Raw genomic sequence first — 52521 nt, 5'->3', positions numbered from 1 at the left:
ATATAGGGGCAAATCCAGGCAGATTGAAGCAATCTGTTAGATGTTGCAGAACAACCTTGATTCCAACGGCGAAATCATGTTTACCCACCAGGTTGCTGTTCATATGGAGCTGAATACCACTCAGTTCATGCTTGATGAGTCGATATCGCTAATATCCATAGATAGAGGAGAGTACAATCGCATCAACGCCAATCACATGTGTTGCTTTCTTCATGGGGAATCCTTTGTAAGGCAGAGAGTTAATATTTTTAGACAGAGTGGCGTGTTACCCGAGAATATCCTGTGTTTTCTAACGCCTGGCTATAATTCCGTTTTGTTGTTTCGTATCCCCGTTATGACAATTTCTCTTGATTTTCAATCGTTGAGGGAATCATTGAATACAGATCGGGAAATATCAATGCCATATATAAATTCTTTTGAAAATTCTTGTTCTATCTGACTATACCGAAGGCATCTATTTCTTTTTGTGATTATTACCAGAGAAACAATAGGTAATGGATTTACAGTTCGGCGCTCATAAAGACAACAATCAATTAACTATGATAAAAATTTGTTATGTGAAATAGCAACAAATTGGCTACTCTAATCAATTAGGATTATAAAAAATTGATAAGGTGGCTTTGTTAAATAAAATACTGGTTTTTTATCTATGTCTTTTTGTTGTGATAATTATGTTGCATTATTATTTTACAATAAATTAACAATAGGGCTTTTGGTGATTCATACTTCACACATAATTAACACATCTGATTGATTTTGATGTAAATCAATTTTTAATTCTTGAAAAAAATCTGCAAAACACGATAAATTGTCGTAGATCAAATTGGTGAGATGGTGACAATTTCGCTATAAATTGATCACTGTCGAAAAATGCAATTTTGCTCAATAAAAACCTGTTTATTGTAAGGATTTTGCGGCGTAATATAATTACGGGATCAATTTGGTTTATTCATTAACATATTTGTAACTTTTTTATCATTGTCTTTCCTCTTTTGATGAAATGGCAACGATAGGGGCGAGCAAATAATTTTGTATTGGGGCATGCGTGTGACCCTTTCTAACGGGGTTCACTCTCGGAGTCTTCATGCGATGAGCAAGGAGTCATGATGTTAGATATAGTCGAACTGTCGCGCTTACAGTTTGCCTTGACCGCGATGTACCACTTCCTTTTTGTGCCGCTGACGCTCGGTATGGCGTTCCTGCTGGCCATTATGGAAACGGTCTACGTCCTTTCCGGCAAACAGATTTATAAAGATATGACCAAGTTCTGGGGCAAGTTGTTTGGTATCAACTTTGCTCTGGGTGTGGCAACCGGTCTGACCATGGAGTTCCAGTTCGGGACTAACTGGTCTTACTATTCCCACTATGTGGGGGATATCTTCGGTGCGCCGCTGGCAATCGAAGGTCTGATGGCCTTCTTCCTCGAATCCACCTTTGTAGGTCTGTTCTTCTTCGGTTGGGATCGTCTGGGTAAAGTTCAGCATATGTGTGTCACCTGGCTGGTGGCGCTCGGTTCAAACCTGTCCGCTCTGTGGATTCTGGTTGCGAACGGCTGGATGCAAAACCCAATCGCGTCCGATTTCAATTTCGAAACTATGCGTATGGAGATGGTGAGCTTCTCCGAGCTGGTGCTTAACCCGGTTGCTCAGGTGAAATTCGTTCACACTGTAGCGTCTGGTTATGTGACTGGCGCGATGTTCATCCTCGGTATCAGCGCATGGTATATGCTGAAAGGTCGTGACTTCGCCTTCGCAAAACGCTCCTTTGCTATCGCTGCCAGCTTCGGTATGGCTGCCGTCCTGTCTGTTATTGTTCTGGGTGATGAATCTGGTTACGAAATGGGCGATGTGCAGAAAACCAAACTGGCTGCTATTGAAGCCGAGTGGGAAACTCAACCTGCGCCTGCCGCCTTTACTCTGTTTGGTATTCCTGATCAGGAAGAGCAGACGAACAAATTTGCGATCCAGATCCCTTACGCGCTGGGTATTATCGCAACGCGTTCCGTGGATACACCGGTTATCGGCCTGAAAGAACTGATGGTGCAGCACGAAGAACGTATTCGTAACGGGATGAAAGCGTACTCTCTGCTCGAACAACTGCGTTCTGGTTCCACCGATCAGGCTGTACGTGACCAGTTCAATAGCATGAAGAAAGACCTCGGTTACGGTCTGCTGCTGAAACGCTATACGCCAAACGTGGCAGATGCGACTGAAGCGCAGATTCAACAGGCAACCAAAGACTCCATTCCACGTGTAGCGCCGCTGTACTTCGCGTTCCGTATCATGGTGGCGTGTGGCTTCCTGCTGCTGGCAATTATCGCGCTCTCCTTCTGGAGTGTAATCCGTAACCGCATTGGCGAGAAAAAATGGCTGCTGCGCGCCGCGCTGTACGGTATTCCGCTGCCGTGGATTGCTGTAGAAGCGGGTTGGTTCGTTGCTGAATATGGTCGTCAACCGTGGGCTATCGGTGAAGTGTTGCCTACCGCAGTAGCAAACTCGTCGCTGACTGCAGGCGATCTCATCTTCTCGATGGTGCTGATTTGCGGCCTGTATACCCTGTTCCTGGTGGCAGAATTGTTCTTAATGTTCAAGTTTGCACGCCTCGGCCCAAGCAGCCTGAAAACCGGTCGCTATCACTTTGAGCAGTCTTCCACGACTACTCAGCCGGCACGCTAAGACAGGAGTCGTCAAATGATCGATTATGAAGTATTGCGTTTTATCTGGTGGCTGCTGGTTGGCGTTCTGCTGATTGGTTTTGCAGTCACTGACGGTTTCGACATGGGGGTGGGGATGCTCACCCGTTTCCTCGGTCGTAACGACACCGAGCGTCGAATTATGATTAACTCTATCGCGCCACATTGGGACGGTAACCAGGTATGGCTAATCACCGCAGGTGGCGCACTGTTCGCTGCCTGGCCGATGGTCTATGCCGCTGCGTTCTCCGGCTTCTATGTCGCGATGATCCTCGTACTGGCGTCTTTGTTCTTCCGTCCGGTCGGTTTTGATTACCGTTCCAAGATTGAAGACACCCGTTGGCGCAACATGTGGGACTGGGGCATCTTCATTGGTAGCTTCGTTCCGCCGCTGGTGATTGGTGTGGCGTTCGGTAACCTGTTGCAGGGCGTACCGTTCAACGTTGATGAATATCTGCGTCTGTACTACACCGGTAACTTCTTCCAGTTGCTTAACCCGTTCGGCCTGCTGGCCGGTGTGGTGAGCGTAGGGATGATCATTACTCAGGGCGCGACCTATCTGCAGATGCGTACCGTGGGCGAACTGCACCTGCGTACCCGTGCAACTGCACAGGTGGCGGCGCTGGTGACACTGGTCTGCTTCGCACTGGCTGGCGTGTGGGTGATGTACGGTATCGACGGTTATGTCGTTAAATCGACAATGGACCATTACGCAGCATCTAACCCGCTGAATAAAGAAGTTGTTCGTGAAGCTGGCGCATGGTTGGTGAACTTCAACAATATGCCGATTCTGTGGGCTATTCCGGCGCTGGGTGTTGTTCTGCCGCTGCTGACCATCCTGACTGCACGTATGGATAAAGCCGCGTGGGCGTTTGTGTTCTCCTCCCTGACGTTGGCCTGCATCATCCTGACTGCCGGTATTGCAATGTTCCCGTTTGTGATGCCGTCCAGCACCATGATGAATGCAAGTCTGACGATGTGGGATGCAACTTCCAGCCAGCTGACGCTTAACGTCATGACCTGGGTTGCGGTGGTTCTGGTTCCGATCATTCTTCTCTACACCACCTGGTGTTACTGGAAAATGTTCGGACGTATCACCAAAGAAGACATTGAACGTAACACCCACTCTCTGTACTAAGTAAGGAGCTAATAATGTGGTATTTCGCATGGATTCTGGGAACGCTTCTTGCCTGTTCATTTGGGGTAATCACCGCGCTGGCGCTTGAGCACGTCGAATCAGGCAAAGCCGGTCAAGAAGACAGCTAATGAGTAAAATTATCGCAACTTTGTATGCGGTAATGGACAAGCGCCCCCTGCGGGCGCTTTCCTTCGTGATGGCGCTTCTGTTAGCAGGATGTATGTTTTGGGACCCATCACGTTTCGCCGCGAAGACCAGTGAACTGGAAATCTGGCATGGTTTATTGCTGATGTGGGCCGTCTGTGCTGGCGTGATTCACGGCGTGGGTTTTCGTCCGCAGAAGGTTCTTTGGCAAGGGATTTTTTGCCCACTGCTTGCCGATATTGTTCTCATTGTCGGGCTGATTTTCTTCTTCTTTTAAATCAGAATTCTCTTTAAAAATTTATGGACCTTCAACAGTCCATAAATTTTTACGCTCCCTTAACTTGCCCTCATTCCCAAACCTCAATCGCACGCGTATAGTAGCAGCGTTTAAAAGTTCTAACTTTTGTTGCATTACCGGGATGTAAAGTGAATACAACGCTGTTTCGATGGCCGGTTCGCGTCTACTATGAAGATACCGATGCCGGTGGTGTGGTGTACCACGCCAGTTACGTCGCTTTTTATGAAAGAGCACGCACAGAGATGCTGCGTCACCATCACTTCAGTCAACAGGCGCTGATGGCTGAACGCGTTGCCTTTGTGGTACGTAAAATGACGGTGGAATATTACGCACCTGCGCGGCTCGACGATATGCTCGAAATACAGACTGAAATAACATCAATGCGTGGCACCTCTTTGGTTTTCACGCAACGTATTGTCAACGCCGAGAATACTTTGCTGAATGAAGCTGAGGTTCTGGTTGTTTGCGTTGACCCACTCAAAATGAAGCCTCGTGCGCTTCCCAAGTCTATTGTCGCGGAGTTTAAGCAGTGACTGACATGAATATCCTTGATTTGTTCCTGAAGGCTAGCCTTCTGGTTAAACTTATCATGTTGATTTTGATTGGTTTTTCAATCGCATCCTGGGCCATTATTATCCAGCGGACCCGTATTCTTAACGCTGCAGCACGCGAAGCTGAAGCGTTTGAAGATAAATTCTGGTCTGGAATCGAACTTTCCCGCCTCTATCAAGAGAGCCAGGGAAAACGGGATAATCTCACCGGTTCGGAACAAATCTTTTACAGCGGGTTCAAAGAATTTGTGCGCCTGCATCGTGCCAATAGCCATGCGCCGGAAGCCGTAGTGGAAGGGGCGTCGCGTGCTATGCGTATCTCGATGAACCGTGAACTTGAAAATCTGGAAACGCACATTCCATTCCTCGGTACGGTAGGTTCCATCAGCCCATATATTGGTCTGTTTGGTACAGTCTGGGGGATCATGCATGCCTTTATCGCTCTTGGCGCAGTGAAGCAGGCAACGTTGCAAATGGTTGCTCCCGGTATCGCAGAAGCGTTGATTGCAACGGCAATTGGTCTTTTCGCTGCTATTCCGGCGGTAATGGCTTATAACCGCCTCAACCAGCGCGTAAACAAACTGGAACTGAATTACGACAACTTTATGGAAGAGTTTACCGCGATTCTGCACCGCCAGGCGTTTACCGTTAGCGAGAGCAACAAGGGGTAAGCCATGGCCAGAGCGCGTGGACGAGGTCGTCGCGATCTCAAGTCCGAAATCAACATTGTACCGTTGCTGGACGTACTGCTGGTGCTGTTGCTGATCTTTATGGCGACAGCGCCCATCATCACCCAGAGCGTGGAGGTCGATCTGCCAGACGCTACTGAATCACAGGCGGTGAGCAGTAACGATAATCCGCCAGTGATTGTTGAAGTGTCTGGTATTGGTCAGTACACCGTGGTGGTTGAGAAAGATCGCCTGGAGCGTTTACCACCAGAGCAGGTGGTGGCGGAAGTGTCCAGCCGTTTCAAGGCCAACCCGAAAACGGTCTTTCTGATCGGTGGCGCAAAAGATGTGCCTTACGATGAAATAATTAAAGCACTGAACTTGTTACATAGTGCGGGTGTGAAATCGGTTGGTTTAATGACGCAGCCTATCTAAACATCTGCGTTTCCCTTGCTTGAAAGAGAGCGGGTAACAGGCGAACAGTTTTTGGAAACCGAGAGTGTCAAAGGCAACCGAACAAAACGACAAGCTCAAGCGGGCGATAATTATTTCAGCAGTGCTGCATGTCATCTTATTTGCGGCGCTGATCTGGAGTTCGTTCGATGAGAATATAGAAGCTTCAGCCGGAGGCGGCGGTGGTTCGTCCATCGACGCTGTAATGGTTGATTCAGGTGCGGTAGTTGAGCAGTACAAACGCATGCAAAGCCAGGAATCAAGCGCGAAGCGTTCTGATGAGCAGCGCAAGATGAAGGAACAGCAGGCTGCTGAAGAACTGCGTGAGAAACAAGCGGCTGAACAGGAACGCCTGAAGCAACTTGAGAAAGAGCGGTTAGCTGCTCAGGAACAGAAAAAGCAGGCTGAAGAAGCCGCAAAACAGGCCGAGTTAAAGCAGAAGAAAGCGGAAGAGGCGGCAGCGAAAGCGGCGGCAGATGCTAAAGCGAAGGCCGAAGCGGATGCTAAAGCTGCGGAAGAAGCAGCGAAGAAAGCGGCTGCAGACGCGAAGAAAAAAGCAGAAGCAGAAGCCGCCAAAGCCGCAGCCGAAGCGCAGAAAAAAGCCGAGGCAGCCGCTGCGGCACTGAAGAAGAAAGCGGAAGCGGCAGAAGCAGCCGCAGCAGAAGCGAGAAAAAAAGCGGCAGCCGAAGCTGCTGAAAAAGCGAAGGCCGAAGCTGAGAAGAAAGCAGCGGCAGAAAAGGCTGCAGCTGATAAGAAAGCGGCAGCAGAGAAAGCCGCAGCCGAGAAAAAAGCAGCAGCAGAAAAAGCGGCTGCTGAAAAGGCCGCTGCCGAGAAAAAAGCAGCGGCAGAAAAAGCCGCCGCAGACAAAAAAGCCGCAGCGGCAAAAGCAGCAGCTGAAAAAGCCGCTGCAGCAAAAGCTGCCGCAGAGGCAGATGATATTTTCGGTGAGCTAAGCTCTGGTAAGAATGCACCGAAAACCGGCGGTGGGGCGAAAGGGAACAATGCTTCCCCTGCCGGGAGTGGTAATACTAAAAACAATGGCGCATCAGGCGCAGATATCAATAACTATGCCGGGCAGATTAAATCTGCTATCGAAAGTAAGTTCTATGACGCATCGTCCTATGCAGGCAAAACCTGTACGCTGCGCATAAAACTGGCGCCAGATGGTATGTTACTGGATATCAAACCTGAAGGTGGCGATCCCGCACTTTGTCAGGCTGCGTTGGCAGCAGCTAAACTTGCGAAGATCCCGAAACCACCAAGCCAGGCAGTATATGAAGTGTTCAAAAACGCACCATTGGACTTCAAGCCGTAATCGCGATGTTGACCGTCACGGCGGTTAACATCAAACATCGGTTGTCGCTGGGTTCTGGTAGTTTTGTGTATTTGAGTTTGTTAACATTCTGCTAAATTATCGTGGGCTATCTGTCCAGATAAGGGAGATATGATGAAGCAGGCATTACGAGTAGCATTTGGTTTTCTCATACTGTGGGCATCAGTTCTGCACGCTGAAGTCCGCATTGTGATCGACAGCGGTGTAGATTCCGGTCGTCCTATTGGTGTAGTTCCTTTCCAGTGGGCAGGGCCTGGCGCGGCACCCGAAGATATTGGTGGCATCGTTGCTGCTGACTTGCGTAACAGCGGCAAATTTAATCCGTTAGATCGCGCTCGTCTGCCACAGCAGCCGGGTAGTGCGCAGGAAGTTCAACCTGCTGCATGGTCTGCGCTGGGCATTGATGCTGTCGTTGTAGGTCAGGTCACTCCAAATCCTGACGGCTCTTACAATGTTGCTTATCAGCTGGTTGATACCGGCGGTGCGCCGGGTACTGTACTTGCTCAGAACTCATATAAAGTTAACAAGCAATGGCTGCGTTACGCTGGTCATACCGCCAGTGATGAAGTGTTTGAAAAACTGACCGGCATTAAAGGTGCGTTCCGTACCCGAATTGCCTACGTTGTTCAGACCAATGGAGGTCAGTTCCCGTATGAACTGCGCGTATCTGACTATGACGGTTACAACCAGTTTGTGGTTCATCGCTCACCGCAGCCGCTGATGTCTCCGGCGTGGTCACCAGATGGTTCTAAACTGGCATATGTCACCTTCGAAAGCGGTCGTTCCGCGCTGGTTATTCAGACGCTGGCAAATGGCGCTGTACGTCAGGTGGCTTCATTCCCGCGTCATAACGGTGCGCCTGCATTCTCGCCAGACGGCAGCAAGCTGGCATTCGCTCTGTCGAAAACTGGTAGCCTGAACCTGTACGTAATGGATTTGGCTTCTGGTCAGATTCGTCAGGTGACTGATGGTCGCAGCAACAACACCGAACCGACCTGGTTCCCGGACAGCCAGAACCTGGCATTTACTTCTGACCAGGCCGGTCGTCCGCAGGTTTATAAAGTGAATATCAACGGCGGTGCGCCACAACGTATTACCTGGGAAGGTTCGCAGAACCAGGATGCGGATGTCAGCAGCGACGGTAAGTTTATGGTAATGGTCAGCTCCAATGGTGGGCAGCAGCACATTGCCAAACAAGATCTGGTAACGGGAGGCGTACAAGTTCTGTCGTCAACGTTCCTGGATGAAACGCCAAGTCTGGCACCTAACGGCACTATGGTAATCTACAGCTCTTCTCAGGGGATGGGATCCGTGCTGAATTTGGTTTCTACAGATGGGCGTTTCAAAGCGCGTCTTCCGGCAACTGATGGACAGGTCAAATTCCCTGCCTGGTCGCCGTATCTGTGATAATAATTAATTGAATAGTAAAGGAATCATTGAAATGCAACTGAACAAAGTGCTGAAAGGGCTGATGATTGCTCTGCCTGTTATGGCAATTGCGGCATGTTCTTCCAACAAGAACGCCAGCAATGACGGCAGCGAAGGCATGCTGGGTGCCGGCACTGGTATGGATGCGAACGGCGGCAACGGCAATATGTCTTCCGAAGAGCAGGCTCGTCTGCAAATGCAACAGCTGCAGCAGAACAACATCGTTTACTTCGATCTGGACAAGTACGATATCCGTTCTGACTTCGCTCAAATGCTGGATGCACACGCAAACTTCCTGCGTAGCAACCCGTCTTACAAAGTCACCGTAGAAGGTCACGCGGACGAACGTGGTACTCCGGAATACAACATCTCCCTGGGTGAACGTCGTGCGAACGCCGTTAAGATGTACCTGCAGGGTAAAGGCGTTTCTGCAGACCAGATCTCCATCGTTTCTTACGGTAAAGAAAAACCTGCAGTACTGGGTCATGACGAAGCGGCATATTCCAAAAACCGTCGTGCGGTACTGGTTTACTAAGAGAATTGCATGAGCAGTAACTTCAGACATCAACTATTGAGTCTGTCGTTACTGGTTGGTATAGCGGCCCCTTGGGCCGCTTTTGCTCAGGCACCAATCAGTAGTGTCGGCTCAGGCTCGGTCGAAGACCGCGTCACTCAACTTGAGCGTATTTCTAATGCTCACAGCCAGCTTTTAACCCAACTCCAGCAACAACTCTCTGATAATCAATCCGATATTGATTCCCTGCGTGGTCAGATTCAGGAAAATCAGTATCAACTGAATCAGGTCGTGGAGCGGCAAAAGCAGATCCTGTTGCAGATCGATAGCCTCAGCAGCGGTGGCGCAGCAGCGGCGCAATCAACCAGCGTCGATCAAAGCGGTGCTGCGGCATCAACGACGCCAACAGCTGATGCAGGTACTGCGAATGCTGGCGCGCCGGTGAAAAGCGGCGATGCAAACACTGATTACAATGCAGCTATTGCGCTGGTACAGGATAAATCCCGCCAGGATGACGCGATGGTGGCATTTCAGAATTTCATCAAAAATTACCCTGATTCAACTTACCTGCCAAACGCCAATTATTGGCTGGGTCAGTTAAACTACAACAAGGGTAAGAAAGATGATGCGGCGTACTATTTTGCTTCGGTGGTGAAAAACTATCCGAAGTCACCGAAGGCTGCGGATGCGATGTTTAAAGTCGGCGTCATCATGCAGGATAAAGGTGACACCGCGAAAGCGAAAGCCGTGTACCAGCAGGTTATCAGTAAATACCCTGGTACTGATGGCGCTAAACAGGCGCAAAAACGTCTGAACGCGATGTAATGCATAACACACGACCAGAAGTCGCATTATTTCTGGTCGTGTCGTGCGAATCATAAGCAGTTGAGTGATCTACATCGAAATTTTTGTTGCGCTCAAATCTGAAATCAGTAATATATGCCGCCGTTGCCACGGGATATCAAACAAACCGAAAGCAACGCAAAAGTGGGTCGTTAGCTCAGTTGGTAGAGCAGTTGACTTTTAATCAATTGGTCGCAGGTTCGAATCCTGCACGACCCACCACTTTAAGTAGTATCCAGCGTAGTATCGGGTGATTAGCTCAGCTGGGAGAGCACCTCCCTTACAAGGAGGGGGTCGGCGGTTCGATCCCGTCATCACCCACCACCGGGTCGTTAGCTCAGTTGGTAGAGCAGTTGACTTTTAATCAATTGGTCGCAGGTTCGAATCCTGCACGACCCACCACTAATTACGGTGGGTTAGGTGGAAGTAGTTTGTAGTATCCAGCGCAATATCGGGTGATTAGCTCAGCTGGGAGAGCACCTCCCTTACAAGGAGGGGGTCGGCGGTTCGATCCCGTCATCACCCACCACTCGGGTCGTTAGCTCAGTTGGTAGAGCAGTTGACTTTTAATCAATTGGTCGCAGGTTCGAATCCTGCACGACCCACCAATTTTAATATTGGCACCGAGTAAAAATCTTTCAGGTAACACCCGTATGGGTCGTTAGCTCAGTTGGTAGAGCAGTTGACTTTTAATCAATTGGTCGCAGGTTCGAATCCTGCACGACCCACCATCCTGAATGATTAAAGCAGCATAATCCCGCAAGGGGTCGTTAGCTCAGTTGGTAGAGCAGTTGACTTTTAATCAATTGGTCGCAGGTTCGAATCCTGCACGACCCACCAATGTAAAAAAGCGCCCTAAAGGCGCTTTTTTGCTATCTGCGATATTCAAAGATTCGAACCTGCAGTAGGTTCGAGTTGAGCGCAGCGAAACAACGGAGCCGCTCGCGGCGACGACCCGAAGGGCGAGCGAAGCGAGTCATCCTGCACGACCCACCAATGTAAAAAAGCGCCCTAAAGGCGCTTTTTTGCTATTCAAGCATCCCAAAATTCCAATTCTTAACCCTGATGACATACTCTGCGCTTGCTGCGTAAGCAACTCTACGTCGGTGGAAATAAGATACATAGCATCGCAGCCGGCATCTCATACGTAATTCGAGTGACTTTTCTCTACCACTCGGCTATCTTGTTTAGCATATAAAACAAATGAAACCGATAGTGGCGAATATTACGCTTTATGTCGGTCTAAATGTTAAGCCTGTAAAACGAGATGGCAAGATGAGCGTGATGTTTGATCCTGAAGCGGCGATTTATCCTTTCCCCCCGAAGCCGACACCGTTAAGCATTGATGAAAAAGCGTATTACCGCGAGAAAATAAAACGTCTGCTAAAAGAACGTAATGCGGTGATGGTCGCCCACTACTATACCGATCCCGAAATTCAACAGCTGGCGGAAGAAACTGGCGGCTGTATTTCTGATTCTTTAGAAATGGCGCGCTTTGGTGCCAAACATCCCGCTTCAACGCTACTCGTAGCCGGGGTGAGATTTATGGGAGAAACCGCCAAAATTCTCAGCCCGGAAAAGACAATTCTGATGCCGACACTTCAGGCTGAATGTTCACTGGATCTCGGCTGCCCAATTGAAGAATTTAACGCATTTTGTGATGCCCATCCCGATCGTACTGTTGTGGTCTACGCTAACACTTCTGCTGCGGTAAAAGCGCGCGCAGACTGGGTGGTAACTTCAAGTATTGCTGTTGAACTCATTGATCATCTGGATAGTCTGGGTGAAAAACTCATCTGGGCACCAGACAAACATCTGGGTCGTTACGTACAAAAACAGACGGGCGCAGATATTTTATGCTGGCAAGGCGCCTGCATTGTGCATGATGAGTTTAAGACTCAGGCGTTAACCCGCTTACAAAAGCAATACCCTGATGCAGCCATACTGGTGCATCCGGAATCACCACAAGCTATTGTCGATATGGCGGATGCGGTCGGCTCCACAAGTCAGTTGATCAATGCTGCGAAAACATTGCCGCATCAGCGCCTTATTGTGGCAACTGACCGGGGAATCTTCTACAAAATGCAGCAGGCGGTGCCAGACAAAGAGTTACTGGAAGCACCAACCGCTGGCGAGGGAGCAACCTGCCGTAGCTGTGCGCATTGCCCGTGGATGGCTATGAATGGCCTCCAGGCCATCGCAGAGGCATTAGAACAGGGAGAAAGCAAACACGAGGTACATGTTGATGAAAGGCTGCGAGAGAGGGCGCTGGTGCCGCTTAATCGTATGCTGGATTTTGCGGCTACACTTCGAGGAAACTGACAATAAAGCGTCATGTTACGCATTGGGGGAAAGATGGATTTTTTTAGCACACAGAACATTCTGGTTCATATACCGATCGGCGCTGGTGGTTACGATCTTTCATGGATCGAAGCGGTAGGGACGATCGCAGGGTTACTGTGTATTGGCCTTGCCAGTATGGAGAAGATCAGCAACTACTTTTTTGGCCTGATCAACGTCACCCTGTTTGGCATTATTTTCTTTCAGATTCAACTGTATGCCAGCTTGTTGCTACAGGTATTTTTCTTTGCTGCCAACATTTACGGTTGGTATGCCTGGTCACGACAAACCAGTCAGCATGAAGCTGAGTTAAAAATTCGCTGGCTGCCATTACCTAAAGCGTTAACCTGGCTGGCGGTTTGCGTTGTTGCTATCGGCCTGATGACGGTATTTATCAATCCGGTATTTGCTTTCCTGACACGTGTTGCAGTCACGATTATGCAGGCGTTGGGTTTACAGGTTGCGATGCCGGAACTACAACCGGACGCCTTCCCGTTCTGGGATTCCTGCATGATGGTACTATCCATCGTGGCAATGATTCTGATGACGCGCAAATATGTCGAAAACTGGTTATTGTGGGTCATCATTAACGTGATCAGCGTGGTGATTTTCGCCTTGCAGGGCGTCTATGCCATGTCGCTGGAGTATCTGATCCTGACGTTTATTGCTCTTAACGGCAGCCGGATGTGGATCAACAGCGCACGCGAAAGAGGTTCACGCGCGCTATCTCATTAATGGTGATGATGTGAATGGCCAGACACTCCTTCATTAAGGTGGCAGTCTGGCCCATGACAAGGTTGATATTCCATCTGAATGGTGGCGTGCTCAATCTGATAGTGATCCATCAGATAATGTTGGATCGTATCCAACAACGCGTCATGATCGTGTGGCGGGATCACCTGCACATGCAGCGTCATTACTGGCTTTTCACCCACCATCCACACGTGTACATGGTGCACATTGCGGACTTCCGGGATTTCCCGACACATACGACGCTTCAGTTCAGCGATATCCAGCGACACCGGCGCCCCTTCAAGTAATTCATTCACGCTATCTTTCAATAATCGCCACGCGCTGCGCAGAACCAGAAGCGACACCAGTATCGAGAGAATGGGGTCAGCAGGCGTCCAGCCGGTCCAGATAATAATCAACGCGGCAACGATAGCACCAACCGAACCCAGCAGATCTCCCAGTACATGCAGTGCTGCTGCGCGCACGTTAAGGTTTTTCTCTTCACTACCGTGATGAAGTAACCAGAAAGAAAGTATATTAGCCAGCAGCCCAGCTACGGCAATCGTCATCATCATGCCGCCTTCCACCGGACGCGGCGTGCGAAAACGTTCTATCGCCTCCCAAACAATCAAAATAGTAATCACCACCAGGGCAATGGCATTCACAAACGCCGCGAGTGTGGTCAACCTGAGCCAGCCGAAAGTGTGGCGAATGGTGGGCGGACGACGAGAAAATTGTACGGCAAGCAGGGCGAAAAGCAGGGCAGCAGTATCGGTAAGCATATGTCCTGCGTCGGCCAGCAACGCCAGAGAACCTGAGAGAAAACCGCCAATAACCTCAACCAACATAAACCCGGCAGTCACGCCGAAAGCATACAACAAGCGACGAGCATTATTATCTTCTGGCAGGTGTGAAGATGTGTGTGAGTGCGCCATGACGAGTCATCCCTTAATTAATCTCACTTAACTTTATGACATCATACCGCTTTTAGAGGGGAAAAATTAAAAGGGAGAGACTCTGCTCTCCCGGTATTGGCTTTTTGGCAGAGTTACTGCGTAGTACCGTCGGTTTTGGTATCGACATCATTGTTGATGCCATCGCCAGTTTGTACTTTTTTATTAATGTCCGGGCAGCGACCATCTTTGCACATCGTATTTTTGTGCTCTTCATCTTTGGTCATGCCGTCATTGTTCATTGAAGAACCATCCGGATGCAACATTGTGCCGCCAGAACCGGTATTTACCCCGTTATTGTCGACGTTATTTGGTGCGACATTTTCACGGGCGTCCGGGGCAACCTGACCCGCATCAGCTGCGGCGTTTGCCTGGCCATTATTGGTTTGCGCTCCGCTATCGGCGGCCAGTGCGGCACCGCTGGCAAGGCTTAGAGTGGCAGTCAGAAAAAGTGTGGCCAGTTTTGTCATTTTCATAGGATGCTCCTGTTATGGTCGTTATGTCGGATAACCTCTTCCAACAGTGCATTTGCAGGTGAATATCAGGTAATGGTTTAAGATTTCAGCCAGAAGAATAAATCCAGCAGAGAATCTTGAAAAAATTAATAAACAGAGAAGTTACAGTTAGAAATTGTAGGTCAGATCTCGTTATTCGCGACAATCTGGCGTTTTTCTTGCTAATTCCAGGATTAATCCGTTCATAGTGTAAAACCCCGTTTACACATTCTGACGGAAGATATAGATTGGAAGTATTGCATTCACTAAGATAAGTATGGCAACACTGGAACAGACATGAATTATCAGAACGACGATTTACGCATCAAAGAAATCAAAGAGTTACTTCCTCCTGTCGCATTGCTGGAAAAATTCCCCGCTACTGAAAATGCCGCGAATACGGTTGCCCATGCCCGAAAAGCGATCCATAAGATCCTGAAAGGTAATGATGATCGCCTGTTGGTGGTGATTGGCCCGTGCTCAATTCATGATCCTGTCGCGGCTAAAGAGTATGCCACTCGCTTGCTGGCGCTGCGTGAAGAGCTGAAAAATGAGCTGGAAATCGTAATGCGCGTCTATTTTGAAAAGCCGCGTACCACTGTGGGCTGGAAAGGGCTGATTAACGATCCGCATATGGATAACAGCTTCCAGATCAACGACGGTCTGCGTATAGCCCGTAAATTGCTGCTTGATATTAACGACAGCGGTCTGCCAGCGGCGGGTGAGTTTCTCGATATGATCACCCCACAATATCTCGCTGACCTGATGAGCTGGGGCGCAATTGGCGCACGTACCACCGAATCGCAGGTGCACCGCGAACTGGCATCAGGGCTTTCTTGTCCGGTCGGCTTCAAAAATGGCACCGACGGTACGATTAAAGTGGCTATCGATGCCATTAATGCCGCCGGTGCGCCGCACTGCTTCCTGTCCGTAACGAAATGGGGGCATTCAGCAATTGTGAATACCAGCGGTAACGGTGATTGCCATATCATTCTGCGCGGCGGTAAAGAGCCTAACTACAGTGCGAAACACGTTGCTGAAGTGAAAGAAGGGCTGAACAAGGCGGGTTTACCGGCGCAGGTGATGATCGATTTCAGCCATGCTAACTCGTCCAAACAATTCAAAAAGCAGATGGATGTTTGTGCTGACGTTTGCCAGCAGATTGCCGGTGGCGAAACAGCCATTATTGGCGTGATGGTGGAAAGCCATCTGGTGGAAGGCAATCAGAGCCTCGAGAGCGGGGAGCCGCTGGCCTACGGTAAGAGCATCACCGATGCCTGCATTGGCTGGGAAGATACCGACGCTCTGTTACGTCAACTGGCGAACGCAGTGAAAGCACGTCGCGGGTAATTTATAGTCGAATTACCATGACTGTACGTTTGTCGGCCTGATAAGACGCGCAGCGTCGCATCGGGCAATGTGCTCCATTGTTAGTAACGACAAACAAAAAAAGCCGACTCACTTGCAGTCGGCTTTCTCATTTTTAAACGAATGACGTTTACTTCGCTTTACCTTGGTTTGCAACAGCAGCTGCTTTTGCCGCGATCTCGTCAGCATTACCCAGATAGTAGCGTTTCAGCGGTTTGAAATTCTCGTCGAACTCATACACCAGCGGCACGCCAGTCGGGATATTCAGCTCAAGAATCTCTTCTTCGCTCATGTTGTCGAGATATTTCACCAGTGCACGCAGGGAGTTCCCATGAGCGGCGATGATCACGCGCTCACCGCTCTTCATACGCGGCAGAATGGTTTCATTCCAGTAAGGGATCACGCGGTCAATGGTCAGCGCCAGACTTTCAGTCAGCGGTAGTTCTTTCTCGCTCAGCTTCGCGTAACGCGGATCGTGACCCGGATAACGCTCATCATCTTTAGTCAGCTCCGGCGGAGTCACCGCAAAACCACGACGCCACTGTTTCACCTGCTCGTCGCCATACTTTTCAGCGGTTTCCGCTTTGTTCAGACCCTGCAACGCACCGTAGTGACGTTCGTTCAGTTTCCAGGATTTCTCAACGGGCAGCCATGCCTGATCCAGTTCGTCCAGCACATTCCACAGGGTATGGATAGCGCGTTTCAGCACAGAGGTGTAAGCAAAGTCAAAGCTGTAACCTTCCTCTTTCAGCAGCTTACCTGCTGCTTTTGCTTCGCTTACGCCTTTCTCAGACAGATCCACGTCGTACCAACCGGTGAAACGGTTTTCTTTGTTCCACTGACTTTCGCCATGACGAACCAGAACTAGCTTAGTTACAGCCATATACTTACTCCTCAAATCATTATTAAATGATAATAATTCTCATTATATTGCCGTGACGAAGCAACAGCAATGCTTACGCATAACCATAGCGAAAATAGTGTCGCAGTGTAAGGTTGTTGTGAATATTGAGTTGCAAATATGTCGGTGTTTGCTGGTGATTTGAGCAACATGAGGATAAAGCCCTCATCACGAGGGCTTAAAATTATTCAGCAATAAACTGATATTCCGTCAGGCTGGAATACTCTTCGCCAGGGCGCAGGAAGCAGTCCGGCTGCGGCCATTCAGGGTGGTTCGGACTGTCTGGCAGAAATTCGCTTTCCAGCGCCAGTCCTTGCCAGTCGGCGTAAGGTTCGGTTCCCCGTGACGGCGTGCCGCCGAGGAAGTTGCCGGAGTAAAATTGCAGAGCCGGAGCGGTGGTGTAGACCTTCAGCTGCAATTTTTCATCTGCTGACCAGACATGCGCTGCCACTTTCTTGCCATCACCTTTGGCCTGCAACAAGAACGCGTGATCGTAACCTTTCACTTTGCGCTGATCGTCGTCGGCAAGGAACTCACTGGCGATGATTTTGGCGCTGCGGAAATCAAAAGACGTCCCGGCGACAGATTTCAGGCCGTCGTGCGGAATGCCGCCTTCATCAACGGGCAGATATTCGTCCGCCAGAATCTGCAGTTTGTGATTGCGCACGTCAGACTGCTCGCCGTCGAGGTTGAAATAGACGTGGTTAGTCATATTCACCGGGCAAGGTTTATCAACTGTGGCGCGATAGGTAATAGAGATACGGTTATCGTCGGTCAGACGATACTGCACCGTCGCGCCGAGATTCCCCGGAAAGCCCTGATCGCCATCATCTGAACTCAGGGCAAACAGCACCTGACGATCGTTCTGGTTCACAATCTGCCAGCGACGTTTGTCGAACCCTTCCGGGCCGCCATGCAACTGGTTAACGCCCTGACTTGGCGAAAGCGTTACGGTTTCACCGTCAAAGGTATAACGGCTATTGGCGATACGGTTGGCATAACGACCAATAGAGGCTCCCAGAAACGCAGCCTGATCCTGGTAGCATTCAGGGCTGGCGCAGCCAAGCAGCGCCTCGCGGACGCTGCCATCGGAAAGCGGAATACGGGCTGAAAGTAAAGTCGCACCCCAGTCCATCAGCGTGACTACCATCCCTGCGTTGTTACGCAAAGTTAACAGTCGGTACGGCTGACCATCGGGTGCCAGTGCGGGAGTTTCGTTCAGCACTGTCCTGCTCCTTGTGATGGTTTACACACGTAAAAAGTCTCTTTAATGCCTGTTTTTGCTTCATATTGTTCAGCGACAGCTTGCTGTACGGCAGGCACCAGCTCTTCCGGGATCAGCGCGACGATACAGCCGCCAAATCCGCCACCGGTCATGCGTACGCCACCTTTGTCGCCAATCACAGCTTTTACGATTTCTACCAGAGTGTCAATTTGCGGTACGGTGATTTCGAAATCATCGCGCATAGAGGCATGAGACTCCGCCATCAGCTCGCCCATACGCTTCAGGTCGCCTTGCTCCAGCGCGCTGGCAGCTTCAACGGTACGGGCGTTTTCGGTCAGGATATGACGCACGCGTTTCGCCACGATCGGATCCAGTTCATGCGCTACGGCGTTGAATTCTTCAATGGTGACATCGCGTAGGGCTGGCCGCTGGAAGAAACGAGCACCGGTTTCGCACTGTTCACGACGGGTGTTGTATTCGCTGCCAACCAGGGTACGTTTGAAGTTACTGTTGATGATGACCACAGCCACACCTTTCGGCATGGAGACTGCTTTGGTGCCCAGTGAGCGGCAATCGATCAGCAAGGCATGATCTTTCTTGCCCAGCGCGGAAATCAGCTGATCCATGATCCCGCAGTTACAGCCAACAAACTGGTTTTCTGCTTCCTGACCGTTAAGCGCGATTTGTGCGCCGTCCAGCGGCAGATGATAAAGCTGCTGCAATACGGTTCCGACCGCCACTTCCAGTGAGGCGGAAGAACTTAACCCGGCACCCTGCGGCACATTGCCGCTAATCACCATGTCCACACCGCCGAAGCTATTGTTACGCAGTTGCAGATGTTTCACCACGCCACGAACGTAGTTAGCCCATTGATAGTTTTCATGCGCGACAATGGGCGCATCGAGGGAAAACTCGTCGAGCTGATTTTCATAATCGGCTGCCATTACGCGAACTTTACGGTCATCGCGTGGCGCACAACTGATCACGGTTTGATAATCAATCGCGCAGGGCAGAACGAAACCGTCGTTGTAGTCGGTGTGTTCACCAATCAAATTCACGCGGCCAGGCGCCTGAATGGTGTGAGTGGCAGGGTAGCCAAATGCGTTGGCAAACAGAGATTGCGTTTTTTCTTTCAGACTCATTTCTTACACTCCGGATTCGCGAAAATGGATATCGCTGACTGCGCGCAAACGCTCTGCTGCCTGTTCTGCGGTCAGGTCTCGCTGGGTCTCTGCCAGCATTTCATAACCAACCATAAATTTACGTACGCTGGCAGAGCGCAACAGAGGCGGATAAAAGTGCGCGTGCAGCTGCCAGTGTTGATTCTCTTCGCCATTAAATGGCGCACCGTGCCAGCCCATAGAGTAGGGGAAGGAACACTGGAAGAGGTTGTCATAACGACTGGTCAGCTTTTTCAATGCCAGCGCCAAATCGCTGCGCTGGGCGTCGGTCAAATCGGTGATCCGCAAAACGTGGGCTTTGGGCAGCAGCAGCGTTTCGAACGGCCAGGCAGCCCAGTAAGGCACTACGGCTAACCAGTGTTCGGTTTCGACAACGGTACGGCTACCGTCTGCCAGTTCACGCTGGACATAATCCACCAGCATTGGCGATTTCTGTTCGGCGAAATATTCTTTTTGCAGGCGGTCTTCACGCTCAGCTTCGTTAGGCAGGAAGCTATTTGCCCAAATCTGACCGTGCGGATGCGGGTTAGAGCACCCCATCGCCGCACCTTTGTTTTCAAAAACCTGCACCCACGGGTATGTTTTCCCCAGTTCTGCTGTTTGCTCCTGCCAGGTTTTGACGATTTCCGTCAATGCCGCAACGCTCAGTTCTGGCAACGTTTTACTGTGATCCGGCGAAAAGCAGATCACTCGGCTGGTGCCGCGCGCGCTCTGGCAACGCATCAGCGGATCGTTACTTTCCGGCGCGTCTGGCGTGTCGGACATCAGCGCCGCAAAGTCATTGGTAAAAACGTAAGTCCCGGTGTAATCGGGGTTTTTATCGCCTGTCACCCGCACATTACCTGCGCAAAGGAAGCAATCTGGATCGTGCGCAGGTAACACTTGTTTGGCTGGCGTTTCCTGCGCCCCCTGCCAGGGGCGCTTAGCGCGGTGCGGTGAAACAAGAATCCATTGCCCGGTGAGCGGGTTATAGCGGCGATGTGGATGATCAACGGGATTAAATTGCGTCATGGTCGTTCCTTAATCGGGATATCCCTGTGGATGGCGTGACTGCCAGTGCCAGGTGTCCTGCGCCATTTCGTCAAGAGTGCGCGTTACGCGCCAGTTCAGTTCGCGCTCGGCTTTGCTGGCATCCGCCCAGTAGGCCGGAAGGTCGCCTTCGCGACGCGGTGCAAAATGGTAATTAACCGGTTTGCCGCAGGCTTTGCTGAAGGCATTAACCACGTCCAGCACGCTGCTGCCTACGCCAGCGCCGAGGTTGTAGATGTGTACGCCTGGTTTGTTCGCCAGTTTTTCCATCGCCACGACGTGACCGTCCGCCAGATCCATTACGTGGATGTAATCGCGTACGCCAGTACCGTCTTCGGTCGGATAATCGTTACCAAAAATCGCCAGCGAGTCGCGACGGCCTACAGCAACCTGGGCGATGTATGGCATCAGGTTATTCGGAATGCCTTGCGGATCTTCGCCCATATCGCCCGACGGATGCGCGCCAACCGGGTTGAAGTAGCGTAGCAGGGCAATACTCCAGTCCGGCTGGGCTTTTTGCAGGTCGGTAAGGATCTGTTCCACCATCAGCTTGCTTTTGCCGTAAGGGCTTTGCGGTGTGCCGGTCGGGAAGCTTTCAACGTATGGAATTTTGGGCTGATCGCCATAAACGGTGGCGGAGGAGCTAAAAATAAAGTTTTTGACGTTAGCGGCGCGCATGGCGCTAATCAGGCGCAAAGTACCGTTGACGTTGTTGTCGTAGTATTCCAGCGGTTTTTGTACCGACTCGCCAACGGCTTTCAGCCCGGCAAAGTGGATCACGGTGTCGATAGCGTGATCGTGCAGGATCTCGGTCATCAACGCTTCGTTACGGATGTCGCCTTCAACAAACGTTGGATGTTTGCCGCCTAAACGCTCGATAACAGGCAGTACGCTGCGCTTACTGTTACAGAGGTTATCAAGAATGATGACATCATGACCGTTTTGCAGTAATTGCACACAGGTATGACTTCCAATGTAACCGCTACCACCGGTAACCAGAACTCTCATAATTCGCTCCATCAGGCTTATGGTATGAAATAACCATAGCATAACAAAGATGCGAAAAGTGTGACATGGAATAAATTAGTGGAATCGTTTACACAATAATTTAGCCATTTTCTATGCGCGATTAAGTGATTATAAAATAGAGGGTTTATGAATGATTGCGCTTTTTATCTGAAAAAAAGACGCGGTTTCATGCCTGGATGCGTTAAACCGTAGGCCGAATAAGGCTTTCACGCCGCATCCGGCACAGTCACTCAATTTATTTTGGTAAGCGCATAACGATAGAGGTCACCGTCTGGCACGAACTCCAGACGATGGGTAATACAGGCAGGCGCATCTTCAGCGTGGTGCGAAACAAACAACAACTGCGTTTCACCTTCGCTAATCAGCACATCAACAAATCTACGGATAAGCTGGCGATTCAGCGGATCAAGCCCTTGCAATGGTTCATCAAGAATAAGCAACGTCGGATGTTTCACCAGTGCGCGGACGATCAATGCCAGACGCTGCTGCCCCCAGGAAAGGCTATGGAAAGGAGCGTCTGCGGTGCGTTTATCAATGCCGAGAATATCCAGCCACTGCTGCACCAGTTTTTGCTGGCGATCCGAAACGGCCTGATAAATGCCAATCGAATCAAAATAGCCAGAAAGAATCACATTACGCACGGTAGTGCTGACCCGGTAATCCAGATGCAAACTACTGCTGACGTAACCGATATGTTTTTTGATATCCCAGATGGTTTCACCGCTGCCGCGACGCCGACCAAACAGCGTTAAATCGTTGCTGTAACCTTGCGGATGATCGCCCGTGATCAGGTTTAATAACGTCGATTTTCCTGCGCCATTTGGCCCGACAATTTGCCAGTGCTCGCCAGGATTCACCTGCCAGCTAAGGTTGTTAAGAATGGGGCGATCGTTATAAGAAACCACACCATTGTTCAGCACAATGCGCGGTTCGTTGGCGGGTAAGGCGTGACGCGCTGAAGGCTCATCCGGCTCCGGCAGTTGCACACCTTCAAGCTGTTCGCTATGCGCCAGTTGCGCAACGAGAGCTTGCTGGAGCAGTTCCTCTTTAGCGCCCGTTTCCGCTAACGTACAATCCGCCAGCACTCCGGCAAACTGGACAAATTCCGGGATCTCATCGAAGCGATTGAGCACCATTACCAGAGTAATACCGGACTGATGTAACGAGGCGAGTAGCTCAGCCAGCTGCTGACGTGAGGCAACATCCAGGCCATCGAACGGCTCATCAAGAATCAACAAGTCAGGCTCCGACATCAGCGCCTGACACAGCAGGGTTTTTCGCGTCTCGCCAGTGGAAAGGTATTTAAAGCGTTGGTCGAGGAGGGCGGTAATACCGAACTGCTGCGCCAGTTGCATACAACGCGGTGCATCCTTTACTTCATCCTGAATGATCTCAGCCGTGGTACGCCCGGTGTCATCTTCGCCAGGGCCGAGCATATCGGTGTTATTCCGCTGCCATTCGTCGCTGACGAGCTTTTGCAATTGCTCGAAGGAGAGACGAGTGATGTGGGAAAACTGGCTTTGCCGTTCACCTTTCAAAAGCGGAAGTTCCCCCGCCAGCGCGCGAGCCAGCGCCGACTTCCCGCTGCCATTTGAACCGACAAACGCCCAACTATCACCCGCGTTTAACGTTAGCTGAGACAATTGCAGCGTTTTTGTGTCGCTAAGACGAAACGTGCCTTGCAAAATTTGCAACGATGACATTTTATATCCCATTTTTTGCAGCGATTACTGACAGGGATACTTGTTTCATAACAAATTGTCAACACGCTTAGCACAGCGTGGCGATAATCACGCTGTCGGCATTAAAGTAGGCCGTGACATTCTGCCCTTGCTCAAGAGAAGCCGCTTCATTTACCGGCACCGTGGCGCACAGGGTTTGCCCGTCGGGTAGCGCCATTAATACTTCGCACTGCTCCGCGCCGCGCTCAATATGACTAATAATGCCCGGCAATTGGTTGTCGGCGTTTTGTGCGACCGCCTCGTCCTGAGTAATACCTACCCACGGCGCTTTCAGCAGTATCAATACTTCTTTGCCTTCATCCAGACCCAGACGCGCGCCGCTTTGCGCGGTAATCGCGACTTTTAATCGTGTTTTACCATCAGCCAGTAGGACATCAACATGCTGTTGAACGTCATCGTGATCGCGGGCGGTGATGGTGCCGAACCACTGGTTACGGGCGCTGGTCTGCAGTGAAAAACGTGAGATAGCTGCCAGCAGGCTGTTCAGCGGCAGGGCGTCGTCGTCACTTAATACATCAAAGGCTTTTTGCTGGATCTGCGCCAGGAGGTCATAGAGCTGAATCAGCCGCTGGCCATAGCGGGTCAGTACCGCGCCACCGCCACCTTTTCCTCCTGTAGCGCGTTCAACCAGCGTATGTTCGCTTAACTGATTCATCTCGTTAATGGCATCCCAGGCGCTTTTATAGCTGATACCGGCATCTTTCGCCCCCTGGCTGATAGAACCGGAAAGGGCAATGTGTTTTAGTAACGAAATGCGGCGTGGGTCGGCAAATAGCTTTTGTTGAAGCTTAAGGGTGAGAAGGATTTCGGCCTGCATAACAATGTCCTGGCAAAAGTCTTATTGTGACGGAAAACGAACGCCACGCAAAGCTGACCGCACAAAAGGGGAGTGCTTTTCTGTGCTTAGCGGTTAGAATAGTGACAGGACTATATCTGGAGTTGACCATGTTAGAGTTATTAAAAAGTCTGGTATTCGCCGTAATCATGGTACCTGTCGTGATGGCCATCATCCTGGGTCTGATTTACGGTCTTGGTGAAGTATTCAACATCTTTTCTGGTGTTGGTAAAAAAGACCAGCCCGGACAAAATCATTGATTCCCTGAATGCCCGCTTAGTCGGGCATTTTCTTTTTTCTCAACTTCCTGCTTTTCCTGCCGATATTTTTTCTAGCTACCTCTCAAAGGTTAACAATAACTGCTGGGAAAATTCTGAATCAGTCGTTATATTGTTGCCTACATAACGTTACATGAAGGGGTTACCAATGGCTCGTAAATGGTTGAACTTGTTTGCCGGAGCGGCGCTCTCTTTAACTCTTGCAGGCAATGCGCTGGCAGACGAAGGGAAGATTACAGTTTTTGCGGCAGCATCACTGACCAACGCAATGCAGGACATCGCTACGCAGTATAAAAAAGAGAAAGGCGTGGACGTCGTTTCTTCTTTTGCCTCGTCTTCTACCCTGGCCCGTCAGATTGAAGCGGGCGCGCCTGCGGATCTGTTTATTTCTGCCGATCAGAAATGGATGGATTATGCGGTTGATAAAAAAGCGATCGACACTGCCACGCGTCAGACATTGCTCGGCAATAGCCTGGTCGTTGTAGCACCGAAAACCAGTGCACAGAAAGATTTCACCATCGACAGCAAAACCAACTGGACTTCGCTGCTGAATGGCGGTCGCCTGGCGGTTGGCGATCCGGAACATGTCCCCGCTGGTATTTATGCGAAAGAAGCACTGCAAAAACTGGGCGCATGGGATACGCTCTCCCCAAAACTGGCTCCGGCGGAAGATGTTCGTGGGGCGCTGGCGCTGGTTGAACGCAATGAAGCACCGCTGGGCATTGTTTACGGTTCTGACGCGGTTGCCAGCAAAGGGGTTAAAGTAGTAGCCACTTTCCCGGAAGATTCGCATAAAAAAGTGGAATATCCGGTTGCCGTCGTGGAAGGGCATAACAATGCGACAGTGAAAGCATTTTACGATTATCTGAAGGGACCGCAGGCTGCGGAAATCTTTAAACGTTACGGATTTACAACTAAGTAATGATACTGACCGATCCAGAATGGCAGGCGGTTTTACTAAGCCTGAAAGTTTCTTCCCTGGCTGTGCTGTTTAGCCTGCCGTTTGGGATCTTTTTTGCCTGGTTACTGGTGCGTTGCACGTTTCCGGGCAAAGCTCTGCTCGACAGCGTGCTGCATCTACCGCTGGTGTTACCGCCAGTAGTCGTCGGCTACTTGCTGTTAGTTTCTATGGGACGGCGCGGATTTATCGGTGAACGCCTGTATGACTGGTTTGGCATTACCTTCGCCTTTAGCTGGCGCGGCGCGGTTCTCGCTGCCGCTGTCATGTCTTTTCCGCTGATGGTGCGGGCAATTCGTCTGGCGCTGGAAGGCGTTGATGTCAAACTGGAACAGGCCGCAAGAACACTCGGGGCTGGGCGCTGGCGTGTTTTCTTTACCATCACGTTACCGCTGACTTTGCCGGGAATTATTGTCGGTACGGTGCTGGCTTTCGCTCGTTCGCTCGGTGAATTTGGTGCAACCATCACCTTTGTTTCTAACATTCCTGGTGAAACGCGAACCATTCCTTCAGCCATGTATACCTTGATCCAGACCCCTGGCGGGGAAAGCGGTGCGGCGAGACTTTGCATCATCTCTATTGCGCTGGCGATGATCTCCTTGCTGATTTCAGAGTGGCTGGCAAGAATCAGCCGTGAGCGGGCGGGGCGCTAATCATGCTGGAACTGAATTTTTCCCAGACGTTGGGCAACCATTGCCTGACCATTAATGAAACGCTGCCCGCCAACGGCATCACTGCTATCTTTGGCGTCTCCGGTGCCGGAAAAACCTCGCTGATTAACGCCATCAGTGGACTGACACGTCCGCAAAAAGGGCGGATTGTCCTCAATGGTCGGGTACTAAATGACGCCGAAAAAGGTATCTGTCTGACGCCAGAAAAGCGTCGCGTTGGCTATGTGTTTCAGGATGCGCGGCTGTTTCCGCATTACAAAGTGCGTGGCAATCTGCGCTACGGCATGGCGAAAAGCATGGTCGATCAGTTCGACAAGCTGGTGGCGCTTTTAGGCATTGAACCGTTACTTGAACGTTTACCGGGCAGCCTGTCCGGTGGCGAAAAACAGCGTGTGGCGATTGGTCGGGCATTGCTGACGGCGCCGGAATTGCTGTTGCTGGATGAACCACTGGCATCACTGGATATTCCGCGTAAACGCGAACTGTTGCCTTATCTGCAACGTCTGACGCGGGAAATTAACGTTCCTATGTTGTATGTCAGCCATTCTCTGGATGAGATCCTCCATCTGGCAGACAGAGTGATGGTGCTGGAAAACGGTCAGGTGAAAGCCTTTGGCGCGCTGGAAGAAGTCTGGGGTAGTAGCGTGATGAATCCGTGGCTGCCGAAAGAGCAACAAAGTAGCATTCTGAAAGTGTCGATACTGGAGCATCATCCGCATTACGCAATGACCGCGCTGGCGCTGGGCGATCAGCATTTGTGGGTCAATAAGCTGGACGAGCCGTTACAAGCTGCGCTACGTATTCGCATTCAGGCTTCCGATGTCTCGCTGGTTTTACAGCCTCCGCAGCAAACCAGCATTCGTAACGTGTTGCGCGCAAAAGTTGTTAATAGCTATGACGACAACGGTCAGGTGGAAGTCGAACTGGAAGTCGGTGGTAAAACGCTGTGGGCGCGTATTAGCCCGTGGGCCAGGGATGAACTGGCAATCAGACCTGGCCTGTGGCTGTACGCGCAAATTAAAAGTGTGTCGATAACCGCCTGATTAAATCAGGTGGCTATAAATGAACTGGGCAATGCTGTCGGTGGTGTTATCCCCAATCACAATGTTGGCGCGCGCTTTTACTGCGTCATCGGCGTTGCCCATCGCTACACCCGTTCCGGCGGCTTCCAGCATACTGATATCATTAAAGTTATCGCCAAACGCAATCACATCTTCCATCGACCAGCCTTGTGCCTCAATCCATTTCGTCAGGCGTCTACCTTTGCTGTTGCCGCCGCGTGCAATATCAACTTGATCGTGCCAGGACCATTCGCACTCCAGTCCTAATTCATGTTCAACATGCTTACCAAAATGCTGCAATCGCGGCAGGTCATCGTGCGTCAGGGCGAACTTCCACACAGCCTTAACTTCTTGTGCCGTCTCGGCCAGCGAGGCAACCTGGGTAAAGGTCGGACGCTGTTCTGGCGGCAGGGTTTGCGCCCAGTTAGAAGTACGAATAACATGCCCGGTCGGGTGTTCATACACCATTGCATCATCGACATACATCAGGCCGTGAATGTGGTGTTCATTCAGCATCTCAATGAGTTGCAGGGCTTTATTAACAGGCATTGGATCGGCTTCAAGCACGGTTTTTGCATGATAATCATACAAATAGGTGCCGTTACAGCAAATAGCAGGTGTATCCAGCGCCAGCGCCTGATAAAAAGGATGAATAGCGACGTGATGGCGACCTGTGACGATGATTAATTGATAGCCTGCTTCGCGAGCGCGAGCCAGTGCTTCTATAGATGAGGGAAGCAGGGTCTTTTTCGGGGTCAATAAGGTGCCGTCTAAGTCGAGAGCAATCACGCGTGTGGTCATGGCGTATTCCAGATTAAGGTTAAGAATTTTCGTCTGCGCGAATGGTACACCGATACCACTATCGGACAAAATTCTGCGTTTTAATTCAGCATTCACCGCCAAAAGCGACTAATTTTAGCTGTTACAGTCAGTTGCTAAATGCAAAGGAGCATTCATGAAGCGAACAGTTTATATCGCCAGCCCTGAGAGCCAGCAAATTCACGTCTGGAACCTGAATCATGAAGGCGCACTGACGCTGACGCAGGTTGTTGATGTGCCGGGGCAGGTGCAGCCGATGGTGGTCAGCCCGGACAAACGTTATCTCTACGTTGGCGTTCGCCCTGAGTTTCGCGTCCTGGCGTATCGTATCGCCCCGGACGACGGTGCACTGACATTCGCCGCAGAGTCGGCGCTGCCGGGTAGCCCGACGCATATTTCTACCGATCACCAGGGACAGTTTGTCTTTGTAGGTTCTTACAATGCGGGTAACGTGAGCGTAACGCGACTGGAAGATGGCCTGCCAGTGGGCGTCGTCGATGTGGTCGAGGGGCTGGACGGCTGCCATTCCGCCAATATCTCACCGGATAACCGTACGCTGTGGGTTCCGGCATTAAAGCAGGATCGCATCTGCCTGTTTACGCTCAGCGATGATGGTCATCTGGTGGCGCAGGACCCGGCGGAAGTGACGACCGTTGAAGGCGCCGGGCCGCGTCATATGGTGTTCCATCCAAACGAACAATATGCGTATTGCGTCAATGAGTTAAACAGTTCAGTGGATGTCTGGGAACTGAAAGATCCGCACGGCAATATCGAATGTGTCCAGACGCTGGATATGATGCCGGAAAACTTCTCCGACACCCGTTGGGCGGCTGATATTCATATTACTCCGGATGGTCGTCATTTATACGCCTGTGACCGTACCGCCAGTCTGATTACCGTTTTCAGCGTTTCGGAAGATGGCAGCGTGTTGAGCAAAGAAGGTTTCCAGCCAACGGAAACCCAGCCGCGCGGCTTTAACGTTGATCACAGTGGCAAGTATCTGATTGCCGCCGGGCAAAAATCTCACCACATCTCAGTTTACGAAATTGTCGGCGAGCAGGGGCTACTGTATGAAAAAGGTCGCTATGCGGTCGGGCAGGGGCCGATGTGGGTGGTGGTGAACGCACACTAACCGTTGAGTTACCCGGCGCAGTATTTCCTGCGCCGGGGTATTACCCCATCTCCTGTAACGCATGTCTCTGGCGTTCGACGATATTGGTCCATAAATTGTCTTTATCATCAGTCCACAAATTAATCAGCAAGGCAAAAAAGCGTTCTGCTGCCGGAGAAAGCACGGCATCTTTGCGACGAATAATCCCCAATGTCCGACGTATAACGGGTTCCACCAGCGGGATACCAATAATCGAAGAATAGGGCGCATGAGGCATTGCCAGGCCTGGAAGCGCCGAAATCCCCAGTCCTGCTTCCACCAGTCCTAATGACGTCGAAAGATGACGCACTTCGTAAAACCAGTCCAGCTTCCAGGGTTTGTCGGACAATTTTTGCTCAATCAGCAGTCGGTTGCCGCTGGAGGAGCGCACGCCAATCATTTTGTAACCTACCAGTTCCTGCCATTCCACCAGCTGCTTTTTGGCTAATGGGTGGTCACGCCGACAGGCCAGCACAAACGGCTCGTTGACCAGTGGCGTAAAATCGATGGATGAATTTGTGATGTTGTTCATATTTATGCCAAAGTCCGATTCGTTGCACAGCACCGATTCCATGCAATTATTCGTGCCTTGTTCCAGAATTCGCACTTTAATATTGGGATATAGCTCATTAAATTTGCCAATTGCCAACGGCAAGAAATAAAACACGGCGGTAGGAATACACGCTAATGTCACCATACCACGATGATAAATATTCATATCGCGAATATTAAATAGTGTTTCATCGAATTTTTTTATTAATTCCCGCGCCTCAGGAAGCAACATTCTCCCCGCTTTTGTTAAAGTAACCTTGCGAGTTGTACGCTCAAAGAGTTGAATATGTAAATCCTCTTCCATCTTTTTTATTCTGCGCGTTAATGCAGGTTGCGTAATATTAAGTAATTTAGCAGCATTGTTAAATGAACTGGACTCTGCCAGCGTGACAAATGCTTTCATACTTGATAACTCATGCTTCATTATTACTCCGGAAAATGGAAGCGGTGCTTTTTAGTGATTTGCAGTTAAACCAGTTTAACTGCCTTTTAATCACTTAAATTAATGAAAAAATGTTATTAATCGTGAAGCTAAAGTCATTAGAGATGCTTTGCCCTTAATGTAACCATATCGCAATAAGTTATGTTTTTAAATTGAGGGCATTATTATGAAAAAAATACCCTGCGTGATGATGCGAGGTGGAACCTCGAGGGGCGCGTTCCTGTTAGCGGAACATTTACCTGAAGATCAAACGCAGCGCGATAAAATATTGATGGCAATTATGGGTTCCGGTAATGATCTGGAAATTGACGGTATCGGTGGCGGTAATCCGCTGACCAGTAAAGTCGCCATTATTAGCCGTTCCAGCGATTCTCGTGCTGATGTCGATTATTTGTTTGCGCAGGTAATCGTCCATGAGCAACGTGTCGATACCACACCTAACTGCGGCAATATGTTATCTGGCGTTGGGGCATTCGCCATTGAAAATGGTTTGATTGCAGCGACATCACCGGTCACCCGCGTGCGTATCCGCAACGTCAATACAGGCACGTTCATCGAAGCCGATGTGCAAACGCCAAACGGTGTCGTCGAGTATGAGGGTAGCGCCAGAATTGATGGTGTACCAGGGACAGCCGCGCCGGTCGCGCTCACTTTCCTGAATGCTGCCGGAACAAAAACCGGAAAAGTTTTCCCGACGGATAATCAGATTGATTATTTTGACGATGTCCCGGTGACCTGTATCGATATGGCGATGCCAGTCGTTATTATTCCGGCTGAATATCTGGGAAAAACAGGCTATGAATTACCAGCGGAACTGGATGCCGACAAAGCATTATTAGCCCGCATTGAATCTATCCGTCTACAAGCGGGTAAAGCAATGGGCTTGGGCGATGTCAGTAATATGGTTATCCCTAAACCTGTACTTATTTCTCCAGCACAGAAAGGCGGGGCGATCAATGTGCGTTATTTTATGCCGCATTCTTGCCATCGCGCGCTGGCGATAACTGGTGCTATTGCCATTTCCAGTAGCTGTGCGCTGGAAGGCACCGTCACCCGACAAATCGTCCCTTCTGTTGGATACGGCAATATCAATATTGAACACCCCAGTGGTGCGCTTGACGTTCATTTAAGCAATGAAGGTCAGGATGCCACGACGTTACGCGCATCTGTTATTCGGACGACCAGAAAAATATTTTCCGGTGAAGTTTATCTTCCCTGAAAAAATTCTTTGTCGTGATAAGGACAATCAATAAAGGACTTCTGTATGAGTCATACAGAAAGAACAGGATTTTAAATGAATAAGAAATCGTTATGGAAGCTAATTCTGATATTAGCGATCCCATGTATTATTGGCTTTATGCCAGCTCCGGCAGGATTAAGTGAACTGGCGTGGGTACTGTTTGGTATCTACCTGGCGGCAATTGTGGGTCTGGTTATTAAGCCATTCCCGGAACCTGTCGTACTGTTAATTGCGGTTGCCGCTTCGATGGTGGTCGTGGGTAACTTATCCGACGGTGCATTTAAAACCACCGCCGTATTAAGCGGTTACTCTTCCGGTACAACCTGGTTGGTGTTCTCGGCGTTCACCTTAAGCGCCGCGTTTGTTACCACCGGCTTAGGTAAACGTATCGCCTATCTGCTGATTGGTAAAATTGGTAGCACAACCCTCGGGCTGGGTTACGTTACCGTATTCCTCGATCTGGTACTGGCTCCGGCAACACCGTCTAACACCGCGCGTGCGGGCGGCATTGTGTTACCGATCATCAACAGCGTGGCGGTGGCTCTTGGGTCCGAACCGGAAAAAAGCCCGCGTCGTGTTGGACATTACCTGATGATGTCCATTTACATGGTCACCAAAACCACCAGCTACATGTTCTTTACCGCAATGGCGGGGAACATTCTGGCGCTGAAAATGATCAACGACATTCTGCATCTGCAAATTAGCTGGGGTGGATGGGCGTTGGCCGCTGGTTTGCCGGGCATCATTATGCTGCTGGTCACTCCGCTGGTGATTTACACCATGTATCCGCCAGAAATTAAAAAGGTCGATAACAAAACCATCGCTAAAGCGGGCCTTGCCGAACTGGGACCGATGAAAATCCGTGAAAAAATGCTGCTCGGTGTCTTTGTGCTGGCGCTGCTGGGCTGGATTTTCAGTAAGTCTCTGGGGGTTGATGAATCCACTGTGGCAATCGTTGTTATGGCAACCATGCTGCTGCTGGGTATCGTTACCTGGGAAGATGTGGTTAAAAATAAAGGCGGCTGGAATACCTTAATCTGGTACGGCGGTATTATCGGTTTAAGCTCCTTATTATCAAAAGTTAAATTCTTCGAATGGTTAGCTGAAGTCTTTAAAAATAACCTGGCATTTGATGGTCATGGCAACGTTGCCTTCTTTGTCATTATTTTCCTTAGCATCATCGTGCGTTATTTCTTCGCTTCTGGTAGTGCCTATATCGTTGCTATGTTGCCGGTATTTGCCATGCTGGCGAACGTCTCCGGCGCACCGTTAATGTTAACTGCGCTGGCGCTGCTGTTCTCCAACTCTTACGGCGGCATGGTCACTCACTATGGCGGCGCGGCAGGTCCGGTCATCTTTGGCGTGGGTTACAACGACATTAAATCCTGGTGGTTGGCCGGTGCGGTACTGACGATACTAACCTTCTTGGTGCATATCACCCTTGGCGTATGGTGGTGGAATATGCTGATCGGCTGGAACATGCTGTAAATATACTCGTCATACTTCAAGTTGCATGTGCTGCGTCTGCGTTCGCTCACCCCAGTCACTTACTTATGTAAGCTCCTGGGGATTCACTCGCTTGTCGCCTTCCTGCAACTCGAATTATTTAGAGTATATCCATTTATTATCTTTCTGCGCACTTTACGGTGCGCAGATATCTGGAGCATTTGATGATTAAGTTATCTGAAAAAGGCGTGTTTCTCGCCAGTAATAACGAAATAATTACCGAAGAACATTTCACCGGCGAAATTAATAAAGAAGAAGCAAAAAAAGGCACTATTGCCTGGTCTATTCTCTCTTCTCATAATACATCCGGAAATATGGACAAACTTAAAATTAAGTTTGATTCCTTAGCCTCTCACGATATTACCTTTGTTGGTATTGTACAGACCGCTAAAGCGTCCGGCATGGAACGTTTCCCGCTGCCGTATGTGCTGACCAACTGCCATAACTCACTGTGCGCCGTCGGCGGCACCATTAATGGTGATGACCATGTTTTTGGTTTATCGGCAGCGCAGCGTTATGGCGGTATTTTTGTGCCTCCGCATATTGCGGTCATCCATCAATATATGCGTGAAATGATGGCAGGAGGCGGCAAAATGATCCTCGGTTCAGATAGCCACACCCGTTACGGTGCGTTAGGTACAATGGCGGTCGGCGAGGGCGGCGGCGAGCTGGTAAAACAACTGCTTAATGACACCTGGGATATCGACTATCCGGGCGTTGTTGCGGTGCATTTGACCGGAAAACCAGCACCTTATGTGGGGCCGCAGGATGTGGCGCTGGCTATCATCGGTGCCGTGTTCAAAAACGGCTACGTCAAAAACAAAGTGATGGAATTCGTAGGTCCCGGTGTTGCTGCGCTCTCTACCGATTTCCGTAACAGCGTTGACGTTATGACCACTGAAACGACCTGTTTAAGTTCTGTCTGGCAAACCGATGAAGAAGTCCATAACTGGCTGGCGCTGCACGGTCGCGGCCAGGATTACTGCCAGCTTAATCCACAACCGATGGCGTACTACGATGGTTGCATTAGCGTTGATTTAAGTGCCATCAAACCAATGATTGCGCTGCCGTTCCATCCGAGCAACGTTTATGAAATCGACACGCTGAACCAGAACCTGACCGACATTCTGCGTGAGATTGAAATCGAGTCCGAGCGCGTGGCGCACGGTAAAGCCAGACTCTCGCTGCTGGATAAAGTCGAAAATGGTCGCCTGAAAGTACAACAGGGGATTATCGCAGGCTGTTCTGGCGGTAACTATGAAAACGTTATTGCAGCGGCGAATGCACTGCGTGGTCAATCCTGTGGCAACGACACCTTCTCGCTGGCGGTTTATCCGTCATCACAGCCGGTATTTATGGATTTAGCCAAAAAAGGCGTGGTAGCAGATTTGATTGGCGCAGGCGCAATCATCAGAACTGCGTTCTGCGGCCCATGCTTTGGGGCAGGTGATACGCCAATCAACAACGGTTTGAGTATTCGCCACACCACGCGTAACTTCCCGAATCGCGAGGGCTCTAAGCCAGCTAATGGTCAGATGTCAGCGGTTGCATTAATGGACGCCCGTTCTATCGCTGCGACTGCGGCAAACGGTGGCTATTTAACCTCTGCCAGCGAGCTGGATTGCTGGGACAACGTGCCGGAGTACGCCTTCGATGTAACGCCGTATAAAAACCGTGTTTATCAGGGCTTTGTGAAAGGGGCAACTCAGCAACCGCTGATTTATGGACCGAACATTAAAGACTGGCCGGAATTGGGTGCGCTGACTGACAATATCGTCCTCAAAGTGTGCTCGAAGATCCTCGACGAAGTGACTACCACTGACGAATTGATTCCTTCCGGTGAAACCTCTTCTTATCGTTCAAATCCGATTGGTCTGGCGGAGTTTACCCTGTCACGCCGCGATCCAGGTTATGTTGGCAGAAGTAAGGCCACCGCTGAGCTGGAAAATCAGCGTCTGGCAGGAAACGTTAGTGAACTGGCAGGGGTGTTTGCGCGTATTAAACAGATTGCTGGTCAGAAACATATTGATCCGCTGCAAACTGAAATTGGCAGCATGGTCTATGCAGTCAAACCAGGTGATGGTTCTGCGCGTGAACAGGCGGCGAGCTGCCAGCGTGTGATTGGCGGTCTGGCGAATATTGCCGAGGAATACGCGACTAAACGTTACCGTTCTAATGTCATCAACTGGGGGATGTTACCGCTGCAAATGGCAGAAGTGCCGAACTTTGAAGTGGGGGATTACATTTATATTCCTGGCATTAAAGCGGCGCTGGATAATCCAGGTACAACCTTCAAAGGTTATGTGATCCATGAAGATGCGCCGGTAACGGAAATTACGCTTTACATGGAAAGCCTGACTGCGGAAGAGCGTGAGATTATCAAGGCGGGTAGTTTGATTAACTTCAATAAAAACCGTCAGATATAAAAAGCGCCATGTGAATGTAGGTCGCATCCGGCACTTATTGTCGGATGCGATGCTGGCGCATCTTATCCGACCTACAAATCGCATTGACCCGTAGGCCGGATAAGGCGTTTACGCCGCATCCGGCAATGAGTTAATAGCTCTTATTTCTTTGCTTCTGCAACCACTTTGCTACCCACGCCACGGTTATTGTATTCCCACATGCGGTTGTAGTTAGTGTCATTCAGATTGCGCTGTACTTCGTCGTTATCATCAACGCTGCCGGTGTTACCCGCAAACGGACGATTAGAGATCACCGCATCGGCCCACGGTTTGGCCGTGTTAAAACCTTCGTTGATGGCGCTATCACGGATCACCACCTGACCGTTGGTATTGGCATCTACATCCAGCGAACGGCCCAGCTGCGCGATACCATCACCGGAAGCATTGAAACGGCTATTTACCGCGAGGAAACCGTAGTAAATATTGGACAGCGTAGCCGGTGCAAACACATACGCTTCTTGCTGAGTACGTGAGTTCACCACGCGGAATTCGGTATTATCGAACACCACTGCACCACGGCCGGAAACGATATCCACATCCCCTTCGATGTAGCTATTAGTTACCAGAGTACGCGGCTGACGATTCGTTTCCAGACGGTTTTGCACACCGCTGTTGGTGACAAAGAAGGTATTCTGACGACCGAGAATGTTAACGTTGTTGATCTGCACTTTATCGCCGTCAGTACGCAACGCCACCGCCGGATGGTTACCCGCATCTACGCTATCGCCCAGGGTGTTTTCAATGGTCAGGTTTTGCAGTTGCAAACCATTGTTTTGTGACCAGAAGACCGCAGAACAGAGAACGCCGATGCTGTTGCTGCGTTTGCTCTGGCAGCTATCGTACATGTACCACGCTGGTTTACCTGGCATATATTTGCCGCGCGGGTTGACGTCATGACGCCAGTCGGCAGGGCTCATTCCACCATCAAGGGAAAGCCCAATCTTCACATCAATCGGTTTTTCGCCCATACCGTAGACAGTGATTCCCCCCGGAGCGGCAGGGACATAAACTGTACCTTCATACTCACCTGGCATCACGGCAATATACTGGCGCTTATTTGTACGCTTGATAATCGCCGCATCTACCGCCGCCTGAATCGTGGTATGCGTTACACCTTGAGTACCCGCCGGGCCGACAACAAAGTCAGGTTGCGCAGGCAGGGTAATCGGGGAAGGATTCCATGCTGTAGCACCTGGCGTCAGGGACGCAAAATAGTGTTGAACATCGAAATTCTGCGCTTCTTTTGCCGACAGAATCGGGCGAGAAGACGTACCAGGTGCTACTTGATCGGAAGGACGTTGATCGGGCGGTGTTGAGCTACAGGCGGTCAGCGTCACGCCAAAAGCCAGTGCCAGCGCCAGACGGGAAACTGAAAATGTGTTCACAGGTTGCTCCGGGCTTTGAAATGGAAAAATGAATCCGTTGAAGCCTGCTTTTTTATACTAACTTTAGCGAAACGGGAAGGTAAAAAGACAAAAAGTTGTTTTTAATACCTTTAAGTGATGTCAGATGGCCTGGCACCATCTGACAGAACATTTAACTGAACATCGCGGTAATTGATGCGCTGGCGAGAGAGTGGAAATGAACGTTAAAACCGACCATCGCGCCGCTGGCACCTTCATCGACATCAATACGTTCTACATCCAGCGCGTGAACGGTAAAAATGTAGCGATGGGTTTCGCCTTTCGGCGGCGCTGCACCATCGTACCCGGTTTTACCAAAATCAGTGCGTGTCTGGAGCACGCCATCAGGGATTGCTACCAGACCAGAGCCAAATCCTTGCGGCAATACACGGGTATCGGCAGGCAAGTTAACAACTACCCAGTGCCACCAGCCGGAGCCGGTTGGCGCATCCGGGTCGTAGCAGGTGACGACAAAACTTTTCGTTCCCGCAGGAACATCATCCCACGCCAGATGTGGCGAAATATTATCGCCATCGTAACCCATGCCGTTAAAGACATGACGATGCGGCAGCTTATCGCCATCGCGCAGATCATTACTGATGAGTTTCATTAACCCTCCTTTCTTGTTTGCAGAAAGTGTAGCCAGAAACCCTCACGCTGACTTCCCGTTATTGGCAAAAAAATGTTTCATCCAGTACGGCGTGACTTATCGCTGCGGTCAGGCGCTGCAACTGTTCCGGGCGAATAATATAGGGCGGCATCAGGTAAATCAGTTTGCCAAAAGGCCGTATCCACACACCCTGCTCGACAAAGAATTTTTGCAGTGCTGCCATATTCACCGGACGAGTGGTTTCGACCACGCCAATTGCCCCCAGCACGCGCACATCGGCAACTATTTCGGCGTCACGGACTGGTGCCAGTTGCTCGCGTAGTTGCGCTTCAATATTTGCCACCTGCTGTTGCCATTTACCGGATTCGATAATCGTCAGGCTGGCGTTCGCTGCCGCGCAGGCCAGCGGATTGCCCATAAAAGTTGGCCCGTGCATAAAGCAACCGGCTTCGCCGTTACTAATAGTTTCCGCAACCTGACGTGTGGTGAGCGTAGCGGAAAGGGTCATCATGCCGCCGGTTAAGGCTTTACCGAGGCATAAAATGTCCGGCGCGATTCCCGCATGTTCACAGGCAAACAGTTTGCCGGTTCGACCAAATCCGGTGGCGATTTCGTCAGCAATCAGCAAGATACCTTCACGATCGCACATTTTGCGGATTCGTTTTAACCATTCCGGATGGTAGATGCGCATCCCGCCTGCGCCCTGGACAATCGGTTCAATGATCACCGCAGCAATTTCATGACGATGCGCCGCCATCAGGCGCGCAAAGCCCACCATATCGCGCTCATCCCATTCGCCGTCCATGCGGCTTTGCGGAGCCGGGGCAAACAAGTTTTCTGGCAGATAGCCTTTCCACAGGCTGTGCATTGAGTTGTCAGGATCGCATAACGACATCGCGCCAAAAGTATCGCCATGATAACCATTGCGGAAGGTCAGAAAACGCTGGCGCGCTTCGCCTTTGGCTTGCCAGTACTGCAACGCCATTTTCATCGCCACTTCCACCGCTACGGAACCGGAGTCCGCGAGAAAAATGCATTCCAGTGGTTGCGGCGTCATCGCCACCAGTTTGCGGCACAGCTCAATGGCGGGCGCGTGGGTGATACCGCCAAACATTACATGCGACATGGCATCAATTTGCGACTTCATCGCCGCATTAAGCTGCGGGTGATTGTAGCCGTGGATCGCCGCCCACCAGGACGACATACCGTCAACCAGGCGTCTGCCGTCAGACAAAATTAGCTCGCAACCTTCGGCGCTCGCCACCGGATAAACCGGCAGAGGGGAGGTCATGGATGTGTATGGGTGCCAGATATGGCGTTGGTCAAAGGCAAGATCGTCCGTTGTCATAATCGACTTGTAAACCAAATTGAAAAGATTTAGGTTTACGAGTCTACACCGAATTAACAACAAAAAACACGTTTTGGAGAAGCCCCATGGCTCACCGCCCACGCTGGACATTGTCGCAAGTCACAGAATTATTTGAAAAACCGTTGCTGGATCTGCTGTTTGAAGCACAGCAGGTGCATCGTCAGCATTTCGATCCTCGTCAGGTGCAGGTCAGCACTTTGCTGTCGATTAAGACCGGAGCTTGTCCGGAAGACTGCAAATACTGCCCGCAAAGCTCGCGCTACAAAACCGGGCTGGAATCCGAGCGGTTGATGGAAGTTGAACAGGTGCTGGAGTCGGCGCGCAAAGCGAAAGCGGCTGGATCGACACGTTTCTGCATGGGCGCGGCGTGGAAGAATCCCCACGAACGCGATATGCCGTACCTGGAGCAGATGGTGCAAGGGGTAAAAGCGATGGGCCTCGAGGCGTGTATGACGCTGGGCACGTTGAGTGAATCTCAGGCGCAGCGCCTTGCGGATGCCGGGCTGGATTACTACAACCACAACCTCGACACCTCGCCGGAGTTTTACGGCAATATCATCACAACACGCACTTATCAGGAACGCCTCGATACGCTGGAAAAAGTGCGCGATGCCGGGATCAAAGTCTGTTCTGGCGGCATTGTTGGCTTAGGCGAAACGGTGAAAGATCGCGCCGGATTATTGCTGCAACTGGCAAACCTGCCGACGCCGCCGGAAAGCGTACCAATCAACATGCTGGTGAAGGTGAAAGGCACGCCGCTGGCGGATAACGACGATGTGGATGCCTTTGATTTTATTCGCACCATTGCGGTGGCGCGGATCATGATGCCGACTTCTTACGTGCGCCTTTCTGCCGGACGCGAGCAGATGAATGAACAGACTCAGGCGATGTGCTTTATGGCCGGGGCTAACTCGATTTTCTACGGTTGCAAACTGCTAACCACGCCGAATCCGGAAGAAGATAAAGACCTGCAACTGTTCCGTAAACTGGGGCTGAATCCGCAACAAACCGCCGTTCTGGCGGGAGATAACGAACAACAGCAACGTCTGGAACAGGCGCTGATGACCCCGGATACTGACGAATACTACAACGCGGCAGCACTATGACCTGGCAGGAGAAGATTAACGCGGCGCTCGATGCGCGGCGTGCTGCCGATGCTCTGCGTCGCCGTTATCCGGTGGCACAAGGCGCCGGACGCTGGCTGGTGGCGGATGATCGCCAGTATCTGAACTTTTCCAGTAACGATTATTTAGGTTTAAGCCATCATCCGCAAGTTATCCGTGCCTGGAGGCAGGGTGCGGAGCAATTTGGCGTCGGTAGCGGCGGTTCCGGTCACGTCAGCGGTTATAGCGTGGCGCATCAGGCGCTGGAAGAAGAACTGGCCGAGTGGCTGGGCTATTCGCGGGCACTGCTGTTTATCTCTGGTTTTGCCGCTAATCAGGCGGTCATTGCCGCGATGATGGCAAAAGAAGATCGCATCGTTGCCGACCGGCTTAGCCATGCTTCCTTGCTGGAAGCTGCCAGTTTAAGTCCGGCGCCACTTCGCCGTTTTGCTCATAACGATGTCGCTCATCTGGCGCGCCTGCTTGCTTTCTCCTGTCCGGGGTTGCAACTGGTGGTGACAGAAGGCGTATTCAGTATGGACGGTGATAGTGCGCCGCTGGCAGAAATCCACCGTGAGACGCAGCAGCACAATGGCTGGTTGATGGTCGACGATGCCCACGGTACGGGCGTTATCGGTGAACAGGGGCGCGGTAGCTGCTGGCAACAGCAGGTGAAACCAGAATTGCTGGTTGTTACTTTTGGCAAAGGATTTGGTGTCAGCGGTGCGGCGGTGCTTTGCTCTGAAACTGTGGCGGATTATCTGCTGCAATTTGCCCGTCATCTTATCTACAGCACCAGTATGCCTCCGGCGCAGTCGCAGGCATTACGCGCATCTCTGGCGGTTATTCGCAGTGAAGAAGGTGATGCTCGGCGCGAAAAACTGGCGGCGCTCATTACGCGTTTTCGTGCCGGAGTGCAGGGTTTGCCGTTTACTCTTGCGGATTCACGTAGCGCCATTCAGCCATTAATCATCGGTGATAACGCTCGCGCATTACGCCTGGCAGAAAAACTGCGTCAGCAAGGTTGCTGGGTAACAGCGATTCGCCCACCAACCGTACCCGTCGGCACCGCGCGTCTACGCTTAACGCTAACCGCAGTGCATGAAACGCAGGATATCGACCGTTTGCTGGAGGTGCTGCATGGCAACGGTCAATAAACAAGCCATTGCGGCGGCATTTGGTCGGGCTGCCTCACAATATGAGCAACACGCAGAGTTACAGCGCCACAGTGCCGACGCCTTACTGGCAATGCTCCCGCAACGCAAATACGCCCGTGTGCTGGACGCTGGCTGTGGACCTGGCTGGATGAGCCGCCACTGGCGCGAGCGCAGCGAGCAGGTGATGGCGTTAGATCTCTCGCCACCAATGCTTGCCCAGGCACGCCAGAAGGATGCCGCAGATCATTATCTGGCGGGGGATATCGAATCCCTGCCGTTAGCGACTGCAACCTTCGATCTTGCATGGAGCAATCTCGCGGTGCAGTGGTGCGGTAATTTATCCACGGCATTAGGTGAGCTTTGTCGCGTAGTACGCCCCGGCGGCGTAGTGGCGTTTACCACGCTGGCGCAGGGTTCGTTACCCGAATTGCATCAGGCGTGGCAAGCGGTAGACGAACGCCCCCATGCCAATCGCTTTTTACCATCAGCAGATATTGAACAGGCGCTGAAAGGTTTTCGCTATCAACATAATATGCAGCCTGTCACGCTGTGGTTTGATGATGCGCTCAGTGCCATGCGTTCGCTGAAAGGCATTGGCGCAACGCATCTTCATGCAGGGCGCGACCCGCGAGTATTAACCCGTTCACAGCTACAACAACTGCAAATGGCCTGGCCGCAACAGCAGGGGCTATATCCCCTGACGTATTATCTTTTTTTGGGAGTAATTGCTCGTGAGTAAACGCTATTTTGTTACCGGAACGGACACCGAAGTGGGTAAAACCGTTGCCAGTTGCGCACTGTTGCAGGCCGCGAAGGCCGCAGGTTACCGAACGGCAGGCTACAAACCCGTTGCCTCCGGTAGCGAAATGACTGCAGAAGGTTTACGCAACAGCGATGCACTGGCGTTACAGCGCAACAGCAGCCTGCAGCTGGATTACGCCACGGTGAATCCATACACCTTCGAAGAGTCGACCTCGCCGCATATCATCAGCGCGCAAGAGGGCAGGCCAATTGACCCATTGGTGATGAGCGCCGGATTACGTGCGCTGGAACACCAGGCTGAGTGGGTGTTAGTGGAAGGCGCGGGCGGCTGGTTTACGCCGCTTTCGGATTCGTTCATGTTTGCAGATTGGGTAACGCAGGAACAACTGCCGGTGATTCTGGTCGTTGGGGTAAAACTGGGCTGCATCAATCATGCAATGCTGACAGCACAGGCCGTACAGCAGGCAGGGCTAACACTCGCAGGCTGGGTGGCGAACGATGTCACGCTGCAGGGTAAACGCCACAGTGAATATATGGCTACGCTCACCCGAATGATCCCCGCGCCGCTGCTGGGGGAAATCCCCTGGCTCCAGGAAAATCCAGAAAGTGCGCTAACCGGAAAATATATAAATCTCACATCACTGAAGTAGCAAAAAAATTGGTTGAATTGCGAGCGAGATCGCGTCTTCGGTCGCCCGTAATTTAACCAATAAAATGCTAAAAAAATCGCGAAAAAAATTTTACCCCCGCATTATACGATTAGTATGGGAATTGCCCAGGCGGCTGGACATAGGGGCTGCAGGCAGTTATCCACTATTCCTGTGGATAACCATGTGCATTAGAGTTAGAAAACGTAAGGTAAGCGAGAGAATACGCGGCTTGCACGCAAATTGGCGCTAAAGACGGCTTAAATAAATATTTGTTATTTTTCAATCTGTTATATAAATGCAATGGCTGTCAGGAAAGTGTCATCTCCTGCAATAAATCCGTCATCAGCCATCTTGACAAATGTTAAAAAAGCCATTGCTCTGGGGATAACCCTGCAGACCAGAGTTTTATCTCGTCACAGCGTCAATTTTGCCTACGGTTTAGACCTTAGTTTACGGCGTAACAGAAATGTTGTGGTGTGAGACTGTTTTTTTATCCAGTATAATTTATTGGCATTATTAATCATGACGAGTAAAATTACACACCTGCCCGCCCATTCCTTCAGGTAGCAACTCATGAGTAAACCATTCAAACTGAATTCCGCGTTCAAACCTTCTGGCGATCAGCCGGAGGCGATTCGACGCCTCAAAGAGGGGCTGGAGGATGGCCTCGCGCATCAGACTCTGCTCGGCGTGACGGGGTCGGGAAAAACCTTCACTATTGCTAATGTCATTGCTGACCTGCAACGTCCAACCATGGTGCTGGCACCCAACAAAACGCTGGCAGCGCAACTATATGGTGAGATGAAAGAGTTCTTCCCGGAAAACGCGGTGGAGTATTTCGTCTCCTATTACGATTACTATCAGCCAGAAGCCTATGTTCCGAGTTCAGATACGTTTATTGAGAAAGATGCCTCAGTAAACGAACATATCGAACAGATGCGACTTTCAGCAACCAAAGCGTTGCTGGAGCGGCGAGATGTTATTGTCGTAGCGTCAGTTTCCGCTATTTATGGTCTGGGCGATCCTGATTTATATCTCAAAATGATGCTGCACCTCACGGTCGGTATGATTATCGATCAACGGGCTATCCTGCGCCGCCTGGCGGAGTTGCAATATACCCGCAACGACCAGGCGTTCCAGCGCGGCACTTTCCGCGTGCGCGGTGAGGTGATCGACATCTTCCCGGCAGAGTCCGACGACGTTGCGCTACGTGTAGAATTGTTCGACGAAGAAGTGGAGCGTCTCTCACTTTTCGACCCGCTGACCGGGCAGATTATTTCGACCATTGCGCGTTATACCATCTACCCGAAAACGCACTATGTTACGCCGCGCGAGCGCATTGTGCAGGCGATGGAAGAGATAAAAGAAGAGCTGGCGGATCGGCGCAAGGTACTGCTGGCAAATAACAAATTGCTGGAAGAGCAGCGGCTGACCCAGCGTACCCAGTTTGATCTGGAGATGATGAATGAGCTGGGCTACTGTTCGGGCATTGAAAACTATTCGCGCTTCCTCTCCGGGCGCGGGCCTGGCGAGCCACCGCCGACGCTATTTGATTATCTGCCTGCCGATGGGCTGCTGGTGGTTGATGAATCACACGTCACCATTCCGCAGATTGGCGGTATGTATCGCGGCGACCGGGCGCGTAAAGAAACGCTGGTGGAGTACGGTTTCCGCCTGCCATCTGCGCTGGATAACCGTCCACTGAAATTTGAAGAGTTCGAAGCTTTAGCCCCGCAAACCATCTATGTTTCTGCGACGCCGGGTAATTACGAGCTGGAAAAATCAGGCGGCGACGTGGTGGATCAGGTGGTGCGTCCAACCGGATTGCTTGATCCGATTATCGAAGTGCGTCCGGTAGCGACCCAGGTCGATGATCTTCTTTCGGAGATTCGTCAGCGAGCGGCAATTAACGAACGCGTTCTTGTCACAACACTGACCAAGCGGATGGCGGAAGATCTCACGGAATATCTCGAAGAACACGGCGAGCGCGTGCGTTATCTTCACTCCGACATTGATACCGTTGAGCGTATGGAAATCATCCGCGATTTACGTCTGGGCGAGTTTGACGTACTGGTTGGCATCAACTTACTGCGCGAAGGTCTGGATATGCCGGAAGTTTCGCTGGTGGCAATCCTCGACGCCGACAAAGAGGGCTTCCTGCGTTCTGAACGTTCATTAATTCAGACCATCGGGCGTGCGGCGCGTAACGTCAACGGCAAAGCGATTCTCTACGGCGATAAGATAACCCCGTCAATGGCGAAAGCCATTGGTGAAACCGAACGTCGCCGCGAGAAACAGCAGAAGTACAACGAAGAGCATGGCATTACACCGCAAGGGCTGAACAAGAAAGTGGTCGATATCCTGGCGCTGGGGCAGAACATTGCTAAAACCAAAGCCAAGGGCAGAGGGAAAGCGCGCGCGATTGTTGAGCCGGATAATGTGCCGATGGATATGTCGCCAAAAGCGTTGCAGCAGAAAATCCATGAGCTGGAAGGGCAGATGATGAAACATGCGCAAAACCTGGAGTTCGAAGAGGCGGCGCAAATTCGCGATCAGTTGCATCAGTTACGCGAGCTGTTTATTGCTGCGTCGTGACGAGATGAGAAAGCCGGAATGTTCTTCCGGCTCAGATTAACTATGAAGTCAAAAAAGTGCTCGAACGATCCCCTCGCCCCTTTGGGGAGAGGGTTAGGGTGAGGGGAACAGGCCGCATTGCTCCAGAAGCCTGGTCAGCAATCTCAGCCACGTTAACCCAACGCCTGTAACGCCTTTTCCAGTGCGTTATGTAACAACTGGCGGTCATGACGATAGGGGATATCGCTGGCCTCCAGTACGTCCTGAATCACTATTCTGTCGGTGACCGCAGAAACATCCACTTTCGGCCCAACGACTACAGCATCAATAACCTTCTTGCCGACATACTGCTCCATAATCGCCAGCTTATTTTCCAGCTTCAGATTCGCCGCTGGTAAGCTAAGTTCACGTCCCAGATTGCCGATATAGACCATCGGAGCTGGCGTGCGGCGCAATGCCTGCGCCATTTCCTTAAGCAGCAGGATCGGCATCAGGCTGGTATAAAAACTGCCTGGCCCGATAAGAATCAGATCTGCTTCATTGATAGCATGTACCGCTTCACGCGTGGCAGGCACATTAGGGGTTAACAGTAATTCCTGAATCGGCGTGGTTAACTGGTCAATATTCACCTCGCCGTAAACTTCATGCCCCTGATCGTCAATCGCCATCAGATCAACGGGATGCTCTGACATTGGAATCAAATGCGCATCCACTTTCAGCAGATTACGAATCAAATTGATGGCTTCCAGAGGCCGTACGCTAAGGTGATCCAGCGCCTTTAACATCAGGTTTCCAAGGTTATGCCCGGAAAGTTCGCCATTACCGCCAAAACGGTATTCAAACATTGCGGAAGCGACGCTGGGTTCCGTAATCAACTGATTAAGGCAGTTGCGCATATCGCCCCAGGCAATACCGCCTTCTGAGCGGCGAATACGCCCTGTTGAACCACCATTATCGGTGGTGGTCACAATTCCCGTTAAACGAGAACCCAAAGACGAAAGTGAGGAGAGAACGCGTCCCAGTCCATGCCCTCCGCCGAGAGCAACGACACGATCAAGGTCAGCCAGCGTACGATTGCGCATATAAATTCCTGAAGTCAGATTATCCGCGCTACAGTAGCGCAACTGACAGGGAAACAGCAATTAACCTGCCAATATTGAGGATATAAATAATTGTTTTCTACCTCTAAAGGACGATATACGCACTGCATTGCTGATGATGTACATCAAAGTAAAACCGTCATTTTCCCTTATTCTGTAGTGAAATAGCACGATCATGACGCTATATATATGATTACATAGCGAAAAGTGTGAATGGTAAAAATCTCATTTACACGCTAGTATCGGCATAACCACTAAACACTCTAGCCTCTGCACCTGGGTCAACTGATACGGTGCTTTGGCCGTGACAATGCTCATAAAGATTGCCACCAGGGCGAAGGAAGAAATGACTTCGCCTCCCGTATCTGGAAAGGTGTACATGGCTTCACAACTGACTGATGCATTTGCGCGTAAGTTTTACTACTTGCGCCTGTCGATTACCGATGTGTGTAACTTTCGTTGCACCTACTGCCTGCCGGATGGCTACAAGCCGAGCGGCGTCACTAATAAAGGCTTCCTGACCGTCGATGAAATTCGTCGGGTTACTCGCGCCTTCGCCAGTCTGGGCACCGAAAAAGTTCGCCTGACAGGCGGCGAGCCGTCTTTACGCCGTGACTTTACCGATATCATCGCCGCCGTGCGGGAAAACGACGCTATTCGCCAGATTGCGGTCACTACCAATGGTTACCGTCTGGAACGCGATGTCGCGAACTGGCGCGATGCAGGCCTGACGGGCATTAACGTCAGCGTTGATAGCCTCGACGCCCGTCAGTTTCACGCCATTACCGGGCAGGATAAATTCAACCAGGTAATGGCAGGCATCGATGCCGCATTTGAAGCCGGGTTTGAGAAGGTCAAAGTCAATACCGTGCTGATGCGGGATGTCAATCATCATCAACTCGACACCTTTCTGAACTGGATCCAGCATCGCTCCATTCAGCTACGTTTTATCGAACTAATGGAAACGGGCGAGGGCAGCGAACTCTTCCGTAAGCACCATATCTCTGGTCAGGTTCTGCGTGACGAGCTGCTGCGTCGTGGCTGGCTCCATCAGCTTCGTCAACGCAGCGACGGCCCCGCGCAAGTCTTTTGTCATCCGGATTACGCCGGAGAGATCGGCCTTATCATGCCGTATGAAAAAGACTTCTGCGCCACCTGCAACCGCCTGCGCGTCTCCTCCATTGGTAAACTCCATCTTTGCCTGTTTGGTGAGGGCGGCGTTAATCTGCGCGATCTGCTGGAAGACGATACCCAGCAACAGGCGCTGGAAGCACGTATTTCGGCGGCGCTGCGGGAGAAAAAACAGACCCATTTCCTGCATCAAAACAACACCGGTATTACGCAAAACTTATCGTACATTGGCGGTTAAAACGTCAAAAGGAGAGATCAGATGAGTCAGGTATGCACTGAATTTATCCCGACCCGTATTGCTATTCTTACGGTTTCTAATCGTCGCGGTGAAGAAGACGATACCTCCGGCCACTATCTGCGCGACTCGGCGCAGGAAGCAGGCCATCACGTTGTCGATAAAGCCATTGTCAAAGAGAATCGCTACGCCATCCGTGCCCAGGTATCTGCGTGGATCGCCAGCGACGATGTGCAAGTGGTGCTGATTACAGGTGGTACTGGCCTGACGGAAGGCGATCAGGCGCCAGAAGCACTGCTGCCGCTGTTCGATCGTGAAGTCGAAGGCTTCGGCGAAGTGTTCCGTATGCTGTCGTTCGAAGAGATTGGCACCGCAACGCTGCAATCTCGTGCGGTGGCGGGTGTTGCTAACAAGACACTGATTTTCGCCATGCCTGGTTCAACCAAAGCGTGCCGCACCGCCTGGGAAAATATCATTGCCCCGCAGCTGGATGCCCGTACGCGTCCGTGCAATTTCCATCCACATTTGAAGAAATAAGTATGTCGCAACTGACCCATATCAACGCCGCTGGCGAAGCGCACATGGTGGATGTCTCCGCCAAAGCGGAAACTGTACGTGAAGCGCGCGCCGAAGCCTTTGTCACCATGCGCAGTGAGACGCTGGCGATGATCATTGATGGTCGCCACCACAAAGGCGACGTATTTGCCACTGCGCGCATTGCCGGTATTCAGGCGGCAAAACGCACCTGGGATCTGATCCCGCTCTGTCATCCGCTGATGCTCAGCAAAGTTGAAGTCAATTTACAGGCCGAGCCGGAACATAATCGGGTACGAATTGAAACGCTTTGCCGCCTGACCGGCAAAACTGGTGTCGAAATGGAAGCATTAACCGCAGCCTCTGTGGCGGCGCTGACCATTTATGACATGTGCAAAGCGGTGCAAAAAGATATGGTGATTGGCCCGGTACGTTTGCTGGCGAAGAGCGGCGGCAAGTCGGGTGATTTTAAGGTGGAAGCGGATGATTAAAGTTCTTTTTTTCGCCCAGGTGCGTGAGTTGGTGGGAACAGATGCAACCGAAGTGGCTGCGGATTTCCCAAACGTAGAAGCATTGCGCCAACACCTGGCAGCGCAGAGCGATCGCTGGGCGCTGGCGCTGGAAGATGGCAAATTACTGGCCGCCGTCAACCAGACGCTGGTGAGTTTTGACCATCCGCTGACTGACGGCGACGAAGTGGCTTTTTTCCCGCCGGTAACCGGAGGTTAAGATGGCAGAAACCAAAATTGTTGTCGGCCCGCAGCCGTTCAGTGTAGGGGAAGAGTACCCGTGGCTGGCGGAGCGTGACGAAGATGGTGCAGTGGTCACGTTTACCGGTAAGGTGCGCAACCATAACCTGGGCGACAGTGTAAAAGCATTAACCCTCGAACACTATCCGGGGATGACGGAAAAGGCACTGGCTGAAATCGTGGATGAGGCGCGTAACCGTTGGCCGCTGGGACGCGTCACGGTGATTCACCGCATTGGCGAATTATGGCCGGGCGATGAAATCGTTTTTGTCGGCGTCACCAGCGCACACCGTAGCAGCGCGTTTGAAGCCGGGCAGTTTATTATGGATTATCTGAAAACCCGCGCACCGTTCTGGAAGCGCGAAGCCACGCCGGAAGGTGATCGCTGGGTCGAAGCCAGGGAGAGCGATCAGCAGGCGGCAAAACGCTGGTAGTTTTTTGTTGGCCGGATAAGGCACCGCTGCATCCGGCAATTTCACCGCTCTGGACATGCGTTTACGCTGCCTCGATGCACACCCTCATCATTTGCAGTATCCTTTAGATATTCCTTATATCTTCAGGAGAAAGTCATGGACAGATTTCCACGTTCAGATTCAATCGTACAACCCCGTGCTGGCTTGCAAACCTATATGGCGCAGGTCTATGGCTGGATGACAGTTGGCCTGTTGCTGACCGCATTTGTTGCCTGGTATGCGGCTAATTCTGCCGCCGTTATGGAGCTGTTATTCACTAACCGGGTCTTCTTAATCGGTTTGATAATCGCGCAATTAGCTCTGGTTATCGTGTTATCAGCGATGATTCAAAAACTCAGCGCGGGCGTAACGACGATGCTCTTTATGCTTTATTCGGCGCTAACGGGCTTAACGCTCTCCAGTATTTTCATTGTCTACACTGCCGCCTCTATTGCCAGTACCTTCGTTGTCACCGCCGGGATGTTTGGCGCGATGAGTCTGTATGGTTACACCACGAAACGCGATTTAAGTGGCTTCGGCAATATGCTATTTATGGCATTAATCGGTATTGTCATCGCCTCGCTGGTGAACTTCTGGCTGAAAAGCGAAGCGTTGATGTGGGCAGTCACCTACATCGGCGTGATTGTCTTTGTTGGACTGACGGCGTATGACACTCAGAAACTGAAAAATATGGGTGAACAGATTGATACCCGCGACACGTCGAACCTGCGTAAATATTCCATTCTTGGCGCATTAACGTTGTATCTGGACTTCATCAACCTGTTCCTGATGTTGCTGCGGATCTTTGGCAACCGCCGTTAAACGCATTTCTTATAAAATCCCGGAATGACACCGGGATTTTTTTTGTCTATTCGATAATAAGTATATATTTAAAAAATAGGCATAAAGATATAATTCATATTGATTATATCTTTATATCTATGCATGTGATGCATTTTTATAAATCTGGTATACCTAAAAGAAAATAGAGTACAATCCTACGGTTTTATTAATGGCTGGTGATATTCATCTGTTAAATAAATGCTTGCGGGTAAAAATCAATCATCTGCTGATAATATATCTCAATGGGATTAATTTTTTAATATATATTCATATAATAAATGGGACAGGGTTCTATGTCTTTCGTATTACCATCGATAACGGCTTATCCACGGCAGTCAAAAAAATACATTTTCATCGCATTGCTACTTGTGTCTGTATTACTCCAGCTTTGGCCTGTTTATTTTTTACAGCCATTGAGAGTTATCCTGCGCGTCGGTATCTGCAACTTGCTAATCATCCTCTGTTTGACAGGGTGTTATCGATTATTTGTTGGGAAAATAGTGGCATTGAGTGTGTCACTATTATTGACCATTAATTTTATGGTCGCGCTTTGTACATGGCAAATTTATCAAAGTGAATTTAATATTATCTTTGCAATGAGTATCATGGAAACCCACTGGTCTGAAGTGAAAGCAATGTCGGGGTTATATCTATCCTGGATGCCACTATGTGTTGTTTATTTCTTGCTGACTTATTTTTCTATACACATGGGCGTTAAGTGTGTGTCTACTAAGGTTCAATGTGCATCACTGGTGATACTATTAATATTTATCTCATGGTTTAGTTACAATCAATGGAGTAAACAGAAAAAAGATGGTCTTGGAGGATACTCTCCATTAAGCTCCAGGGTGTTAAGATTTACACCATTTTATACCGCTGCCGATTTTATTATTGCTTATCGAGATATTTCTTTTGCCAGAGAAATAAAACAAATTGATGTGGATTTACCGGGATTGATAGCTAAAGAAACGGATATTGAAAATTATGTTATTATCGTAGGGGAGTCTGTACGGCGCAGTAATATGAGTTTGTATGGCTTTGGTATCAATACCACGCCTGTACAAAATGAGATTGGACCACAGGCGCTTATCTTTGATAATGCAGTTTCTCCAGCGGCGGCAACAGTAACTTCTGTTCCGATGATCCTCAGTAAAGCGACAACAGAAAGTTTTACCACTGCGGACTTATCAAATAATGTTATTGCCGTAGCTAATAAAGTGGGGTATCAGACTACCTGGTTAAGTACCGTGGGTATGTCCGGGAAGCATAATAACTATATTACGCTCATTGGTCGTTCCAGTAATAATACACATTGGGTAAGCGAGGAATACGATGATAGCCTTCTGCCGTTGTTGGATGAAGCATTAAAAGTCAAGGGTAAGAAATTAATACTGCTACATGGTAATGGTAGCCATGAAATTGCCTGTACACGCTACCCTGAATGGGCAGGTAAAATTAAAACTGGGGATAAATACGAGGATTGCTACAACAACTCCATACGATTTACCGATTACATCATTGGCGAAATCATGAAAAGACTGGAGGGAAGTAAATCCTCATTACTCTATTTTTCTGACCACGGTCTGGAGAAAAATCCCAATATTCCATCGTATTATATGCACGCCGCAGATACTCCCAGTAAAGAAGCCTACGATGTACCGCAATTTATCTGGTATAGCCAGGCTGCTATCGCCAGTCAACCGCGTAAACTTGGACACATTCAAGAAGTTTATTCATTGCTTAATAACTATGCGATGATTCTTGACTGGCTGGGCATCTCTACCCACGAAGAGCATTGCAATTCGCCATTATCTCAGTGTTATCGTCCGCACTCCTCCATTCCAGTAACTGATGGCACCCGTGCCAAAATATATGAATATAAAGATCTGCGAGACACCTTCGCATCACCGAAGAAAAATGTTTCTTATCGCGAAGCCAGTCCGAATCCGCTGTGATTTTATGCATAGAGGACATCGCCCGATGTCCCCTCATTGTTATTAAGGAAACAATAAACATTAGTCTGGCGTAAAACATACTTTGTGACAGGACTGTAGCGTATCAGAATGCAGGAACGCATTAGTATTGTATATGTGTGATTGTGAATTTATTTACAATGGATATTAATTTTCTTATCTAAGGACAACGAAAAGAATGGAATCATACTTGCAAAACAACAATAAACTCGATTTTCTCCGCGAGGCCAGGATATTAAACACCATATGGCTCATTACCGCTTTCGGTTTGGCGGCAACCGCAGGACTGGCCTGGATAGCTAAGCATCCCGAAATCACGGCAACAAAATATGATTCACCGCCGATGTATGTCGCCATAGGATTGTTATTACTTTGTATGTATGGCTTAAGTAAAGATATCAATAAGATAAATGCTGCCATATCAGGCGTAATATATCTGTTTTTAATATCGTTGGTGGCAATTGTCGTTGCAAGTTTAGCACCTGTCTCTGCCATTACCGTCGTGTTCTGCACAGCGGGAGCGATGTTTTTAATCAGTATGCTGGCCGGTTTATTGTTTAAGTTTGATCCTGGTTCTTACAGTTTTATCATTATGATGACATTGACGGGGTTGGCCCTGGTCATCATCGTTAATGCTACATTAATGAGTGGGTAATGACTCCAACTTATTGATAGTGTTTTATGTTCAGATAATGCCCGATGACTTTGTCATGCAGCTCCACCGATTTTGAGAACGACAGCGACTTCCGTCCCAGCCGTGCCAGGTGCTGCCTCAGATTCAGGTTATGCCGCTCAATTCGCTGCGTATATCGCTTGCTGATTACGTGCAGCTTTCCCTTCAGG

At 50.4% G+C, this 52521-nt stretch carries 50 protein-coding genes, 7 tRNA genes, 1 other RNA gene, 1 pseudogene and 1 riboswitch; of the genes and pseudogenes, 43 read left to right on the top strand and 16 right to left on the bottom strand.

The window, feature by feature from the left end; genetic code table 11:
- Positions 1 to 1106 precede the first annotated feature (1106 nt).
- The 21 genes from cydA (at position 1107) to pnuC (ending at position 13137) form a co-directional block, all read left to right on the top strand.
- Entirely contained in the window at positions 1107 to 2675 is a 1569-nt protein-coding gene (gene cydA, locus A7589_RS19160) for a cytochrome ubiquinol oxidase subunit I (RefSeq protein WP_010345240.1), read from the top strand.
- 15 nt (positions 2676 to 2690) lie between these two features.
- Entirely contained in the window at positions 2691 to 3830 is a 1140-nt protein-coding gene (gene cydB / locus A7589_RS19155; protein ID WP_000568269.1) for a cytochrome d ubiquinol oxidase subunit II, read from the top strand.
- A 14-nt stretch (positions 3831 to 3844) separates the two neighbouring features.
- Positions 3845 to 3958, top strand: a complete 114-nt coding sequence (cydX, locus tag A7589_RS19150; protein ID WP_000270283.1) for a cytochrome bd-I oxidase subunit CydX — start codon at positions 3845 to 3847, stop codon at positions 3956 to 3958.
- Complete coding sequence (gene ybgE / locus A7589_RS19145) at positions 3958 to 4251, top strand: cyd operon protein YbgE (protein ID WP_000034602.1); 294 nt, start codon at positions 3958 to 3960, stop codon at positions 4249 to 4251. Before cydX ends, ybgE begins: the two co-directional genes overlap by 1 nt.
- Before the next feature lie 149 nt (positions 4252 to 4400).
- The gene (ybgC, locus tag A7589_RS19140) at positions 4401 to 4805 is read left to right on the top strand and encodes a tol-pal system-associated acyl-CoA thioesterase (RefSeq protein WP_001098384.1); all 405 of its coding nucleotides are present in this window, start codon (positions 4401 to 4403) and stop codon (positions 4803 to 4805) included.
- Positions 4802 to 5494: a Tol-Pal system protein TolQ gene (gene tolQ, locus A7589_RS19135; RefSeq protein WP_000131314.1), complete on the top strand. Its 693-nt coding sequence runs from the start codon at positions 4802 to 4804 to the stop codon at positions 5492 to 5494. Before ybgC ends, tolQ begins: the two co-directional genes overlap by 4 nt.
- Before the next feature lie 3 nt (positions 5495 to 5497).
- Positions 5498 to 5926 carry a colicin uptake protein TolR gene (gene tolR, locus A7589_RS19130; RefSeq protein WP_000090097.1) on the top strand — a complete coding sequence of 143 codons (429 nt, stop codon included), beginning with the start codon at positions 5498 to 5500 and terminating at the stop codon, positions 5924 to 5926.
- A 64-nt stretch (positions 5927 to 5990) separates the two neighbouring features.
- Positions 5991 to 7259 carry a cell envelope integrity protein TolA gene (gene tolA / locus A7589_RS19125; protein ID WP_000030621.1) on the top strand — a complete coding sequence of 423 codons (1269 nt, stop codon included), beginning with the start codon at positions 5991 to 5993 and terminating at the stop codon, positions 7257 to 7259.
- A 132-nt stretch (positions 7260 to 7391) separates the two neighbouring features.
- A complete protein-coding gene (gene tolB / locus A7589_RS19120; protein ID WP_010352214.1) occupies positions 7392 to 8684 on the top strand; it encodes a Tol-Pal system beta propeller repeat protein TolB in 1293 nt (430 codons plus the stop codon).
- A 34-nt stretch (positions 8685 to 8718) separates the two neighbouring features.
- Positions 8719 to 9240 (top strand): peptidoglycan-associated lipoprotein Pal, encoded by a 522-nt coding sequence (gene pal / locus A7589_RS19115; protein WP_001295306.1) that lies wholly within the window; start codon positions 8719 to 8721, stop codon positions 9238 to 9240.
- A 9-nt stretch (positions 9241 to 9249) separates the two neighbouring features.
- The gene (gene cpoB / locus A7589_RS19110; RefSeq protein WP_000097564.1) at positions 9250 to 10044 is read left to right on the top strand and encodes a cell division protein CpoB; all 795 of its coding nucleotides are present in this window, start codon (positions 9250 to 9252) and stop codon (positions 10042 to 10044) included.
- 164 nt (positions 10045 to 10208) lie between these two features.
- A tRNA-Lys gene (locus A7589_RS19105) sits at positions 10209 to 10284 on the top strand.
- A 26-nt stretch (positions 10285 to 10310) separates the two neighbouring features.
- Positions 10311 to 10386 (top strand) — tRNA-Val (locus tag A7589_RS19100).
- Between the two features lie 2 nt (positions 10387 to 10388).
- Positions 10389 to 10464, top strand: a tRNA-Lys gene (locus tag A7589_RS19095).
- Between the two features lie 51 nt (positions 10465 to 10515).
- Positions 10516 to 10591, top strand: a tRNA-Val gene (locus A7589_RS19090).
- A 3-nt stretch (positions 10592 to 10594) separates the two neighbouring features.
- Positions 10595 to 10670, top strand: a tRNA-Lys gene (locus tag A7589_RS19085).
- A 47-nt stretch (positions 10671 to 10717) separates the two neighbouring features.
- A tRNA-Lys gene (locus tag A7589_RS19080) sits at positions 10718 to 10793 on the top strand.
- A 33-nt stretch (positions 10794 to 10826) separates the two neighbouring features.
- A tRNA-Lys gene (locus A7589_RS19075) sits at positions 10827 to 10902 on the top strand.
- Positions 10903 to 10926: 24 nt separating this feature from the next.
- Positions 10927 to 11058, top strand: a non-coding RNA gene (locus tag A7589_RS19070) — RtT sRNA.
- 279 nt (positions 11059 to 11337) lie between these two features.
- Entirely contained in the window at positions 11338 to 12384 is a 1047-nt protein-coding gene (nadA, locus tag A7589_RS19065; protein ID WP_000115322.1) for a quinolinate synthase NadA, read from the top strand.
- Between the two features lie 33 nt (positions 12385 to 12417).
- Positions 12418 to 13137: a nicotinamide riboside transporter PnuC gene (gene pnuC, locus A7589_RS19060; protein WP_016159053.1), complete on the top strand. Its 720-nt coding sequence runs from the start codon at positions 12418 to 12420 to the stop codon at positions 13135 to 13137.
- Here the strand turns inward: pnuC and zitB are convergent.
- On the bottom strand, positions 13134 to 14069 hold the full coding sequence (gene zitB / locus A7589_RS19055; protein ID WP_000951315.1) for a CDF family zinc transporter ZitB: 936 nt from the start codon (positions 14067 to 14069) through the stop codon (positions 13134 to 13136). The two genes, pnuC and zitB, sit on opposite strands and share 4 nt — an antisense overlap.
- Before the next feature lie 113 nt (positions 14070 to 14182).
- Positions 14183 to 14563 (bottom strand): YbgS-like family protein, encoded by a 381-nt coding sequence (locus tag A7589_RS19050; protein ID WP_000784348.1) that lies wholly within the window; start codon positions 14561 to 14563, stop codon positions 14183 to 14185.
- Between the two features lie 315 nt (positions 14564 to 14878).
- Here A7589_RS19050 and aroG point away from each other — a divergent pair, with 315 nt between their 5' ends.
- Entirely contained in the window at positions 14879 to 15931 is a 1053-nt protein-coding gene (gene aroG / locus A7589_RS19040) for a 3-deoxy-7-phosphoheptulonate synthase AroG (protein WP_001109207.1), read from the top strand.
- Positions 15932 to 16079: 148 nt separating this feature from the next.
- Here the strand turns inward: aroG and gpmA are convergent, their stop codons facing one another.
- From gpmA to modE, 7 genes are all read right to left on the bottom strand, one after another.
- A complete protein-coding gene (gpmA, locus tag A7589_RS19035) occupies positions 16080 to 16832 on the bottom strand; it encodes a 2,3-diphosphoglycerate-dependent phosphoglycerate mutase (RefSeq protein ID WP_001295305.1) in 753 nt (250 codons plus the stop codon).
- 202 nt (positions 16833 to 17034) lie between these two features.
- Positions 17035 to 18075, bottom strand: coding sequence for a galactose-1-epimerase (gene galM / locus A7589_RS19030; RefSeq protein ID WP_000931389.1), 1041 nt, complete (start codon positions 18073 to 18075; stop codon positions 17035 to 17037).
- Positions 18069 to 19217: a galactokinase gene (galK, locus tag A7589_RS19025; protein WP_000053421.1), complete on the bottom strand. Its 1149-nt coding sequence runs from the start codon at positions 19215 to 19217 to the stop codon at positions 18069 to 18071. The genes galM and galK overlap by 7 nt, the downstream gene beginning before the upstream one ends.
- Positions 19218 to 19220: 3 nt before the next feature.
- Positions 19221 to 20267 (bottom strand): galactose-1-phosphate uridylyltransferase, encoded by a 1047-nt coding sequence (gene galT, locus A7589_RS19020; RefSeq protein ID WP_000191506.1) that lies wholly within the window; start codon positions 20265 to 20267, stop codon positions 19221 to 19223.
- A 9-nt stretch (positions 20268 to 20276) separates the two neighbouring features.
- A complete protein-coding gene (galE, locus tag A7589_RS19015; protein WP_001265444.1) occupies positions 20277 to 21293 on the bottom strand; it encodes a UDP-glucose 4-epimerase GalE in 1017 nt (338 codons plus the stop codon).
- 251 nt (positions 21294 to 21544) lie between these two features.
- Positions 21545 to 23017 (bottom strand): molybdate ABC transporter ATP-binding protein ModF, encoded by a 1473-nt coding sequence (modF, locus tag A7589_RS19010; RefSeq protein WP_000096912.1) that lies wholly within the window; start codon positions 23015 to 23017, stop codon positions 21545 to 21547.
- A 67-nt stretch (positions 23018 to 23084) separates the two neighbouring features.
- Positions 23085 to 23873: a molybdenum-dependent transcriptional regulator gene (gene modE / locus A7589_RS19005; RefSeq protein WP_001147450.1), complete on the bottom strand. Its 789-nt coding sequence runs from the start codon at positions 23871 to 23873 to the stop codon at positions 23085 to 23087.
- A gap of 128 nt (positions 23874 to 24001) precedes the next feature.
- Between modE and acrZ the strand changes: the two genes are divergently transcribed.
- The 4 genes from acrZ to modC all read left to right on the top strand — a co-directional run bounded on the left by acrZ (position 24002) and on the right by modC (position 26841).
- On the top strand, positions 24002 to 24151 hold the full coding sequence (acrZ, locus tag A7589_RS19000; protein ID WP_000891515.1) for a multidrug efflux pump accessory protein AcrZ: 150 nt from the start codon (positions 24002 to 24004) through the stop codon (positions 24149 to 24151).
- Positions 24152 to 24317: 166 nt separating this feature from the next.
- On the top strand, positions 24318 to 25091 hold the full coding sequence (gene modA, locus A7589_RS18990; RefSeq protein WP_000113011.1) for a molybdate ABC transporter substrate-binding protein: 774 nt from the start codon (positions 24318 to 24320) through the stop codon (positions 25089 to 25091).
- Positions 25091 to 25780 (top strand): molybdate ABC transporter permease subunit, encoded by a 690-nt coding sequence (gene modB, locus A7589_RS18985; protein WP_000604034.1) that lies wholly within the window; start codon positions 25091 to 25093, stop codon positions 25778 to 25780. Before modA ends, modB begins: the two co-directional genes overlap by 1 nt.
- A gap of 2 nt (positions 25781 to 25782) precedes the next feature.
- Positions 25783 to 26841, top strand: coding sequence for a molybdenum ABC transporter ATP-binding protein ModC (modC, locus tag A7589_RS18980; RefSeq protein WP_000891689.1), 1059 nt, complete (start codon positions 25783 to 25785; stop codon positions 26839 to 26841).
- Here modC and ybhA read toward each other — a convergent pair whose 3' ends face one another.
- A complete protein-coding gene (gene ybhA, locus A7589_RS18975; RefSeq protein WP_010354383.1) occupies positions 26842 to 27660 on the bottom strand; it encodes a bifunctional pyridoxal phosphate/fructose-1,6-bisphosphate phosphatase in 819 nt (272 codons plus the stop codon).
- A gap of 154 nt (positions 27661 to 27814) precedes the next feature.
- Between ybhA and pgl the strand changes: the two genes are divergently transcribed.
- On the top strand, positions 27815 to 28810 hold the full coding sequence (gene pgl / locus A7589_RS18970) for a 6-phosphogluconolactonase (RefSeq protein WP_108188956.1): 996 nt from the start codon (positions 27815 to 27817) through the stop codon (positions 28808 to 28810).
- A 40-nt stretch (positions 28811 to 28850) separates the two neighbouring features.
- On the opposite strand, the gene A7589_RS18965 is transcribed toward pgl, so the two are convergent.
- Positions 28851 to 29804 carry a LysR family transcriptional regulator gene (locus A7589_RS18965; protein WP_000679976.1) on the bottom strand — a complete coding sequence of 318 codons (954 nt, stop codon included), beginning with the start codon at positions 29802 to 29804 and terminating at the stop codon, positions 28851 to 28853.
- Between the two features lie 184 nt (positions 29805 to 29988).
- Between A7589_RS18965 and A7589_RS18960 the strand changes: the two genes are divergently transcribed.
- The 3 genes from A7589_RS18960 to A7589_RS18950 all read left to right on the top strand — a co-directional run bounded on the left by A7589_RS18960 (position 29989) and on the right by A7589_RS18950 (position 34994).
- Positions 29989 to 31041: a 4-oxalomesaconate tautomerase gene (locus A7589_RS18960; RefSeq protein ID WP_000723669.1), complete on the top strand. Its 1053-nt coding sequence runs from the start codon at positions 29989 to 29991 to the stop codon at positions 31039 to 31041.
- Between the two features lie 75 nt (positions 31042 to 31116).
- Entirely contained in the window at positions 31117 to 32550 is a 1434-nt protein-coding gene (locus tag A7589_RS18955) for an anion permease (RefSeq protein ID WP_001036485.1), read from the top strand.
- A gap of 182 nt (positions 32551 to 32732) precedes the next feature.
- Complete coding sequence (locus tag A7589_RS18950) at positions 32733 to 34994, top strand: hydratase (RefSeq protein ID WP_105282745.1); 2262 nt, start codon at positions 32733 to 32735, stop codon at positions 34992 to 34994.
- Between the two features lie 140 nt (positions 34995 to 35134).
- On the opposite strand, the gene A7589_RS18945 is transcribed toward A7589_RS18950, so the two are convergent.
- From A7589_RS18945 to bioA, 3 genes are all read right to left on the bottom strand, one after another.
- Positions 35135 to 36418: a putative acyl-CoA thioester hydrolase gene (locus A7589_RS18945; protein WP_001091596.1), complete on the bottom strand. Its 1284-nt coding sequence runs from the start codon at positions 36416 to 36418 to the stop codon at positions 35135 to 35137.
- A 151-nt stretch (positions 36419 to 36569) separates the two neighbouring features.
- Positions 36570 to 37046 carry a kinase inhibitor gene (locus A7589_RS18940; protein WP_000767387.1) on the bottom strand — a complete coding sequence of 159 codons (477 nt, stop codon included), beginning with the start codon at positions 37044 to 37046 and terminating at the stop codon, positions 36570 to 36572.
- 58 nt (positions 37047 to 37104) lie between these two features.
- Entirely contained in the window at positions 37105 to 38394 is a 1290-nt protein-coding gene (gene bioA / locus A7589_RS18935; protein WP_108188955.1) for an adenosylmethionine--8-amino-7-oxononanoate transaminase, read from the bottom strand.
- An 86-nt stretch (positions 38395 to 38480) separates the two neighbouring features.
- On the opposite strand from bioA, the gene bioB reads away from it, so the two are divergent.
- From bioB to uvrB, 5 genes are all read left to right on the top strand, one after another.
- Positions 38481 to 39521, top strand: coding sequence for a biotin synthase BioB (bioB, locus tag A7589_RS18930; RefSeq protein WP_000951225.1), 1041 nt, complete (start codon positions 38481 to 38483; stop codon positions 39519 to 39521).
- The gene (gene bioF, locus A7589_RS18925) at positions 39518 to 40675 is read left to right on the top strand and encodes an 8-amino-7-oxononanoate synthase (protein ID WP_000220208.1); all 1158 of its coding nucleotides are present in this window, start codon (positions 39518 to 39520) and stop codon (positions 40673 to 40675) included. Before bioB ends, bioF begins: the two co-directional genes overlap by 4 nt.
- A complete protein-coding gene (bioC, locus tag A7589_RS18920) occupies positions 40659 to 41414 on the top strand; it encodes a malonyl-ACP O-methyltransferase BioC (protein WP_000246806.1) in 756 nt (251 codons plus the stop codon). Before bioF ends, bioC begins: the two co-directional genes overlap by 17 nt.
- Entirely contained in the window at positions 41407 to 42087 is a 681-nt protein-coding gene (bioD, locus tag A7589_RS18915) for a dethiobiotin synthase (protein ID WP_108188954.1), read from the top strand. The genes bioC and bioD overlap by 8 nt, the downstream gene beginning before the upstream one ends.
- A 573-nt stretch (positions 42088 to 42660) precedes the next feature.
- Entirely contained in the window at positions 42661 to 44682 is a 2022-nt protein-coding gene (gene uvrB / locus A7589_RS18910; protein ID WP_000042546.1) for an excinuclease ABC subunit UvrB, read from the top strand.
- Positions 44683 to 44834: 152 nt separating this feature from the next.
- Here the strand turns inward: uvrB and yvcK are convergent, their stop codons facing one another.
- Positions 44835 to 45743, bottom strand: coding sequence for a uridine diphosphate-N-acetylglucosamine-binding protein YvcK (yvcK, locus tag A7589_RS18905; protein WP_010347415.1), 909 nt, complete (start codon positions 45741 to 45743; stop codon positions 44835 to 44837).
- A gap of 265 nt (positions 45744 to 46008) precedes the next feature.
- A riboswitch (molybdenum cofactor riboswitch) is annotated at positions 46009 to 46153 on the top strand.
- Here yvcK and moaA point away from each other — a divergent pair.
- The 8 genes and pseudogenes from moaA to A7589_RS18865 all read left to right on the top strand — a co-directional run.
- Entirely contained in the window at positions 46141 to 47130 is a 990-nt protein-coding gene (moaA, locus tag A7589_RS18900) for a GTP 3',8-cyclase MoaA (RefSeq protein WP_010356971.1), read from the top strand. Its footprint overlaps the riboswitch before it by 13 nt.
- Positions 47131 to 47151: 21 nt before the next feature.
- Positions 47152 to 47664: a molybdenum cofactor biosynthesis protein B gene (gene moaB / locus A7589_RS18895; protein WP_000084434.1), complete on the top strand. Its 513-nt coding sequence runs from the start codon at positions 47152 to 47154 to the stop codon at positions 47662 to 47664.
- A 2-nt stretch (positions 47665 to 47666) separates the two neighbouring features.
- Entirely contained in the window at positions 47667 to 48152 is a 486-nt protein-coding gene (moaC, locus tag A7589_RS18890; RefSeq protein WP_000080885.1) for a cyclic pyranopterin monophosphate synthase MoaC, read from the top strand.
- Complete coding sequence (gene moaD / locus A7589_RS18885; protein ID WP_000598607.1) at positions 48145 to 48390, top strand: molybdopterin synthase sulfur carrier subunit; 246 nt, start codon at positions 48145 to 48147, stop codon at positions 48388 to 48390. The genes moaC and moaD overlap by 8 nt, the downstream gene beginning before the upstream one ends.
- A gap of 1 nt (position 48391) precedes the next feature.
- Entirely contained in the window at positions 48392 to 48844 is a 453-nt protein-coding gene (gene moaE / locus A7589_RS18880) for a molybdopterin synthase catalytic subunit MoaE (protein ID WP_000852287.1), read from the top strand.
- Positions 48845 to 48979: 135 nt separating this feature from the next.
- Positions 48980 to 49684 (top strand): Bax inhibitor-1/YccA family protein, encoded by a 705-nt coding sequence (locus tag A7589_RS18875; protein ID WP_000373623.1) that lies wholly within the window; start codon positions 48980 to 48982, stop codon positions 49682 to 49684.
- Positions 49685 to 49998: 314 nt separating this feature from the next.
- Entirely contained in the window at positions 49999 to 51660 is a 1662-nt protein-coding gene (locus A7589_RS18870; RefSeq protein ID WP_024257332.1) for a phosphoethanolamine transferase, read from the top strand.
- Between the two features lie 196 nt (positions 51661 to 51856).
- Positions 51857 to 52327 (top strand): annotated as a pseudogene (locus tag A7589_RS18865) (Bax inhibitor 1 family protein); the annotation flags it as partial.
- 16 nt (positions 52328 to 52343) lie between these two features.
- Here A7589_RS18865 and A7589_RS18860 read toward each other — a convergent pair.
- The coding region (locus tag A7589_RS18860) for an IS1 family transposase (RefSeq protein WP_000663719.1) at positions 52344 to 52521 on the bottom strand (178 nt) is incomplete at its 5' end.

The sequence above is a fragment of the Escherichia sp. MOD1-EC6475 genome, assembly GCF_003046645.1.
GTDB classification, from domain to species: domain Bacteria; phylum Pseudomonadota; class Gammaproteobacteria; order Enterobacterales; family Enterobacteriaceae; genus Escherichia; species Escherichia ruysiae.
This window is presented reverse-complemented; position numbering and strand designations above follow the sequence as displayed.

Coding starts and splice junctions, on each gene's coding strand:
- modE (WP_001147450.1), bottom strand. CDS start 23,873: ATGCAGGCCGAAATCCTTCTCACCCTTAAGCTTCAACAAAAGCTATTT.
- galK (WP_000053421.1), bottom strand. CDS start 19,217: ATGAGTCTGAAAGAAAAAACGCAATCTCTGTTTGCCAACGCATTTGGC.
- A7589_RS18965 (WP_000679976.1), bottom strand. CDS start 29,804: ATGAAGCATGAGTTATCAAGTATGAAAGCATTTGTCACGCTGGCAGAG.
- moaB (WP_000084434.1), top strand. CDS start 47,152: ATGAGTCAGGTATGCACTGAATTTATCCCGACCCGTATTGCTATTCTT.
- pnuC (WP_016159053.1), top strand. CDS start 12,418: ATGGATTTTTTTAGCACACAGAACATTCTGGTTCATATACCGATCGGC.
- A7589_RS18950 (WP_105282745.1), top strand. CDS start 32,733: ATGATTAAGTTATCTGAAAAAGGCGTGTTTCTCGCCAGTAATAACGAA.
- A7589_RS18960 (WP_000723669.1), top strand. CDS start 29,989: ATGAAAAAAATACCCTGCGTGATGATGCGAGGTGGAACCTCGAGGGGC.
- galE (WP_001265444.1), bottom strand. CDS start 21,293: ATGAGAGTTCTGGTTACCGGTGGTAGCGGTTACATTGGAAGTCATACC.
- aroG (WP_001109207.1), top strand. CDS start 14,879: ATGAATTATCAGAACGACGATTTACGCATCAAAGAAATCAAAGAGTTA.
- moaE (WP_000852287.1), top strand. CDS start 48,392: ATGGCAGAAACCAAAATTGTTGTCGGCCCGCAGCCGTTCAGTGTAGGG.
- A7589_RS18955 (WP_001036485.1), top strand. CDS start 31,117: ATGAATAAGAAATCGTTATGGAAGCTAATTCTGATATTAGCGATCCCA.
- A7589_RS18870 (WP_024257332.1), top strand. CDS start 49,999: ATGTCTTTCGTATTACCATCGATAACGGCTTATCCACGGCAGTCAAAA.
- modC (WP_000891689.1), top strand. CDS start 25,783: ATGCTGGAACTGAATTTTTCCCAGACGTTGGGCAACCATTGCCTGACC.
- A7589_RS18940 (WP_000767387.1), bottom strand. CDS start 37,046: ATGAAACTCATCAGTAATGATCTGCGCGATGGCGATAAGCTGCCGCAT.
- bioC (WP_000246806.1), top strand. CDS start 40,659: ATGGCAACGGTCAATAAACAAGCCATTGCGGCGGCATTTGGTCGGGCT.
- zitB (WP_000951315.1), bottom strand. CDS start 14,069: ATGGCGCACTCACACACATCTTCACACCTGCCAGAAGATAATAATGCT.
- ybgE (WP_000034602.1), top strand. CDS start 3,958: ATGAGTAAAATTATCGCAACTTTGTATGCGGTAATGGACAAGCGCCCC.
- galT (WP_000191506.1), bottom strand. CDS start 20,267: ATGACGCAATTTAATCCCGTTGATCATCCACATCGCCGCTATAACCCG.
- gpmA (WP_001295305.1), bottom strand. CDS start 16,832: ATGGCTGTAACTAAGCTAGTTCTGGTTCGTCATGGCGAAAGTCAGTGG.
- pal (WP_001295306.1), top strand. CDS start 8,719: ATGCAACTGAACAAAGTGCTGAAAGGGCTGATGATTGCTCTGCCTGTT.
- cydB (WP_000568269.1), top strand. CDS start 2,691: ATGATCGATTATGAAGTATTGCGTTTTATCTGGTGGCTGCTGGTTGGC.
- acrZ (WP_000891515.1), top strand. CDS start 24,002: ATGTTAGAGTTATTAAAAAGTCTGGTATTCGCCGTAATCATGGTACCT.
- moaC (WP_000080885.1), top strand. CDS start 47,667: ATGTCGCAACTGACCCATATCAACGCCGCTGGCGAAGCGCACATGGTG.
- modF (WP_000096912.1), bottom strand. CDS start 23,017: ATGTCATCGTTGCAAATTTTGCAAGGCACGTTTCGTCTTAGCGACACA.
- uvrB (WP_000042546.1), top strand. CDS start 42,661: ATGAGTAAACCATTCAAACTGAATTCCGCGTTCAAACCTTCTGGCGAT.
- moaD (WP_000598607.1), top strand. CDS start 48,145: ATGATTAAAGTTCTTTTTTTCGCCCAGGTGCGTGAGTTGGTGGGAACA.
- modA (WP_000113011.1), top strand. CDS start 24,318: ATGGCTCGTAAATGGTTGAACTTGTTTGCCGGAGCGGCGCTCTCTTTA.
- yvcK (WP_010347415.1), bottom strand. CDS start 45,743: ATGCGCAATCGTACGCTGGCTGACCTTGATCGTGTCGTTGCTCTCGGC.
- bioA (WP_108188955.1), bottom strand. CDS start 38,394: ATGACAACGGACGATCTTGCCTTTGACCAACGCCATATCTGGCACCCA.
- cydX (WP_000270283.1), top strand. CDS start 3,845: ATGTGGTATTTCGCATGGATTCTGGGAACGCTTCTTGCCTGTTCATTT.
- cydA (WP_010345240.1), top strand. CDS start 1,107: ATGTTAGATATAGTCGAACTGTCGCGCTTACAGTTTGCCTTGACCGCG.
- bioF (WP_000220208.1), top strand. CDS start 39,518: ATGACCTGGCAGGAGAAGATTAACGCGGCGCTCGATGCGCGGCGTGCT.
- bioB (WP_000951225.1), top strand. CDS start 38,481: ATGGCTCACCGCCCACGCTGGACATTGTCGCAAGTCACAGAATTATTT.
- cpoB (WP_000097564.1), top strand. CDS start 9,250: ATGAGCAGTAACTTCAGACATCAACTATTGAGTCTGTCGTTACTGGTT.
- ybhA (WP_010354383.1), bottom strand. CDS start 27,660: ATGACCACACGCGTGATTGCTCTCGACTTAGACGGCACCTTATTGACC.
- A7589_RS18875 (WP_000373623.1), top strand. CDS start 48,980: ATGGACAGATTTCCACGTTCAGATTCAATCGTACAACCCCGTGCTGGC.
- tolB (WP_010352214.1), top strand. CDS start 7,392: ATGAAGCAGGCATTACGAGTAGCATTTGGTTTTCTCATACTGTGGGCA.
- modB (WP_000604034.1), top strand. CDS start 25,091: ATGATACTGACCGATCCAGAATGGCAGGCGGTTTTACTAAGCCTGAAA.
- moaA (WP_010356971.1), top strand. CDS start 46,141: ATGGCTTCACAACTGACTGATGCATTTGCGCGTAAGTTTTACTACTTG.
- nadA (WP_000115322.1), top strand. CDS start 11,338: ATGAGCGTGATGTTTGATCCTGAAGCGGCGATTTATCCTTTCCCCCCG.
- tolR (WP_000090097.1), top strand. CDS start 5,498: ATGGCCAGAGCGCGTGGACGAGGTCGTCGCGATCTCAAGTCCGAAATC.
- pgl (WP_108188956.1), top strand. CDS start 27,815: ATGAAGCGAACAGTTTATATCGCCAGCCCTGAGAGCCAGCAAATTCAC.
- A7589_RS19050 (WP_000784348.1), bottom strand. CDS start 14,563: ATGAAAATGACAAAACTGGCCACACTTTTTCTGACTGCCACTCTAAGC.